The sequence below is a fragment of the Arthrobacter sp. Cza30 genome (genome assembly GCF_059090765.1).
In genome coordinates this window covers 1-54789 of sequence record NZ_JBNHGA010000015.1, presented here as the reverse complement: position 1 = coordinate 54789, position 54789 = coordinate 1, and the positions used below count along the sequence as shown (strand labels likewise).

55 protein-coding genes (1 of these 55 only partly in view) are annotated in these 54789 nt (G+C 68.5%); 24 read left to right on the top strand and 31 right to left on the bottom strand.

Going from position 1 to position 54789, the window contains the following annotated elements; genetic code table 11:
* On the bottom strand, positions 1-732 hold the start of the coding sequence (locus tag AC5RVZ_RS31635) for a stealth conserved region 3 domain-containing protein (protein WP_494069559.1). It extends 873 nt beyond the left edge of the window; the window shows 732 of its 1605 coding nt (coding positions 1-732); the start codon lies at positions 730-732; the stop codon falls past the left edge of the window.
* 364 nt (positions 733-1096) lie between these two features.
* On the opposite strand from AC5RVZ_RS31635, the gene AC5RVZ_RS31630 reads away from it, so the two are divergent.
* Together AC5RVZ_RS31630 and nhaA are read left to right on the top strand one after the other, a co-directional pair.
* Entirely contained in the window at positions 1097-1504 is a 408-nt protein-coding gene (locus AC5RVZ_RS31630; RefSeq protein ID WP_494069558.1) for a sortase, read from the top strand.
* A gap of 142 nt (positions 1505-1646) precedes the next feature.
* The gene (nhaA, locus tag AC5RVZ_RS31625; RefSeq protein ID WP_494069557.1) at positions 1647-2990 is read left to right on the top strand and encodes a Na+/H+ antiporter NhaA; all 1344 of its coding nucleotides are present in this window, start codon (positions 1647-1649) and stop codon (positions 2988-2990) included.
* A gap of 46 nt (positions 2991-3036) precedes the next feature.
* Here nhaA and AC5RVZ_RS31620 read toward each other — a convergent pair whose 3' ends face one another.
* From AC5RVZ_RS31620 to AC5RVZ_RS31610, 3 genes are all read right to left on the bottom strand, one after another.
* Positions 3037-4683, bottom strand: coding sequence for an ABC transporter permease (locus AC5RVZ_RS31620; protein ID WP_494069556.1), 1647 nt, complete (start codon positions 4681-4683; stop codon positions 3037-3039).
* Complete coding sequence (locus AC5RVZ_RS31615) at positions 4680-5594, bottom strand: ABC transporter ATP-binding protein (RefSeq protein WP_494069555.1); 915 nt, start codon at positions 5592-5594, stop codon at positions 4680-4682. The genes AC5RVZ_RS31620 and AC5RVZ_RS31615 overlap by 4 nt, the downstream gene beginning before the upstream one ends.
* A gap of 78 nt (positions 5595-5672) precedes the next feature.
* Entirely contained in the window at positions 5673-6338 is a 666-nt protein-coding gene (locus tag AC5RVZ_RS31610) for a TetR/AcrR family transcriptional regulator (RefSeq protein ID WP_494069554.1), read from the bottom strand.
* A gap of 125 nt (positions 6339-6463) precedes the next feature.
* Here AC5RVZ_RS31610 and AC5RVZ_RS31605 point away from each other — a divergent pair, with 125 nt between their 5' ends.
* Complete coding sequence (locus AC5RVZ_RS31605; RefSeq protein ID WP_494069553.1) at positions 6464-7468, top strand: universal stress protein; 1005 nt, start codon at positions 6464-6466, stop codon at positions 7466-7468.
* Here AC5RVZ_RS31605 and AC5RVZ_RS31600 read toward each other — a convergent pair.
* Positions 7452-7790: a GYD domain-containing protein gene (locus tag AC5RVZ_RS31600; protein WP_494069552.1), complete on the bottom strand. Its 339-nt coding sequence runs from the start codon at positions 7788-7790 to the stop codon at positions 7452-7454. The two genes, AC5RVZ_RS31605 and AC5RVZ_RS31600, sit on opposite strands and share 17 nt — an antisense overlap.
* Positions 7791-7844: 54 nt before the next feature.
* Entirely contained in the window at positions 7845-9416 is a 1572-nt protein-coding gene (locus AC5RVZ_RS31595) for an FAD-dependent monooxygenase (protein ID WP_494069551.1), read from the bottom strand.
* Between the two features lie 174 nt (positions 9417-9590).
* Between AC5RVZ_RS31595 and AC5RVZ_RS31590 the strand changes: the two genes are divergently transcribed.
* The 4 genes from AC5RVZ_RS31590 (at position 9591) to AC5RVZ_RS31575 (ending at position 14115) form a co-directional block, all read left to right on the top strand.
* Positions 9591-11102: a SulP family inorganic anion transporter gene (locus AC5RVZ_RS31590; RefSeq protein ID WP_494069550.1), complete on the top strand. Its 1512-nt coding sequence runs from the start codon at positions 9591-9593 to the stop codon at positions 11100-11102.
* A gap of 124 nt (positions 11103-11226) precedes the next feature.
* The gene (locus AC5RVZ_RS31585) at positions 11227-11604 is read left to right on the top strand and encodes a TraR/DksA family transcriptional regulator (protein WP_494069549.1); all 378 of its coding nucleotides are present in this window, start codon (positions 11227-11229) and stop codon (positions 11602-11604) included.
* A 76-nt stretch (positions 11605-11680) separates the two neighbouring features.
* A complete protein-coding gene (galT, locus tag AC5RVZ_RS31580; RefSeq protein WP_494069590.1) occupies positions 11681-12883 on the top strand; it encodes a galactose-1-phosphate uridylyltransferase in 1203 nt (400 codons plus the stop codon).
* Positions 12880-14115 (top strand): galactokinase, encoded by a 1236-nt coding sequence (locus AC5RVZ_RS31575; RefSeq protein WP_494069548.1) that lies wholly within the window; start codon positions 12880-12882, stop codon positions 14113-14115. The genes galT and AC5RVZ_RS31575 overlap by 4 nt, the downstream gene beginning before the upstream one ends.
* An 8-nt stretch (positions 14116-14123) precedes the next feature.
* Here AC5RVZ_RS31575 and AC5RVZ_RS31570 read toward each other — a convergent pair whose 3' ends face one another.
* Positions 14124-14825, bottom strand: a complete 702-nt coding sequence (locus AC5RVZ_RS31570; RefSeq protein ID WP_494069547.1) for a prepilin peptidase — start codon at positions 14823-14825, stop codon at positions 14124-14126.
* A gap of 146 nt (positions 14826-14971) precedes the next feature.
* On the opposite strand from AC5RVZ_RS31570, the gene AC5RVZ_RS31565 reads away from it, so the two are divergent.
* Positions 14972-15742 carry a response regulator transcription factor gene (locus AC5RVZ_RS31565; protein WP_494069546.1) on the top strand — a complete coding sequence of 257 codons (771 nt, stop codon included), beginning with the start codon at positions 14972-14974 and terminating at the stop codon, positions 15740-15742.
* Here the strand turns inward: AC5RVZ_RS31565 and AC5RVZ_RS31560 are convergent.
* The 10 genes from AC5RVZ_RS31560 to AC5RVZ_RS31515 all read right to left on the bottom strand — a co-directional run bounded on the left by AC5RVZ_RS31560 (position 15693) and on the right by AC5RVZ_RS31515 (position 24483).
* The gene (locus tag AC5RVZ_RS31560; protein ID WP_494069545.1) at positions 15693-16124 is read right to left on the bottom strand and encodes an Hpt domain-containing protein; all 432 of its coding nucleotides are present in this window, start codon (positions 16122-16124) and stop codon (positions 15693-15695) included. The genes AC5RVZ_RS31565 and AC5RVZ_RS31560 overlap by 50 nt on opposite strands.
* A 179-nt stretch (positions 16125-16303) precedes the next feature.
* Positions 16304-17185 carry a type II secretion system F family protein gene (locus AC5RVZ_RS31555; RefSeq protein ID WP_494069544.1) on the bottom strand — a complete coding sequence of 294 codons (882 nt, stop codon included), beginning with the start codon at positions 17183-17185 and terminating at the stop codon, positions 16304-16306.
* Between the two features lie 30 nt (positions 17186-17215).
* Positions 17216-18151, bottom strand: a complete 936-nt coding sequence (locus AC5RVZ_RS31550; RefSeq protein WP_494069543.1) for a type II secretion system F family protein — start codon at positions 18149-18151, stop codon at positions 17216-17218.
* On the bottom strand, positions 18148-19719 hold the full coding sequence (locus AC5RVZ_RS31545) for a TadA family conjugal transfer-associated ATPase (RefSeq protein ID WP_494069542.1): 1572 nt from the start codon (positions 19717-19719) through the stop codon (positions 18148-18150). Before AC5RVZ_RS31545 ends, AC5RVZ_RS31550 begins: the two co-directional genes overlap by 4 nt.
* Positions 19720-19721: 2 nt before the next feature.
* Positions 19722-20915: a CpaE/TadZ family protein gene (locus AC5RVZ_RS31540; protein WP_494069541.1), complete on the bottom strand. Its 1194-nt coding sequence runs from the start codon at positions 20913-20915 to the stop codon at positions 19722-19724.
* Complete coding sequence (gene cpaB / locus AC5RVZ_RS31535) at positions 20912-21631, bottom strand: Flp pilus assembly protein CpaB (protein ID WP_494069540.1); 720 nt, start codon at positions 21629-21631, stop codon at positions 20912-20914. The genes AC5RVZ_RS31540 and cpaB overlap by 4 nt, the downstream gene beginning before the upstream one ends.
* Before the next feature lie 11 nt (positions 21632-21642).
* A complete protein-coding gene (locus tag AC5RVZ_RS31530; protein ID WP_494069539.1) occupies positions 21643-22668 on the bottom strand; it encodes a pilus assembly protein TadG-related protein in 1026 nt (341 codons plus the stop codon).
* Positions 22656-23060 (bottom strand): TadE/TadG family type IV pilus assembly protein, encoded by a 405-nt coding sequence (locus AC5RVZ_RS31525; RefSeq protein WP_494069538.1) that lies wholly within the window; start codon positions 23058-23060, stop codon positions 22656-22658. The genes AC5RVZ_RS31530 and AC5RVZ_RS31525 overlap by 13 nt, the downstream gene beginning before the upstream one ends.
* 90 nt (positions 23061-23150) lie before the next feature.
* Positions 23151-23378 carry a Flp family type IVb pilin gene (locus tag AC5RVZ_RS31520; protein WP_494069537.1) on the bottom strand — a complete coding sequence of 76 codons (228 nt, stop codon included), beginning with the start codon at positions 23376-23378 and terminating at the stop codon, positions 23151-23153.
* Positions 23379-23784: 406 nt separating this feature from the next.
* The gene (locus AC5RVZ_RS31515) at positions 23785-24483 is read right to left on the bottom strand and encodes a TetR/AcrR family transcriptional regulator C-terminal domain-containing protein (protein ID WP_494069536.1); all 699 of its coding nucleotides are present in this window, start codon (positions 24481-24483) and stop codon (positions 23785-23787) included.
* Between the two features lie 211 nt (positions 24484-24694).
* Between AC5RVZ_RS31515 and AC5RVZ_RS31510 the strand changes: the two genes are divergently transcribed.
* The 4 genes from AC5RVZ_RS31510 (at position 24695) to AC5RVZ_RS31495 (ending at position 29668) form a co-directional block, all read left to right on the top strand.
* Positions 24695-26092 (top strand): flavin monoamine oxidase family protein, encoded by a 1398-nt coding sequence (locus tag AC5RVZ_RS31510; RefSeq protein ID WP_494069535.1) that lies wholly within the window; start codon positions 24695-24697, stop codon positions 26090-26092.
* A gap of 2 nt (positions 26093-26094) precedes the next feature.
* Entirely contained in the window at positions 26095-27018 is a 924-nt protein-coding gene (locus AC5RVZ_RS31505; RefSeq protein WP_494069534.1) for a universal stress protein, read from the top strand.
* A 2-nt stretch (positions 27019-27020) separates the two neighbouring features.
* Positions 27021-28562, top strand: a complete 1542-nt coding sequence (locus tag AC5RVZ_RS31500) for an APC family permease (protein WP_494069533.1) — start codon at positions 27021-27023, stop codon at positions 28560-28562.
* Between the two features lie 200 nt (positions 28563-28762).
* On the top strand, positions 28763-29668 hold the full coding sequence (locus tag AC5RVZ_RS31495) for a macrolide 2'-phosphotransferase (protein WP_494069532.1): 906 nt from the start codon (positions 28763-28765) through the stop codon (positions 29666-29668).
* 105 nt (positions 29669-29773) lie between these two features.
* Here AC5RVZ_RS31495 and AC5RVZ_RS31490 read toward each other — a convergent pair whose 3' ends face one another.
* The 3 genes from AC5RVZ_RS31490 to AC5RVZ_RS31480 all read right to left on the bottom strand — a co-directional run bounded on the left by AC5RVZ_RS31490 (position 29774) and on the right by AC5RVZ_RS31480 (position 31874).
* Positions 29774-30415 (bottom strand): hypothetical protein, encoded by a 642-nt coding sequence (locus AC5RVZ_RS31490; RefSeq protein ID WP_494069531.1) that lies wholly within the window; start codon positions 30413-30415, stop codon positions 29774-29776.
* Between the two features lie 40 nt (positions 30416-30455).
* Positions 30456-30977, bottom strand: coding sequence for a MarR family winged helix-turn-helix transcriptional regulator (locus AC5RVZ_RS31485; RefSeq protein ID WP_494069530.1), 522 nt, complete (start codon positions 30975-30977; stop codon positions 30456-30458).
* A 135-nt stretch (positions 30978-31112) separates the two neighbouring features.
* The gene (locus tag AC5RVZ_RS31480) at positions 31113-31874 is read right to left on the bottom strand and encodes a DUF1353 domain-containing protein (RefSeq protein WP_494069529.1); all 762 of its coding nucleotides are present in this window, start codon (positions 31872-31874) and stop codon (positions 31113-31115) included.
* Positions 31875-32012: 138 nt separating this feature from the next.
* Between AC5RVZ_RS31480 and AC5RVZ_RS31475 the strand changes: the two genes are divergently transcribed.
* Complete coding sequence (locus tag AC5RVZ_RS31475; RefSeq protein WP_494069528.1) at positions 32013-33299, top strand: hypothetical protein; 1287 nt, start codon at positions 32013-32015, stop codon at positions 33297-33299.
* 74 nt (positions 33300-33373) lie between these two features.
* Here the strand turns inward: AC5RVZ_RS31475 and AC5RVZ_RS31470 are convergent, their stop codons facing one another.
* Positions 33374-33931 (bottom strand): histidine phosphatase family protein, encoded by a 558-nt coding sequence (locus tag AC5RVZ_RS31470; protein ID WP_494069527.1) that lies wholly within the window; start codon positions 33929-33931, stop codon positions 33374-33376.
* A 266-nt stretch (positions 33932-34197) separates the two neighbouring features.
* Between AC5RVZ_RS31470 and AC5RVZ_RS31465 the strand changes: the two genes are divergently transcribed.
* From AC5RVZ_RS31465 to AC5RVZ_RS31455, 3 genes are all read left to right on the top strand, one after another.
* Positions 34198-35394 (top strand): P-loop NTPase family protein, encoded by a 1197-nt coding sequence (locus tag AC5RVZ_RS31465; RefSeq protein WP_494069526.1) that lies wholly within the window; start codon positions 34198-34200, stop codon positions 35392-35394.
* A gap of 2 nt (positions 35395-35396) precedes the next feature.
* Positions 35397-37181: an ABC transporter transmembrane domain-containing protein gene (locus AC5RVZ_RS31460; protein ID WP_494069525.1), complete on the top strand. Its 1785-nt coding sequence runs from the start codon at positions 35397-35399 to the stop codon at positions 37179-37181.
* A gap of 155 nt (positions 37182-37336) precedes the next feature.
* On the top strand, positions 37337-37477 hold the full coding sequence (locus tag AC5RVZ_RS31455) for a hypothetical protein (protein ID WP_494001544.1): 141 nt from the start codon (positions 37337-37339) through the stop codon (positions 37475-37477).
* Positions 37478-37502: 25 nt separating this feature from the next.
* Here AC5RVZ_RS31455 and AC5RVZ_RS31450 read toward each other — a convergent pair whose 3' ends face one another.
* The 4 genes from AC5RVZ_RS31450 to AC5RVZ_RS31435 all read right to left on the bottom strand — a co-directional run bounded on the left by AC5RVZ_RS31450 (position 37503) and on the right by AC5RVZ_RS31435 (position 43337).
* Positions 37503-40940, bottom strand: a complete 3438-nt coding sequence (locus AC5RVZ_RS31450; protein WP_494069524.1) for a DEAD/DEAH box helicase — start codon at positions 40938-40940, stop codon at positions 37503-37505.
* Between the two features lie 154 nt (positions 40941-41094).
* A complete protein-coding gene (locus tag AC5RVZ_RS31445; protein ID WP_494069523.1) occupies positions 41095-41523 on the bottom strand; it encodes a DoxX family protein in 429 nt (142 codons plus the stop codon).
* Positions 41524-41691: 168 nt separating this feature from the next.
* Positions 41692-42108, bottom strand: coding sequence for a hypothetical protein (locus AC5RVZ_RS31440; RefSeq protein WP_494069522.1), 417 nt, complete (start codon positions 42106-42108; stop codon positions 41692-41694).
* Positions 42109-42167: 59 nt separating this feature from the next.
* A complete protein-coding gene (locus AC5RVZ_RS31435; RefSeq protein WP_494069521.1) occupies positions 42168-43337 on the bottom strand; it encodes a glycosyltransferase family 4 protein in 1170 nt (389 codons plus the stop codon).
* 101 nt (positions 43338-43438) lie between these two features.
* Between AC5RVZ_RS31435 and AC5RVZ_RS31430 the strand changes: the two genes are divergently transcribed.
* Together AC5RVZ_RS31430 and AC5RVZ_RS31425 are read left to right on the top strand one after the other, a co-directional pair.
* Positions 43439-44185, top strand: coding sequence for a sulfite exporter TauE/SafE family protein (locus AC5RVZ_RS31430; protein WP_494069589.1), 747 nt, complete (start codon positions 43439-43441; stop codon positions 44183-44185).
* A 108-nt stretch (positions 44186-44293) separates the two neighbouring features.
* Positions 44294-44422, top strand: a complete 129-nt coding sequence (locus tag AC5RVZ_RS31425; protein WP_494069520.1) for a hypothetical protein — start codon at positions 44294-44296, stop codon at positions 44420-44422.
* A gap of 374 nt (positions 44423-44796) precedes the next feature.
* Here AC5RVZ_RS31425 and AC5RVZ_RS31420 read toward each other — a convergent pair whose 3' ends face one another.
* The gene (locus AC5RVZ_RS31420) at positions 44797-45375 is read right to left on the bottom strand and encodes a dihydrofolate reductase family protein (RefSeq protein ID WP_494069519.1); all 579 of its coding nucleotides are present in this window, start codon (positions 45373-45375) and stop codon (positions 44797-44799) included.
* A 216-nt stretch (positions 45376-45591) separates the two neighbouring features.
* On the opposite strand from AC5RVZ_RS31420, the gene AC5RVZ_RS31415 reads away from it, so the two are divergent.
* Complete coding sequence (locus AC5RVZ_RS31415) at positions 45592-46893, top strand: cell division protein PerM (RefSeq protein WP_494069518.1); 1302 nt, start codon at positions 45592-45594, stop codon at positions 46891-46893.
* 1 nt (position 46894) lies between these two features.
* Here AC5RVZ_RS31415 and AC5RVZ_RS31410 read toward each other — a convergent pair whose 3' ends face one another.
* Positions 46895-47305, bottom strand: a complete 411-nt coding sequence (locus tag AC5RVZ_RS31410) for a hypothetical protein (protein WP_494001537.1) — start codon at positions 47303-47305, stop codon at positions 46895-46897.
* A gap of 41 nt (positions 47306-47346) precedes the next feature.
* Between AC5RVZ_RS31410 and purN the strand changes: the two genes are divergently transcribed.
* The 4 genes from purN (at position 47347) to AC5RVZ_RS31390 (ending at position 50441) form a co-directional block, all read left to right on the top strand.
* Positions 47347-47904, top strand: a complete 558-nt coding sequence (gene purN / locus AC5RVZ_RS31405) for a phosphoribosylglycinamide formyltransferase (RefSeq protein ID WP_494069517.1) — start codon at positions 47347-47349, stop codon at positions 47902-47904.
* Positions 47905-48264: 360 nt separating this feature from the next.
* Positions 48265-48771, top strand: coding sequence for a DUF6318 family protein (locus tag AC5RVZ_RS31400; RefSeq protein ID WP_494069516.1), 507 nt, complete (start codon positions 48265-48267; stop codon positions 48769-48771).
* The gene (locus AC5RVZ_RS31395) at positions 48768-49700 is read left to right on the top strand and encodes a hypothetical protein (protein ID WP_494069515.1); all 933 of its coding nucleotides are present in this window, start codon (positions 48768-48770) and stop codon (positions 49698-49700) included. Before AC5RVZ_RS31400 ends, AC5RVZ_RS31395 begins: the two co-directional genes overlap by 4 nt.
* A 147-nt stretch (positions 49701-49847) precedes the next feature.
* Entirely contained in the window at positions 49848-50441 is a 594-nt protein-coding gene (locus AC5RVZ_RS31390) for a DUF6318 family protein (RefSeq protein WP_494069514.1), read from the top strand.
* Between the two features lie 92 nt (positions 50442-50533).
* On the opposite strand, the gene AC5RVZ_RS31385 is transcribed toward AC5RVZ_RS31390, so the two are convergent.
* Positions 50534-51886 (bottom strand): MFS transporter, encoded by a 1353-nt coding sequence (locus tag AC5RVZ_RS31385; RefSeq protein WP_494069513.1) that lies wholly within the window; start codon positions 51884-51886, stop codon positions 50534-50536.
* A 143-nt stretch (positions 51887-52029) separates the two neighbouring features.
* Between AC5RVZ_RS31385 and AC5RVZ_RS31380 the strand changes: the two genes are divergently transcribed.
* Positions 52030-52407: a hypothetical protein gene (locus AC5RVZ_RS31380; protein WP_494069512.1), complete on the top strand. Its 378-nt coding sequence runs from the start codon at positions 52030-52032 to the stop codon at positions 52405-52407.
* Between the two features lie 98 nt (positions 52408-52505).
* On the opposite strand, the gene AC5RVZ_RS31375 is transcribed toward AC5RVZ_RS31380, so the two are convergent.
* Genes AC5RVZ_RS31375 through AC5RVZ_RS31365 form a run of 3 tightly spaced genes read right to left on the bottom strand, consistent with a single transcriptional unit; the run spans position 52506 to position 54632 of the window.
* Positions 52506-53339, bottom strand: coding sequence for a ComEA family DNA-binding protein (locus tag AC5RVZ_RS31375; protein WP_494069511.1), 834 nt, complete (start codon positions 53337-53339; stop codon positions 52506-52508).
* Entirely contained in the window at positions 53339-54163 is an 825-nt protein-coding gene (locus tag AC5RVZ_RS31370; RefSeq protein ID WP_494069510.1) for a ComEA family DNA-binding protein, read from the bottom strand. Before AC5RVZ_RS31370 ends, AC5RVZ_RS31375 begins: the two co-directional genes overlap by 1 nt.
* Positions 54150-54632, bottom strand: a complete 483-nt coding sequence (locus AC5RVZ_RS31365; protein ID WP_493978865.1) for a hypothetical protein — start codon at positions 54630-54632, stop codon at positions 54150-54152. The genes AC5RVZ_RS31370 and AC5RVZ_RS31365 overlap by 14 nt, the downstream gene beginning before the upstream one ends.
* Positions 54633-54789 lie beyond the last annotated feature (157 nt).

Here is a 54789-nt window from a genome sequence, read left to right as displayed (position 1 = left end):
CATGAAACTGTTCCGGTAGCGGCGGTACTCCGGGTTGTTCCCGTCCACCCAGGAGAAGACGATGTCGATCTCGAAGTCGATGTCCGTGGCGTGGTCGGCGAACATGTTCTCGATGGTGGGCCAGCGGTGCCCGTAGCGTTCCACTTCGCCGCGCACCGCCTCCGCGGCCGGCAGCGTACGGCGGGTCAGCGAGTTTTCGATCGGCAGGTGGATCAGGTCGTTGTCCCAGCGCCACAGCTCCACCTGCACACCCGTGCCCTGGCCGTACCGCAGCCCGCCGCTTGGCTCGATCCGCGGGCGGTACAGCCGGATGGCACGGGTCTGGTCGCCGTCGGCGAGTTCACCGTCGGCCACCAGCCGGGCGGTCTTCTTCTTCGCGTCCATAGTCAGCGAATAGAACGGTTCGTCCGCGCAGGCGGCCACCAGCGCCGCGCGCAGCTCGTCGCGCTTCTCCCAGTTCACCGCCATCACCGGCCGGGCATCGTTGCCGCGCACCAGCAGGTAGGGAATCTGCGCCTGGTCTAGGACCCTGCGGACAAACAGCAGGTCCTCCACCATCGCCTGATGCGGCGTCAGGGTGGTGTTGACCAGTGCGTAGCCGCCCTTGACCATGACCACGTCGGGGCGCTCCGTCAGGCGTACGACGGCGGCGGGCGAGGCGATCTCGACCGTCGACTCGGGCGCGCGGTCGGGTTCGGGCTCGGCGTAGAACGCGTCCTGCACTGCAGGCATGCTGGTCACAAAAAACCTCCGGAAACATAGTGGCGCCAACCCGAGTAGGGGCTGCTGTCACCCATGGTAGGCGTGGGCGGGCGGGCATCACAGACGCTGCCGCCACAGGATAAGCCCGCAGCGGATCGTCCGCGGCAGGCCACCCTTTGACGGTACATGCAGTTTGGCACTCCCGCTGCGTCAGGACCTGCCCGGCCGGCAAAAAAATAGGGTGTGGCACGGCCACCCTGGCAGGGGCCCTGCCGTCTGCCGGGGCACGTGTTCGTCGCCTGCCGGCTCCGCCCCGTTGTCTTGGCGCTCCTGGCCGTGCAACGTTCAGCAGCATTTTCCCCGCCGCCTGCCCCAGGTGTCATACGATCTGAGCATGCCGGATCTTGCCGCGTCGATCGGACTCGTGTCCGAAGTGCTGACGTGGGCTGCCCTGGTCCCGGGGCTGCTGTTGCTCTTCGTGGCCGCGGTGCTCCGCCTGGCCGGAACCCGGTGGCACCGCGCCGACGGCGTCGCCTTCGACGACGGCCGGCGCCGCGGCGTGCGCTGGTTCGACACCCGGCACGGTTTCCTGGAGGGCGTCTTCCCGACCGGAACGGGCTCCGATGTAGCCGCCGGGTCGGACGTGCTGGTCTTCTACGACGCGCGGCGGCCGGACCGCTGGCAGGTCTCCGAGCCGGAGCGGCCGGGCCGCATCGTCTTGCTGCTGGGCAAAATCCTTACCGCCGTCGGCGTGCTCTCCGCCGTCGTCGGGTTGTTGGCGATGGTCCTGGCCGGGGGCTAGCCGGGCCGGCCGTGGCGCTCGCGGCCCGGCTTTGATCCTCGCCGCCCCGCTTTGGTGCTCGCCGCATGCGCGGGTAGGGTGGAACCCGGTGCGCCGGGAAGTCTGGTCGGCAGTTCTGTTGTCGACCCTTTGAGGACCCGCCATGGCCGCCAAGACCCCCGAATCATCCGCCAAACCCAAGGTTTTGGGACGCGGAAGTTATGCCGAAGCGCTGCGAATCGGCGAAATCCTGCGGAGGGAAACCGTCGGCGGGGCCCTGCTGGTGGCCGCAGCCGTCGTCGCCCTGATCTGGGCCAACTCGCCCGCGGCAGACAGCTACTTCGCCCTACGCGACTTCACCGTCGGCTACGAGCCCTGGCATCTGGAGCTGAGTCTGGGGGCATGGGCCGCCGACGGGCTGCTGGCGGTGTTCTTCTTCCTGGTAGGGCTGGAGCTCAAACGCGAGTTCGTCGCGGGGGACCTCAGCAACCCGCGCCAGGCCATGGTGCCGGTCGCGGCAGCCGTTGGCGGAGTGGTCGTTCCCGCCGTCATCTACGCAGCCATCAACTGGGGCAGCCCCGAAACCATCCGCGGCTGGGCCATCCCGACGGCGACGGACATCGCGTTCGCGGTAGCGGTCCTGGCCGTCATCGGATCGCACCTGCCCAGCGCGCTGCGGATTTTCCTGCTGACGCTGGCCGTGGTGGACGACCTCATCGCCATCGCCATCATTGCGTTCGTCTACACGAGTGAGATTCAGGTCCCGGCACTGCTGCTGGCCCTGGTCCCCATCGCGCTCTACACCTTCCTGGCCCAGAAGTTCCGCAGCTTCTTCGGGAAGCATCATGCGGCTTTGTGGGCAGTCCTGCTGCCCATCGGCATCGTGGCCTGGGCCCTGGTCCATGCCTCCGGCATCCACGCCACCATCGCCGGCGTGGTGCTCGGCTTCACCGTCCCGGTATTGCGCAGCAAGGCCAGCGGCGGACCGGAAGCGGGCCCGGGGCTCGCCGAGATCTTCGAACACCGGCTCCGGCCCGTGTCCGCCGGCTTCGCGGTCCCGGTCTTCGCGTTCTTCTCCGCCGGCGTCGCCGTGGGCGGAATTGATGGATTTGCCTCTGCCCTCGGCGATCCGGTGGCAGTCGGCATCATCGCCGGCCTGGTGCTCGGCAAGCCGATCGGCATCGTCGGCACCACCTGGCTGATGAGCAAGCTGACCCGGGCGGAGCTGGACACGTCGATGAAGTGGGTCGACCTGTTGGGCATCGCCATGCTGGCCGGCATCGGCTTCACCGTCTCCCTGCTGGTGGCCGAGCTGAGCTTCGGACTGGGCACGCCGGCCAATGACCACGCCAAGGTGGCCATTCTCGCGGCATCCCTGCTGGCCGCGCTGCTGGCAACGGTGGTGCTGCGCGTCCGCAACCGGCATTACCGGCGCATCCAGGCCGAAGAACGGGTCGACGCGGACAACGACGGCATTCCGGACGTCTACCAGGACGGCGGGGCGTAGCCGCACTGGGTTCGCGGCAGCTCCTCGGCCGCTCCTCCGAGTGCCGTCAGGCCTCCAGGTCCCGGCGCCGGAACGCCAGCGTGCCGCCGCCGATGAGCAGCAACGCGACCGCCGACATCCAGGCCAGCGGCAGCACGTCCAGATCCGCGGCCGGTACGCGCGGGACCAGCCCGAACGGCTCGGCGTCCAGCACCGCCTCCGGCAGGTTGAGCACCGCCCCGTACATGCCCACCAGCAGCGCAGCGATCAGCAGGATCCAGACCCACCAGGTACCGCTGCGCAGCCCGTAGGCGAGGGCGCCGGCACCGGCGAAACAGAGGATCAAGGGCAGGAAGACCAGCCCGGCGGGAGCGAATTCCGCGATCACCGAGCTGTCGCCGACCACGGAGAGCGCACCCAGGGCCAGGCCCAACCCGGAGACAACGAGCATCAGCGCCGAGGCAAGCGCGGTGACCAGCAGCGCGCTCAGGACCCAGTGCGCCCGCCCCACCGAGGCCGCGAGCACAGCCCCGGTTCGGCCGTCGGATTCTTCCCTGCCGAGCCTTCCCATGGAGATCACGGCGAAAACGGCCACGGCCATGGCGAAGTACTTCAGGAACGCGGCCAGGGCCGTCCGGAGGAAGTCGGAGCTGTCGCCCAGGCCCAGCACCGCCGCCAGCTGCGGCTGTGATTCGTAACTGTCCACCACCGCCTGGGCCAGGGACCCGGTCAGCACGGCGAAGACGAACAGGCCGAGCGACCAGCTGATGATGCTGCCGCGCTCCAACCGCAGGAACAGCCCCGGCAGCCGCACCAGCAGCGGCGTGGCATTGGCGCGGCCCCGGCGAGCGGGCACCAGCCCCGCGGCCAGGTCGCGCCGGCCCTGCAGCAGATACGCGGCCGGCACCAGCAGCGCCGCCAGCGCCAGGCACAGCAGCAAGGGCCACCACCGCAGCTCGACATAGGCCCGCGCCTGCTGGATCCAACCGATGGGGGAGAGCCACGACAACGCGGTGCCGCCCAGCGCCTGGGCGTCGCCGATGCCGCGGAGGATGTACGCCAGCCCCAGCAGCGCCCCGGCCATGCCGCTGGCTGTCCGCGCATGTTCGCTCAGCTGCGCGGTCAGCGCCGCTACCGCGCCGAAGACGATCCCGACCAGCGCCGCTCCGGCCGCCATCGACAGGGAATCGAGTGCCGCGAGACCGTTGGCCACCAGTGCGGCGAACAGGGCCGCTGCCACCGCCAGGTTGGTGAGCAGCATGACCGCCAGCGCGGCGGTCAGCGGTGCGCGTCGTCCCACGGGCCCGGCCAGGATGAGCTCGGCACGTCCGGCTTCTTCATTGGCCCGGGTGTGCCGGACTACCGAGAAGATGGACATCAGCGCGGTGGCCACCGCCAGCATCCCCAGCACTTCGTTGGCCAGCATCGGGCCCAGGCCGTAGTTCTCCAGGCCGTACCCCGGGCCGGCCAGCAGGGCGCCGGACGGGTCCTGCATAATCGCCGCCCGGCTCTGCCATGCCGCCTGGTCGCCGTAGACCTGGGGCAGCACCAGCGCGAAATAGCTGATGAACCCGCCGATGGCCAGCGCCCAGACCGGGATCCGCACCCGGTCCACCCGCAGCGCCAGGCGGAGCAGCCGGCCGGTCCCGGCCAGCGCCTGATTCCGTGGGCTGTGCGCACGGGAGATCCGAGGCGCCGCGGTCGCGGTGCTCATGACCTGCCGCTTTCGGCTGCAGCCCGCCCATCGGGGCCGTACTGGTGGACGAACAGTTCCTCCAGCGTCGGCGGCGTGCTGGTCAGGCTGCGGACGCCCAGCGGCAGCAGGGCCGCCAAAGCAGCCGGCAGCGCGGCTTCGTCAACGGTGAAGTGCACGCGCTCGTTGTCCCGCCGGAGATCGTGCACGCCGGTGAGGCCGCCCACCGCGGTGGCATCGCCGTCGGCCACCACGACGACGGCGGTGCGCCTCAGGTGCCTCAGTTCCGCAAGCGAACCGGTTTGGACAGCGCGGCCGGCCCGGATGATGGTGACCTTGTCGCACAAGGCTTCCACCTCGGCCAGGATGTGGCTGGAGAGCAGCACGGTCTTGCCGGCGTGCCTGGACTCGCGGATGCACTGCTGGAATTCCAGTTCCATCAGCGGGTCCAGTCCGGACGTCGGCTCGTCCAACACCAGAAGCTCGACGTCGCTGGCCAGGGCGGCGACGAGCGCGACCTTCTGCCGGTTGCCCTTGGAGTAGGAGCGCGTCTTCTTGGTGGGATCCAGCTGGAAGCGTTCCAGCAGTTCGGCCTTGAGCCTGCGATCGATCCCGCCGCGGAGGCTGGCAAACAGGTCGATCGCCTCGCCGCCGGTGAGCTTGGGCCAGAGGCTGACGTCGCCGGGAACGTAGGCCAGCCGGCGGTGCAGGGGCACCGCGCGGGTCCACGGGTCCTCGCCGAAGAGCCGCACGGTTCCGGCGTCGGCCTTCAGCAGGCCGAGAATGATGCGGATGGTGGTGGACTTGCCGGCGCCGTTGGGGCCGAGGAAGCCGTGGACCTCGCCGGGTTCCAGCACCAGGTTGAGCTGGTCCAGGGCGCGGACGGAGCCGAAGGCCTTGTCCACTTGGTTCAGGTCGATTACTGCGGACATGGAAACCACCTGCTTCAGGGCGGAAATATGGAAGGAACAAGGGTGCGCGGGGCGCGGACGGGACACAAACGCAGCGGGTCAGGAACCGGGCGGGTCCGTCACATACAGCAGGTAGGCGTCGAGCAGGTCGCGGTTGGTCATCAAGCCCTGCGTGTAGAGCTCCACGTTGGCCAGGCCGTGCCGGTCCAGGTAGCCGCGCATGATGCCGGAAAAATCGGTGGGATCCTCCGGCGGGTAAAGCGTCAGGTCCAGCAGCATCGCACCGAATCCCTGAACGGTCAGATAGCGGGCGCGCGCCTTTTCGTTGACGGACGGGTGGATGGTGCCGGCGGCGACCCCGTGGGCCAGCCAGGACTCGGCGTCGGCGGCGAAGTGCTCGATGAAGGCCTGGGCCAGATCGCCGCCGGACTGCAGGCTCCGCAAGGCGTAGCCGACCAGCGGCGCCGTTTCCTCCAACTCCGCCATGGCCGCCAGCAGTTCCGTGGGCGAGCCGGGTTCGACTGCCTGTTGCTTGTACGCGCCGATTTTGGCCAACACGTACTCGTCGCAGGCCGTCCGCAGGCCGTCTTTGGAGCCGAAGTGGTGCAGGATCAGCGCCGGGCTGACCCCAGCCGCGTCCGCAATGGCGCGGACGCCCACCCGGAAACCCCGACTGCCGAACAACACGACGGCGGTGTCCCGGACCCGCGCACGGGCGGTGAGATCGCTGGGTGCGTCGCCCTGCGGCGGCGCTGCTGAACGCATGTTCAGCAGTCTAAACCTGTGTTCAGCCCACGGCAACGGTTTCGTGAGGGGGCCGCCTCCCGCCCGGGCGCCGTCGGAACCCGCTGCCCCTACTCAGCCGCGCGGCCGTCCCCTAGGGTGGAGGCATGGAAGAGGTCGTCCTGGTGGGATTCGACGGCTCGGAAACCAGCGCCCGGGCGCTGGACTGGGGGTTGTTCGAGGCCCAGTCCCGCGGATGGCCGGTGCGGCTGGTCACCGTCGTTTCGACCGCGGGCGTGGACGATCCGGAGGTGGACCACCAGTATCTGGCCTCCGCCCGGCGCGGCGGGGAAGGGGTGCTGCAGGCGGCGCTGGACCGCGCCGGAGCGCTGGGACTCCAGGCCGAAGGGCACGTGATGGCCGGGGACCCGAGCGAAGTATTGGTGGACGAATCCGCTTCCGCCGGACTGGCCGTGGTGGGCAAGCGCGGCCGCGGCGGCTTTGCGGGACGGCTGCTGGGCAGCGTCTCCTCGGGCCTGGCGGCGCACGGCGCCTGCCCCACGGTGGTGGTGCCGCAACGCTGGAAACCGGGCGCGACGGCCGCCGAGCTCTCGCAGGATGCCGCGGCCGAACTGCCCGGCGGACCGGTGCCCTGGCTGCTGCCGTCGCCGCGGGAAGGGGCGGACCGGGGGCTGCATCCGCCGGACGTCTCCGAAAAGTTCAGCTACGCCGGGCAGGTGGTGGTCGGCGTCGACCAGTCGGGCAGCGCGAATCCCGCCCTGTGGGCGGCGGCAGAGATGGCCAGCCGGCATGCCGTCCCGCTGCGGATGCTTTCGTCCCGGGCACCCTTCTACCGCGATTCGGTCTGGCTGGACCACGCCGAAGGGGCCCATCGGTTCCGCGAGGAGGTCGCCGCGGAGCTGGACGGCCCGCTGCGGGAGGTCCGCGGCCGCCACCCGGACCTGGATGCGAGCTGGAACTTCTATCTGGCCAGGCCCGCGGAAGTCCTGGTCCACGCCACCCGCACGGCCCAACTGATGGTCCTGGGGACCCGCGGCCACGGCGGATTCCCCGGCCTGTTGCTGGGCTCGGTCAGCCAGGCGGTGCTGCACCACGGCCTCTGCCCCATGATGGTGGTGCCCAAGGGCGTGGACGTCAGCCGGACCCCGTGACGCCGGGAGCCCGGTAACGGACTTCGCCGGCCATGCGCAGGGCGTCGATGGTTTCATCGATGGTCAGCAGCACGGTTGTTTCGAAGGAGCTCAGCGCACCGCCTCCGCTGATGGCCAGGGCGACGGCGGCCATGGAGACGTTGTTCGGGGCCTCCCACACGCTGTAGCCGTCGTGCATGCCGAAGGCGTACCAGAAGCCGTGCAGTTTCCCGCCGACGGATTCGATGTAGGCCTTGGCCGCCTTCCCCCGGTCCTCCGGGTTGTTGATCATCCTGGCCCAGGTCTCCGGGGTATAGCTGAACTTCGAGAGATACAGCACCATCGGCTTTCCTTTCGAACGTGTCCGGCCCTGGATGGGCGCGGAGCAGGCCTTGGCTCACACCTTGGCGGAACGGCGTCCGCGCCGCAGTGCCTGGGTGAACGTGGCCACGGCATGGCTGGGCAGGGACTGCGCCGCCACGAACCCGTCCGGGCGCACCAGGTACAGCTGTTCCGGATCGAGCTTCTTGTTCCCGTTGCGCGGCAGCACGTGCATCGTCAGCCCCAGCGCTGCCTCCACATGATTGACGACGACGGCGCCCGGGTCGCCGTACGAGTGCACCTGCCACTGAAGGCTGCGCAGGACGTCGAAGTTGCCGCCGGTATACGGCAGCCGCCGTCCCACGACACGGCCCCGCCGGCCCCGCGCCGCTTCCTTGGCACCCGGGGCCATCCAGTAATGGATCCGGGTCTGCGATATATAGCCAAACAACCGGGAGGCACCGGAGGACCGCGGCACCACCCGCGCCACCACGGGGATGAGGAACGGCAGCACCGACCTCCGGGCGGCCAGTGCCCAAGGCGCCGTCGACGTGATGAACGCGAACACCCGGTCCGTGCTTTGCAGCAGCCGCACCGCGACCGGCCGCCGTTCGGCCTCGTAACGGTCCAGATAGGAGTCCGCGGCCCGGCCGGCGAGGACATCGGCGAACTTAAAGGCCAGGTTATGGGCGTCCTGCAGGCCGGTGTTCATGCCCTGGGCACCCACGGGGGAATGGACATGTGCTGCGTCCCCGGCGAGGAAGACCGGGCCGTTGCGGAACTGGGCGGCTATCCGGTGATGCACGCGGTAGGTGGAGAACCAGTTCGAGGCGCCGTAGCTGACGCCGAACTCCTGGGCCAAGCGCTTCCGGAGGGGCTCCTCGGAGACGTCCGCTCCGCCGTCGTTGGCCCGCCCCTGCGCGCCGCCCTCCGGGTCGCGGACCACGCCGATTAGCCGGAGGTGGCCGGGACCGCTCATGGGAAACGCCAGCAGGAACTGCTCCACGCCCGCGCGGATATTGACCACGTCGCCGAACAGGCCGCGGACCTCGGTGGCGTCATTGACAAAGAAGGTGTGCGGACTGGTGGAGCCTTCAAACCCGATGCCTCGGCTGGTCCGCACGGTTGACGAGGCACCGTCGGTTCCCACGCAGTAGCGGGCGCGGACCGACGCCTCGCCCGCTGGGCCCGTCAGCTTCGCCCTGACGGGGTGGTCCGGGTGGCTGCCGTCCGCGATGCCCAGGCCGCCCAGCCGGCACTCCCACAGCACCTCGCCGCCGAGTGCGTGCAGGTTCTTGAGCAGCAACTCCTCGTTCTTGCTTTGTTCGTAGAACATGATGCCCGGGAACGGTGTGATCCCGCGGCCCATCCGGCCCAGAGGGACCCTGCCGCGCGGCTTCGTGCCGAAGCCTATGACCACCGCTTCGGCGAGAACACCTTCGGCCATGACGGTGTCGGCGACGCCCAGCTGGTCGTAGATTTCCATGCTGCGCGCCTGCACCCCGAGGGCCCGGGATTCCCTCGTGGGGCCCGGCTTGCCGTCCGTGATGATGTGGTCGACGCCCAGCTTGGCCAGCCAGTTGGCAAGCATGAGGCCCGTGGGACCTGCGCCGACAATCAGTACATCGGTTTGGAGTTCGGCTGCCATGGCGGTACCTCCTCCTCCGAGGTTACCGCTGGCGCAGTTCCGGCGGCAGGGGGAGGACGGCCGAACGGATGGGGCCGACGGTGATCGGCAGCGATCGCGGAAGCGACGGCCGGGCCGGACAGGGGGCGCCGGTAGAATTGGCCGGTATCCCCGCACGATGATCGGAGCCCCATAGTGTCCATCGCGACCGCCCGTCCGGAGCTGACTCCCGAGGAGCGCCAGTCCGTGCTGCGCACCCTCAAGTCGCCGCGGCTGCTGAAGACGGAAGTGCTCGGCGGGCTCGTGGTCGCGCTGGCCCTGATCCCCGAGGCCATCGCGTTCTCCATCATCGCCGGGGTTGACCCGCGCGTCGGGCTGTTCGCCTCCTTCACCATGGCTGTCTCGATCGCGTTCCTGGGCGGCCGCCCGGCGATGATCTCGGCTGCCACCGGCGCGGTGGCGCTGGTGATTGCCCCGCTGGTGGAAAGCCACGGCCTCGACTACCTGGTGGCGGCGGTCATCCTGGCCGGCGTGTTCCAGGTGCTGCTGGCGGTGCTTGGCGTCGCCAAGCTGATGCGGTTCATTCCGCGGCAGGTGATGGTGGGGTTCGTCAACGCGCTGGCCATCCTGATTTTCATGGCGCAGGTGCCTGAACTGCTGGGCGTTCCGTGGCTGGTGTACCCGCTGACCGCGCTGGCGCTGGCGATCGTTTTCGGTCTTCCGAAGCTGACCAACGCGGTGCCCGCGCCCTTGGTGGCCATCGTGGTGCTGACGCTGATCACGGTGTTCGCCTCCGTCGCCGTGCCGACCGTGGGCGACAAGGGCGAGCTGCCGGACAGCCTGCCCGCGCTGTTCTTCCCGGCAGTACCGCTGACCCTAGAAACCCTGAAGGTCATCTTCCCGTTTGCCCTGGCGATGGCCTTCGTGGGGCTGCTCGAATCGCTGATGACGGCCAAGCTGGTCGACGACGTCACGGACACCCGCTCCAACAAAACCCGCGAGTCCTGGGGTCAGGGCGCGGCGAACATCATCACCGGATTCTTCGGCGGCATGGGCGGCTGCGCGATGATCGGCCAGACCATGATCAACGTCAAGGCCTCCGGAGCCCGCACCCGTATCTCCACCTTCCTCGCCGGCCTGTTCCTGCTCATCCTCGTGGTGGTCCTCGGCGACATCGTGGCGCTGATCCCGATGGCGGCCCTGGTGGCCGTGATGGTCTTCGTGTCCTGGGCGACGTTCGACTGGCACAGCATCAAACCCTCGACCCTGAAGATGATGCCGAAGAGCGAGACCGCCGTCATGCTCGTCACCGTCATCGCCACCGTCGCCACGAACAACCTGGCGATCGGCGTCGGGCTCGGCGTGCTGACCGCCATGGTGCTGTTCGCCAACCGGGTATCGCATCTGGTGACCGTCGAGCGGACGGTGCTGGAACTGAACGGCGAGGAGACGGCCACCTACGTGGTCGACGGCGAGCTCTTCTTCGCCTCCTCGAACGACCTCTACACGCAGTTCCAGTACGCACTGGACCCGCACAAGGTCGTCATCGACATGCACGCCTCGCACCTGTGGGACGCCTCGACCGTGGCGGCACTGGATGCGATTACCGCGAAGTACCACGGCCACGGCAAGGACGTGCGGATCATCGGGCTCAACTCGGCCAGTGTGGTTATGCGGGAGCGGATGGCGGGCAAGCTCACAGGCTGAGCTGCCATCCGCCAGAGCCGGCGGCTGCGTGCCGTGCGTCCATCCCATGTACCGCGGCAACGGCGTAGTCTAGGGGCACTCCGGTCCGCACCTGCCGGACCGACCTGGCCGACGGGAGGCACACATGAGCGAGAGCTTGACCCACGAGGATGTGGAGCACTTCGCCGCGCTGCTGGACGCCCGCGAGGCGTCGGACCGCGCCCAGGTGGAGCGCCTCACGGTCGACATTGCCGAAGTCACCGCCGCGACCCGGGACGTCCCGGCCGACGACGAACACGACCCCGAGGGCTCTACGGCCACGCTGGAACGCGCTCGCGAAGTGGCGCTGCTGGCCAGCACGGAAAAGGCGCTGGCGGACATCGCCGCCGCCCGGGCCCGGCTCGCGGCCGGCACCTATGGCACGTGCGCCGCGTGCGGCAACCCCATCCCGCGCGAGCGCCTGGAGATCCGGCCGGAAGCACAATATTGCGTGACCTGTGCGGCGAAGCGGCGCCGTGCCTGAGCGAACCACCGTGGATCATGCCAGGCACGGGGCGGGCACCGCCGTCGTTGTTCCGGAAGCAGAACCGGTCACCGCGGTGACTGCTACCCGGTTGGCGGACGGCCGCCAGTTGCTGTTTTTCGACGACGGCGCGCGGCCGGTTCCGCGGGAATCGCAGGACACCCGGGACCTGCCGGAGCGGCCGCCGGTGGGGGAGTTGCGCTACGACGTGCTGACGGGGGAGTGGGTGGCGCTGGCCGCGCACCGGCAGACCCGCACCTACCTGCCGCCGGCGGACGCGTGCCCGCTGTGCCCGAGCACGCCGGACTACGCCTCCGAAATCCCGGCGGCGAACTATGACGTGGCCGTGTTCGAGAACCGGTTTCCGTCGCTCGGGCCGGACCTGCTGGCGACGCCCGAGGACCCGGAGTGGGGCCGCGCCTACACCGCCAGCGGGCGCTGCGAGGTGGTCTCCTTCACCTCTGCGCATACCGGTTCATTCGCCGGGCTGGACACCCGCCGCGTGCGCACCGTGATCGACGCGTGGGCGCACCGGACCGCGGCGCTCAGCGCGATGGACGGGATTGCGCAGGTCTTCTGCTTCGAAAACCGCGGCGCGCAGATCGGCGTGACGCTGCACCATCCGCACGGCCAGATCTACGCCTACTCCTACCTCCCGCCCCGCGGGGCAGTCATGGCCGCGGCCGCGCGGCAACACTTCGACGCCACCGGCGGGCGGCAGACGCTGACCGGGGCGGTGCTCGGCCGCGAGCGCTCCGACGGCTCCCGGATGGTGCTCGAAGGCGAACACTTCAGCGCCTACGTGCCGTTCGCCGCGCGCTGGCCGCTGGAGGTGCACCTGGTGCCGCACCGGCAGGTCGCGGACCTCGCCGGGCTTACGGGTGCGGAGCGGGACGAACTGGCGGTGCTGTACCCGCAGCTGCTGGGCCGGTTCGACGCGCTCTACGACAGCCCCACCCCGTACATCGCCGCCTGGCACCAGGCGCCGGTCGCCCGCGCGCTGCGGGAAGCGGGCTACCTGCACCTGCAGCTGACCTCGCCGCGCCGGGCCGCCGACAAGCTGAAGTACCTGGCGGGCTCCGAGGCAGCGATGGGCGCCTTCATCAACGACACCCTCCCGGAGCAGGTGGCCGCCGCGCTGCGGGACGCGGATCCGCGCCGCATCCCGGGTGCAGGCGGCGACGGGCCGGGCGGGACACGCGCGGCGGGCGAAGGCACCGGGGCCGCAGGGGCAGCCGGCGGGGAGGTCGGCGGGGGCGCCGGCGGTGAGGCCCCGTGACCGCCGAAGCTTTGGCCGCACGCACCGCCGACGCCTTCGCCGCACGGTTCGGGCGCGACCCGGACGGGGTCTGGGCGGGACCGGGACGGGCCAACCTGATCGGCGAACACACCGATTACAACGGCGGCTTCGTGCTGCCGTTCGCCATCGATAAGATCACGACGGCGGCGCTCGCCGTGCGCGGCGACCGCACCGTTCGGGTGGCCTCGGCCCTGCCGCGCGCCGAGGCGGTGGAAGTCGGGCTGGATGATCTCGGCCCGGGCGCGGTTTCCGGCTGGTCGGCGTACCCGCTGGGAGTGGCCTGGGCGCTGGAGCAGGCGGGAGTACGCCTGCCCGGCTTCGACCTGCTGGTGGACTCGGACGTTCCGGTCGGCGCCGGATTGTCCTCGTCTGCCGCGCTAGAATGCGCGGTGGCCCTTGGCCTGGCCGAACTGGTGGGAGAGCGGCGGGCCGATCCCGCGCTAGATCCGACGGGGTCGGACGCGAAGGGGACGGACCGGGCGGTGTTGGATCGGGTCCGCCTTAACCGGGCACATCTGGCTGCCGCCGGGCGCCGCGCGGAGAACGAGGTGGTCGGTGCGCCCACCGGCATCATGGACCAGTACGCCTCCCTGTTCGGGGCGGCGGGGTCCGCGGTGTTTCTGGACTGCCGGAGCGAAGAGGTCCAACTGGTGCCGCTGGACCTCGAGGCTGCGGGCCTGGCGTGCCTGGTCATGGATACCAAGGTTTCGCACGCTCATGCCACCGGTGACTATGCCAGCCGGCGCGACTCCTGCAACCGGGCCGCGGAAGCCCTGGGTGTGCCGCTGCTGCGCGACGTGCCGCTCGACCGGTTGCCGGAAGCTCAACGGCTGCTCGATGAGGAGACCTTCCGCCGCGCCCGGCATATCGTTACCGAGAACGTGCGCGTGGTGGAAACCGTGAAAGCGCTGCGCTCCGAGGGACCGGCGGCCTTCGGCCGGTTGCTGGACGCCAGCCACGTTTCCATGCGCGATGACTTCGAAATTTCCTGTCCGGAGCTGGACCTGGCCGTGGAGATTGCACAGGCGAACGGCGCCCTGGGCGCCCGCATGACCGGCGGGGGATTCGGCGGTTCAGCCATCGCCCTGGTCCCGGCAAACGAGGTGGATGCGGTGCGGGATGCGGTCTTGCGGGCGTTCGCTTCGCGCGGCTTCCGGCGCCCGGAATTGTTCACCGTCATCTCCGCGGACGGTGCGCGGCGGCTGTTGTAAGCCCGGGACTATCCGGGCAGCGGGCCGGCCAGCGCGACCACGAGCGCGGCGGTGATCATGGACGGGCCAAACGGGATGTCCGAATCCCGCCGCAGCACGCGGGCCAGCATGAGCAGGACGATGGCCGCGGCGTTCAGCAGGAACGCCCCCAGCAGCACGGCCACCCAGGCCGCTGCGCCGTCGTAGCCGGCATACAGGCCCACGACGGCAGCAAGCTTCACGTCTCCCATGCCGATGCCGCCGGGCTTGATCAAGGCCGCCAGCAGGTAGGCGGCAAACATCGCCAGCGAGCCGAGCAGCCCGGCCAGGACCGGCTGCCACGCGGAGCCCGTCAAGGCAGGCAGGAGCAGCAGAGCCACTGCCGTCCCCAGGAACGGAAGGACCACGCGATTCGGCAGCAACTTGTGCCGCAGGTCAATCGCGGCCAGCAGCACGCCCAGGACGGCGAGAAGGCCGAAGGCGGGAAGCTCTGCCGCTTCCCGGGCCGGAGCAAGGAGGCCGCAGAGGATGCCCGTTACAGCCGCCATCGGCCAGCGCCACGCGACAGGAAGTGTTGTCTGGTTCTCCCGGCGGGCGAGCGCGAAGACGCACCAGCCGGCCAGGGCCCCGAGCGCGGCAAGCATGAGCGGCAACAGCATGGTCACCGGGCCCGCCCACAGGCCACAGCCCTTGTTCCTTGAGGTCCCTCGGGTCTGTGAATCGTTGGTCACCCTTTCATCACATTGCTGCCCGACATAGGCTCACAGTAGAACGAATCGATTAACCTCTAGGAGTATCAGAGATCCGGGCTTCTGCAGAGGCCCGGATGGCCTTCGGGCATGAGCCCGACGCGGACCGTGCAGGGAGGAGATGCATAATGAGTGACCCGGGTGCGGCCGTAGTGATCGAAGACGACGTGGACATCCGCAATCTTGTGAGCGCCGTCCTCCTGCAATCAGGCTTCGACGTGCAGGCGGCCGCGAGCGGGCGGGAAGGGATCCATGCCGTGCGGCAACGGATCACCACCGTTGTCACCCTGGACATCTCGCTGCCGGACATCGACGGCTTCGAAGTGCTCCGGCGGATCCGCCAGTTCAGCAACTGTTACATCGTGATGCTCACCAGCAGGAACGAAGAACTCGACACGCTCACGGCGTTGCAGCTTGGCGCGGACGACTATATGACCAAACCGTTCCGTCCCCGCGAGCTGCGGGCCAGGATCCATGCGATGATGCGCCGGCCCCGCACCCCCCATCCGCTGGAAGCCACACCGGCCAACGCACCGCCGCTGCCGGCGGCCCCGCCCGCCGACAGCAGAATCCTCGAGCACAATGGGCTCATCCTTGATTCCGATCGACGTATGGCGTCGCGCGAGGGCGAGGAATTGCGGCTGACCAGGAGCGAGTTCAACGTGCTCCAGGAGATGCTGCGCAGCTCGGGGGCGGTCCGCTCGAAGGCCGAACTGGTCAAGGTAGTGCGCGGGGACTATTACCCCGAGGATGCCTATATCAGCGAAGCCGATGAGCGGGCGATCGAAGTCCACGTGGGCAATCTGAGGCGCAAGCTGAAGGAAGATCCGCACCGCCCGCGCTGGCTCGTTACGGTGCGGGGAATCGGTTATCGGTTGGCTCCGCAGCGCCCGTTGTAGCGGGTGCTCCTCCCTCGGCCCTCATTCCCTGCATTTCCCTGATCGTGGCCGCACCGCACTGCTGGATTAGACCAAGCATGGCGGTTGCCTCGGTGAAATCCGCCGCACGAATATGATCCTCCACCTTGCCGGCCAGCCAAGCCAGTCGGCTGGCACCCACCATCATCGAGGCGGTCTTCAGGCTGAGGGCTGCGTCCAGGGAATCGGTCCGGTCCTGGCTGTCCAACGCGGTTTCCAGGCAGCTGAACCGTTCCGGCCATGCTTCGGAAAAGTCCTGGACCAAGCCACGGGCGATGCCGTGGTCGGCCAAACCGTCGCCAAGGTCTTCCACTACCGCGCGGTCAACCAGCGGCAGGGCGAGGTGCTGGTCGGTGGTCATCATGGCAGGCCCCGCGCGGGGCGGGTCCCGGCCGGGGCCAGCCCGGTCGGTGCACAGTGGGTGGATGGGGTGGGCATGGTTCGAGACTACTTTCAGATGTCGGGCCGGTCTGCCGGTTTTCCGGTTTCTTTGGCTAATGTTGCGGGATTGCTGAGGTTGCCGACGTGCCTGCCGGTCCTCGGTCAGCCGCCCAGGGTGGCGATGATGTTCAGTGCCGCAGGGCCGAGCAGCGCGATAAAAAGCACCGGAAGAATGCAGAACATCAGCGGGAAGACTACCTTGACCGGGATCTGCATGGCCTTTTCCTCGGCGCGCTGGCGCCGCTTGACGCGCATTTCGGCCGCCTGCGTGCGGAGCACGCCGGAGACGGAAACGCCGTAGGCGTCCGCTTGGATGACGGCGCGCACGAATTGCTGCAGGTCCTTCGAGGTGGTCCTGCCGGCCAGCGAGTCGTAGGCCTCGCGGCGCGAGCGGCCCACCTGCATGTCCTGCAGGACGCGAATCAGTTCGGCGGCCAACGGGCCGGAACCGTTCGCTCCTACCCGGGCGACCGCCGCGTCGAAGCCCAGGCCGGCCTCCACGGCGATGGTCATTTGGTCAAGCGTGTCCGGCAGTTCCTCGCTGATCGTTGCCTGGCGTTTCTGGCCCGCACTGTGCAGCAGAAGGTCAGGGAGGCAGTAGGCGACGACGGCGATGACGATCGCCAGCAGGACGCTGGACCCCGCCGATGCGGCGGCCACGTACAAAAGCCCGAGGACGATGCCGGTCACGGCAAGTACGATCTTGGCCGCCATGAGCCGCTTCAGCGGCCAGGCCTCGGGACGCCCGGCCAGCGCCAGTTGGCGTTCCAAGCGCTGGGCAAAGGTCGCCGGCGTGAACCGGCCGGCCAGCGCCTCGAACCGGAGCCCGCGCTTGCGTTTGACCGCGCGCGGGCCGGCCAGGCCACGGGACAAATTGGCCCGGATGGCCTCGTGCTGGGGATGCTTCCCGCCCACCAGGGACCAGACAAACAGCGGGAGCGACAGCACCAGGGCTGCGGCAGCCACCATGATAGTCAGCGGCATCGGCGGACTCCTTTACTTACTGTGCTGAACTTAGAACTTGAAGCTGACGACTTTGCGCATCCACAGCCCGCCCGCGACGAGCAGGGCTCCGGCCACGAACAGCAGGGAGAAACCGAGCGGGCTCTGGGTGAAACTGTCCAGATAGCCGGGGCTGGACACGAACAGGAACCCGCTGAGGCCAAAGGGCAGGACCATCAGGACCAGGGCGGAGATCCGTCCTTCGGCGCTGAGCGCCTTGACCTGGCCCCGGATCTGGGAGCGCTCCCTGATCGTCTGGCCCACCTGGTCCAGGACTTCGGCCAGGTTGCCACCGACCTCGCGGTGGATGTCTATGGCCTGGGCGACCCAGTGGAAGTCTTCGCTGCCCATCCTGTCGGCGGTGTCGTGCAGCGATTCGCCCAGGTCTCGGCCCAGCCGCGTTTCGTTGACCACCCGCCGGAGCTCTTCGGACGTCGGCGCCGCCGATTCGGCGGAGACCGCGTCCACGGCGCGCAGCAGGCTGTGGCCGGCACGCAGTCCGCTGGCCAGCAGTTGGAGCGTGTCGTCGAGCTGGTCGGCGAAGGCCGCCCGGCGCCGGCCGGCGCGGAAGACCAGGACCGCCTTGGCGACGGCCGGGGCCGCAACGGCCAGGAGCAGGCCGGCGGCGGGTCCCGCGAGCATAAGTCCGAGGGCCGCGCCGACCGCGGCGCCGGACAAAACCAGGACCACCAGTTCGGCGGGGGTGAGCCTCAGCCCGGCGGCTTCGAGGGCGCCGGCCATCGCCGGGGCTTCCCGGCGGCGGGCCAGGAGCCGTTCGATGGCAGCGGTGGAGCGGGCGGCCACGTCACTGAGCCGGGAGCCCTGTTCCGGGGCGCCACGGCGGGACGGAGAAAGCCGCAGGGACCGCGTGCCGAAGGCGGCTGACACCAGCAGCGCCAGCGAGCCGTAGCAAAACAGCATCCCTACAACCAGGACCGCCGGGGTCATCGCGTCGCCGCCTGGGGGCGCAACGGGCCGGCGGCAGGCTCGAAGATGTCGGCCGGCAGGTCGATGCCCAGTTCCCGAAACCGGTCGGTAAACCGGGGACGAATCCCGGTCGGAACGGGTTTGCCCAGGAACCTGCCGCTGGCATCCACGCCGGCGCTGTAGTCGAAGACGAAGGCGTCTTGCAGCGTCACGATGTCGCCTTCCATGCCCTGTACCTCGGTCACATGCGTGACCCGGCGGGTACCGTCGCGCAGGCGCGTCAACTGAACGATGACGTCCACCGCGGAGGCGATCTGTTCCCGGATCGCGCGCAGGGGCAGATCCATCCCGGCCATCAGCACCAGGGTCTCCAGGCGCGCGATGGCGTCCCGGGGGGAGTTCGAATGCACCGTGGACAGCGATCCGTCGTGCCCGGTGTTCATGGCCTGGAGCATGTCCAGTGTTTCTCCGCCGCGGACCTCGCCCACCACGATCCGGTCCGGGCGCATGCGCAGCGAGTTGCGGACGAGGTCGCGGATGGTGATCGCGCCCTTGCCCTCGATGTTGCTCGGGCGGCTTTCCAGCCGGACCACGTGGTCCTGCTGCAGCTGCAGTTCCACGGCGTCTTCGATGGTGACGATGCGTTCGCCGGCCGGAATGAAGGAGGAGAGCACGTTGAGCAGCGTGGTCTTTCCGGTGCCGGTGCCGCCGGAGACGATGATGTTCAGCCGTGACCGGACGCAGGCGTCCAATAACGCGGCCATTTCCGGGGAAAGGGTGCCGAAACCAATGAGGTCCTGGACCTGAAACGGGTCCGCGGCGAACTTCCGGATCGTCAGGGAGGACCCGTTGACTGCCAGCGGCGGAATGACCGCATTCACGCGGGAGCCGTCGGCCAGGCGGGCGTCGACGAGCGGCGACGATTCGTCGATCCGGCGGCCGACGCGGGAGACGATGCGTTCAATGACGCGGCGCAGCTGGTCCTCGGACAAGAACCGTGCCGAACTGCGCGAGAGCTTGCCCTTGTGCTCCACGTAAATCATGTCGGGTCCGTTCACCATGATTTCGGAGACGTCCGGATCTTCCAGCAGCGGCTGCAGCGGACCGTAGCCGAGCACGTCGTCGCTGACTTCACGGATCAGGCGCTGGCGCTCCTGATGGCTGAGCGAATTTTCTTCTTCCTCGACCACCTTGGCAAGCTCCTGCTGCACCACGAGATGCAGCTTGTCCTCGTCCAGGGAAGCATCCAGCAGCCGCGATCCCATGCGTTCGAAAAGGACCGTGCTGGCACGTTCCTTCATCTTGGACAGGGCATCCTGCGCCGGGGGAAGGGCGGCCGGGGGAGCCGTGCGGCCGGCAACGGCCGGCTGCGCGGCGGCCACGGTGGACGAAGCCGTCGCCGCCGTCGCCGCCGTCGCCGCCGTCGCCGCCGTCGCCGCCGTCGCCGCCGGAGCGGCGGCAGCGGACGCGGAAGCAGCCGGTGCCGGCGCGGGGGTGGCGGTTGCAGCCGGCGCGGCCGCATGGCTACGGGCGGGGGGAGCTGTCGGGGCGGTGCCGTGCACTGCCTGAAGCCGTTGGGCAAGGTTCATGGCTATCCTCTTCGGTGACGGCCGCGGCGCTTGAGCAGGCCGGCCGGGGCGGGGGCAAAGCGGTCCACCACCTTGTGCAAGGCGCGGGCCGCAGGATCGCGCGGGGCGCTTTCGAGCACCGGCACGCCCTGGTTGGTGGATATCCGGACCGCGCGGGTGTCCGGGATGACGTCGTCGACTTTGCAGCCGAGGGTGGTCTCCGCGTCGCGGCGGGTGAGCCCGTCGCGCGGATCCGCCCCGTTCAACACGATGTGGCGGGTGAGCGGTTCCATGCCCAGTTCGCGCAGGATTTCGAGCTCCTTTCGGAGTCCGCGGATGCTGGGAACGTCCATGCCGCCCACGAAGATATAGTCCGTGGCGCGATCCAGCGCGGCCAGCGTGTGCTCCGACAGGCCCGGGGACGTATCGATGATGACGTGCGCGTACTGCGCGGCCAACTGGTCCAGCAGCAGCGATACCTGCTCGCCGGTGACCTGGTCGGCATCGGCCGGCGACGGCGGTGCGCACAGCGCATACAGCCCGCTGTGGTGCCGGGCCAGGAAAGACTTGAGCACGATGCTGTCTTTCTGAGCGTTGGGCTGCACGGCGTCGACCAGGGAATGCTCCGGCTCCAGGCAGAGCGCGCTGGCCACGTCGCCGAACTGCAGGTCCAGGTCGACGATGACGGTCTGCTGCTCCGAGGCGGCCGCCAGCCCGACGGCGAGGTTGGTCGCCACCGTGGTCTTCCCGGCGCCGCCCTTGGGCGAGACGACGGCGACGACGCGGCCGTTGGCGGCCTGGCCGTCGGACGAGGGGACGCTGTGCCGCCGGTGGGTGGCGCTGCGTACCGCGCGATGCAGCAGTGCGGCGATATCGCGGACATCGGCGTCGGGAGCCACGACGTCGCGGATGCCGGCGCGCATCGCGGCCAGCACCACGTCGGGGCTCGGCCCCGCGACCAGCAGCAGCGAAACTTCGGGCCGCTGGGATTCGAACTCGGCCGCCAGGGCCAGCGCCTGCCCGGTGGCCAGCCCGGGGCCAAGCACCACGGCATCCAGGAGCTGCGGGTTGGACAGCACGGCGAAGACATCGTTGGGTTCGGTGGGGAGGCCCGCGCCGTTCCACAGCTGGGTATGGCCGACCAGGGAGCCTACCGCGGCGGCCGCGAAGCGTTGTTCGAAGTCTGCGTCCGTGCCGACCAGTACGTAGCGGCTCATTTGTAGACCTCGTCCGTGTCCACGAGGCGCGTTCCCTTGTCGCTGGCGTCGGCCGGTTCCTTCGAGAGCCAGGTGCGGGCAAACTCCTGGGCATACACGATCTTTTCGGCGTCCGGTGCCTTGACCGCCAGGGTGACCAGCACGTTGTTGGCGGGGACGGTGGCATCGCCGGACTCGGCGGCGACTGCTACTCCCTGCACTCGGGTGACCAGGACTTTATGCAGGGTCAGGTGCGTGACGCCCTTAGTGTCGCCGGGGCCGTCTTCCATCGAGACGAAGACGCCGACGGTGTCGCCGGCCTTTAACTGCCCGCCCACAACGCGGGCAGGGTCCAGGGAGATGGAGAGTTCTTGCATGCCCTCGGGGACGGCGACGGTTCCCGCTTCCTGCAGGTCCGACGGCGGGGAAAAGCGGGCGGCCAACAGCTGTTCGCCGGCGAGCAGGTCGACGGTGGCGACCTGTCCGGCCAGCTTCTCCACGTCCGTTACCACCCCGGCCGCCGCGACCTTGGCCGGAACGAGCTCGGCCGCAACGTACGCGCCGAGCTCTTCGGCAGGCGTGCCGGCCGGCACGTTCTGTGCGACCACCAGGACCTCCACCGTTTCGGTGCCGGCCAGGGCGCGCTGATCGGCGCTGCCGATGTAGGCGAGGACCATCATGGTTCCGACGACGGCCATCAGCAGGGCCGCCATGGCCCCGATAATTCTCTTTTTCACCGACGGTGCTCCTAATGGACAAGCGTGACGAGGGAGGCGCCGAAGGTGTTGTTGGCGCCGCCGAAGATGAAGTCTTGTTCGCCGGCGTCGAGCGTCACGAACGTTTCGAACTCGCCGATCAGTGCCCGGCAGCTGCCGGTGCACTGCACGGAGGCCGGGCTGAGGTTGTTGTGGGACGTGCTGCTGAAGTTCCAGCCGGCGACCTTGAAGGCAGCGAACCCGATGACGTGGTACCAGCCATTCGTCCCCTGGCCGCCGACCTTGTCATACAGCGGCAGCAGGACGGTGGTGCCGGCAATTTGCTGCAGCATGTTGGTCTGCTTGCAGGCGGACGGCACATCGTTTCCCGTATCGCTGGCGACCTCAGGATCGACGGGGAAGCCCGGAAGGCCGGTTGCGCCGATGTTGATCTTGGCCTGGCATGGGCGTGCCGGATCTTGCTTCAGCCAGCCGAAGCCGCCCGGGATCGTGTAGGCCGCCCCGGTGCTGCCCGGCACCGTTGAGCTGGAACATCCGGCGTTTGTCAGCCCGTTCGGGTTGAATTCCACCCGCTGCAGGCCGCCGTCGAGCATGCCCAGGAATTGGCAGTAGGAAATGGCGATGGGGAGGACGGATGTGCCGGCGACGGGGGCTCCCCAGCGGGCCCGGGATTCGGTGCTGATGGAGGCGGAGTCGTCCAGGCCGAGGATGGGCGCGAAGTGTTGGGCCAGGAAGTGGCCGTCGGTCGACCGCGTGGTGGTGGTGACCGTGGCGGTGGCGGCGGCGGGGTTTAGTTGGACGCTGGCGTTGGCCAGGCCGTCGTTCGCGTTTTGGTTGGCGAGCGAGGTGGCGAGGGCCGTGAAGTCCGCATCGCAGTGGCCTGCCGCGCAGTTCTGGGCGACGGCCAGCGCGCCGGCGTCGGCGCCGTTCTTCAACTGGGCGCGCTCGAAGTACAGCGCCCCGATGTCCAGGACGACGGCGGCCATGCCGAGCAGGACCACCATGAAAAGGGCGGTGGTGACGGCGGTGGCGCCGCGTTCGTCGCTCAGACGCTGCACTGCATGACTCCTTTGCCGGTCAAGGTGATGCTGGCCCCGAAGAAGCCGGACAGAAAATTCATGGGGTAGGCCACGGTGACGGTGGCGACCGATCCCGGCGCGCAGACACCGGTGGCACTGGGTGAAACGGCGACGGTGACTTGCTCCGGTGCAATCCGCGGGTTTAGTGCGGGGGCCGAGGCGATCACTGCGGCCCGCGATTCAGCCGCGCTGGACGCCGTGCCGTTGATGGTCATCACGCGCGCCCCGTCCCGCGCCGCCGCGGTGAGCTGCATCTGGGCGTTGTAGACGCGTCCGAACTCGACGATCCCCAACAGCAGCAACAACAAGACCGGCAAGACCAGGGCGAACTCGACCGCTGCCGCTCCGCGTTCCGATGCCATGCGCTTCATGTGTTGCTCTTTCACAGTTCGGTGGCTGGGACGGGGGCAACCGGTGCCGCCGTCCCAGCCACCCAGGAGGTGGGTTTGGCCAATCCGGGATTAGCCGCCGGCCGGAGCGGTGCCGCCGGTGATGTTCAACTTGGTGCCGAGGGTGCCGAAGAAGTCACGCAGCTGCGGGCCGAAGATGGTCAGCCCGGCGATGAGGACGACGGCGATGAGGCCAACCATGAGGGCGTATTCGACGGCGGTGGCGCCGGTCTCCTCGCGCTGGAGGCGGTTCTTCACGGTAAAACCGAGGGTCTGAAGGGTGGCGATGATGGAAAGCATGGGAACTCCTGTGCGATTGAATCGCTGGCAATCTGGCCAGCGGCCGGCTGGCACCTCGCCAGCTCTTCAAGAAAATTAGCAAGCCGAAAGCCCCGAAACGGCGGGCTTTTGCCAATCCTGCGACACCTGCCGGGGAATGCTTCCCCCGGTGGGTAAACGATGCACTTTTGCTGCGGTTTAATGGTTTTTCCTGCGGAAAAGGCGGGCCCCCAAAAGACCCCTTTCACCCCACTCGGAAGACCCACTTCCGCCCCGCCGTCGTCCCCCCCCCACGGCGGCTACCGCAGGCCAATTCCCCCCGCACACCATCGATTATTCGGATGACGCCGTTTTCGGGCCTGTAAAGGGGTGTTATCTGACTTCTCGATGGAGGGGCAGGGGGTGCAGCGGGGGATTCAACCGGGAGTCAGGCGGAGCGGGCGGCCTCGAGTTGCAGCTCCAGGCCGGCGATCAGCGCCTCGAGGCCCAACTGGAAGGCCGCGTCGGCAGCCGACCCGGCCGGGCCGGCATCCTGCGACCGCACGGCGGAGGTAAAGGCCGGGTTGGCCGCGGCGAGCTCGCCCGATTCGAAGATGTCCGACGGCGCGGTCACGTCGAAGGCCGACCCGAAAATGAAGGATTCCAGGGCCACGATCGCGGGAACAACCTGCGGCTCCGGCCAGCCGGCCCTCAGGAAGCCGGCGGTGACGGCCTCGTACATGGCCAGCGTGTGCGGGGCGCCGGTGACGGGCAGCACCGCGATCACGGGAATCAGCGGGGCATGGTGGGTGAAGGCGTCGCGGTAGGACCAGGCCCAGCGGCGCACCGCGTCCGCCCACTCCAGGTCCGAAAACACGCTTACGTCCACGCCGGCCATCACGTGGTCCTGAAGGAGCAGCAGCACGTCGTGCTTCGACGCCACGTGGTTGTAGAGCGCGGAGGGGGCCACGCCAAGGGTGCGCGCAAGGGCCGACATGGTGAGCCCCTCGTAGCCGCGCGATTCGATCAGGCCGAGCGCCGCCGTCGTCATCAGTTCCTTGGACAGCAGTTTCTGCACGGGGCGGCCGGCGGGGCGGTTCCCGTTCCGGACGGGGGCGTCCTCGCCGGCTGGGCGTGTTGTTACCACGGGCTCCCTCTTCCCTCGGCCGTGCGGGCCGCGGCGGTGCGGCCTTTAGGGCCATCCTACGCAACGCTTTCCGAACGTCGTGGAGGCACCGGTTTCCAAAAGGCTGTGGCACGGGTTACAGTGTTGTCGCTAAATGAATGTCGTTCATTTAGCGGGCGGGGCCAGGCACTTAATGGCCCGACCGCCACGGTACGAACGGGAGTTGAACACAGTGAGCAAGTTGAAGCGGGACGTAGTAGTCATCGGCGCCGGGCCCTCCGGGCTGACCGCGGCACGGGACTTGAAGCGGGCGGGCATGTCCGTGGCCGTGTTGGAGGCGCGTGACCGCGTGGGCGGCCGCACCTGGACCGACGTGGTGGACGGAGCCATGCTCGAGATCGGAGGTCAGTGGGTTTCGCCGGACCAGACGGCCCTGCTGGAGTTGCTTGACGAGCTGGGGCTGGAGACTTACAGCCGCTACCGCGACGGCGAGAGCATCTACCTGGACCCCACCGGCGAAGCCAAACGCTATACCGGCGCCATGTTCCCGGTCAGCGCCTCCACGGAGTCCGAGATGAACCGCCTGATCGGGCTGCTGGACGCCCTGGCCAGCGAGGTCGGCGCCGAGGAACCGTGGGCGCACCCGAAGGCCCGCGAGTTGGACACCATCTCCTTCGACCAGTGGCTGCGCCAGCAGTCCGCGGACGAGGAGGCCTGCAACAACATCGGCCTGTTCGTGGCCGGCGGCATGCTGACCAAACCCGCACACTCGTTCTCGGTGCTGCAGGCGGTCTTGATGGCCGCGTCCGCCGGTTCCTTCAGCAACCTGGTGGACGACGAGTTCATCTTGGACAAGCGCGTGGTGGGCGGCATGCAGGAGGTCTCCGTGCGCCTGGCCGCTGAGCTGGGCGACGACGTCGTGCTCAACGCCCCCGCCCGCGCGCTGCGCTGGGACGACGACGGCGTGACCGCCACCGCGGACGGTGTCACCGTCGAGGCCCGCTACGCCGTGATGGCCGTGCCGCCGAACCTGTATTCGCGCGTCTCCTACGAGCCGCCGCTGCCGCGCCGGCAGCATCAGATGCACCAGCACCAGTCCCTGGGCTTGGTGATCAAGGTCCACGCCGTCTACGAAACGCCGTTCTGGCGGGCCGATGGCCTCTCGGGAACGTGCTTCGGCGCCAACTCCGTGGTCCAAGAGGTGTACGACAACACCAACCACGGCGACCCGCGCGGAACCCTGGTCGGCTTCGTGAGCGACGAAAAGGCCGACGCGATGTTCGAACTCAGCGCGGGGGAGCGCAAGGCCGCGATCCTCTCCGCTATCGCCGACTACCTGGGCCCGGCCGCGCTGGACCCGGTGGTGTACTACGAGTCGGACTGGGGCTCCGAGGAATGGACCCGCGGCGCCTACGCCTCCAGTTACGATCTGGGCGGCCTGTCCCGCTACGGCAAGGACCAGTCGACCCCGGTGGGACCGATCCATTGGTCCTGTTCCGACCTGGCCGGCGCCGGCTACCAGCACGTGGACGGCGCCGTGCGGATGGGGCACGCAACCGCCGCCCGCATCCTGGAGGCACACACCGCCGACGCCGGTGAACTCGTCCCCGCTGCGGGCCGGGAGGGCTAGGCATGCGACGCTACGTTGTGGCCTATACCGCCACGGACAGCGGGCGCGAGGCGGTCAACCTCGCGACGGCGCTGGCCCGCCGGCAGGGCGGCAGCCTCGACCTGGTCATGGTGCTGCCCGAATCCTCGCCCTACTCGGGCGCCTATCCGCGGCCGGAATCGGGCTTCGGGGGGATCCTCTCCGAGCAGATCGAGCAGTGGCTGGCCGAGGGACTCGACCTGGTGCCCGACGACGTTCCGGCCCGTGCCCATGTGCGCCCCGCCGACTCCAACGCCGAGGGCCTGATTGCCGCCGCCGAGGAATTCGGCGCGTCGCTGATCGTGATCGGTGCCGGGCGCAACAGTGTTTTCCGCCGCTTCAGCGTCGGCACCGTCGCCAGCGGCCTGCTCCACGCGTCCACGGTCCCCGTGGCGTTGGCGCCGCGCGGCTACCGGCGCACCGACTCCGTCTCGCGGATCACGGTGGGCATCGGCAACCGGGCCGGCGCGGACGAGGTCATGCAGGTCGCCCTGAACGCCGGCCATCAACGGGGCCTGGACCTGCGGCTGCTCTCGCTGGTGCCGCTGGATTCCTCCGACGCGGACGCGGTGTCCCGTGCCCAAGCCCACGTGAAGGAGCGGCTGGCAGAGGCAGAAGCGGTCCTGCCCGGCCGGGTGACCGCCGGCGTCGCCGAAGGCCGTTCGATCGAAGACGCCATCGACGCGCTGGAGTGGGACGACGGCGAAGTGATGCTGATCGGCTCCAGCCGGCTGGCGCCGCACAACCGGATGTTCCTCGGGGCGACGGCCAGCAAGGTGCTGCGCGCGCTGCCGGTGCCCATGATCGTGGTCCCGCGCGGCTACCTGGGCGCCCCACAACGTACCGAAGATCCCGGCGAGCCCACGGGGCCCGAACATTCCGACGGCGCCGGCCGCAAGGAGGCATGACCATGACCACTACCATCACCAAGCCCGGGCGCACCGGGGGCGGCCTGAGCCGGAAGGGCCTGAAATCCGGTTCGGTCGGCCTGCTCGGCGCCGTCGTCATCGGCGTCTCCTGCATTGCCCCGGCGTACACGCTGACCGGGGCGCTCGGCCCCACCATCGCCGAGGTCGGCGTGCACCTGCCGGCGATTTTCCTGGTGGGCTTCATCCCGATGCTGCTGGTGGCCCTCGGCTACCGGGAACTGAACAACGCCATGCCGGATTCCGGCACGTCCTTCACCTGGGCCACCCGCGCCTTCGGTCCCTGGGTGGGCTGGATGGGCGGCTGGGGCCTGATCGCCGCAACGGTGATCGTGCTCTCCAACCTGGCGGCGGTGGCGGTCGACTTCTTCTACCTCATGCTCGCCCAGCTCACCGGGAACGCAGCGCTTGCCGACCTGACCAACAACCTGCCGCTGAACATCGCCACCACCTGGATCTTCATCGGCCTGGCCTGCTGGATCTCGTACCGGGGCATGGAAACCACCAAGATCTTCCAGTATGTGCTGGTGGCGTTCCAGGTGGTGGTGCTCGTGTGGTTCGCCGTGGCCGCCTTCGGCCACGTGGCGGGGGGCACGGCGTTCGACGCGCTGGAGATCTCCGCCGACTGGTTCAACCCGTTCGGCGTCGAATCCTTCTCGGCCTTCGCCGCCGGCATCTCGCTGTCCATCTTCATCTTCTGGGGCTGGGACGTCACCCTCACCATGAACGAGGAGACGAAGGACCCGGAGAAGACGCCGGGCCGTGCCGCCGCGGTAACCATCATGGTCATCGTCGTGATCTACATGACCGTGGCACTGGCCGTGCTGGCCTACGCCGGCGTGGGCTCCGAAGGACTGGGCGCCGGCAACCCGGAGAACCAGGAGAGCATCTTCGCCACCCTCGCCGGGCCGGTGATGGGACCGTTCGCCATCCTGATGTCACTGGCCGTGCTGAGCAGTTCGGCCGCCTCGCTGCAGTCCACCTTCGTCTCGCCCGCCCGGACCATGCTCGCCATGGGCCACTACCGGGCGCTGCCGGCCGGTTACGCCACGATCAGCCCGAGGTACAAGTCGCCCAGCTACGCCACCGTCGCCGCCGCGGTGGCCGCCGGCGGCTTCTACACCGTCACCCGGATCATGTCCGAAAACGCGCTGTGGGACACCATCACCGCGCTGGGCATGATGATCTGCTTCTACTACGGCGTCACCGCCCTGGCGTGCGTCTGGTACTTCCGGGCCGATGCCTTCGCCTCGCTGCGCGGCTTCGGGCTCAAGTTCCTGGCGCCGCTGCTGGGAGGCGTCATCCTGCTGGTGATGTTCGTGCAGACGGCCGTGGACTCGATGGATCCTGCCTACGGTTCCGGTTCTTCGATCGGCGGCCTGGGCCTGGTATTCGTGCTCGGCTGCGGCGTGATCCTGCTCGGGGCGGTGCTGATGGTGCTCATGTACCGGCGCAACCCGGAGTTCTTCCGCGGCGCCACCCTGCGCCAGGGAGTGGCAGCCGACGACGTGGCGGACCGCGGCTGACCGAAGAGGACGGCCATCCTCCGGGAACCGTCGACGGCGGTGCCTCCCCCTTAACGGGGCGGGGCACCGCCGTCGTGCTTGCCGCTGTGCCGGCGGCGGTGAGGCGGGGGCAGTAAGGGCCGGGCAGGCGCCGTGGCGGGACGGCATGGCCTCAGCACGGGCTTGTGGCTACAGTGGCTCACAGCCGACCGGAGGTACCCATGAGCGCAGCGCACGACTACACACCTGACTCCGTCGCCGACCTCGCCTCACAAAACGGGCTGGCCATCGATCCACGGTCGGTACGGTTCAACGAAGCCGGGCTGGATTACCTGGTGGCCTATGCCACCGCCCATGACGGCAAGAGGTGGGTGCTCAGGATCCCGCGGCGGCCGGACGTCGCATCGAAGATGACCGACGAGGCCAGCATCCTGAACCTGGTCAAGAACAGGATTTCCGCGGCGGTGCCGGACTGGCGGATCCGGAACCGCGGCTTGGTCGCCTACCCGGAGCTGCCGGGCGAGCCGGGCCTGACGCTTGAGGACGGAGAGCCCGTCTGGCACTTCGACCGCGAGTCTCCGGCCTACTGCGCGTCGTTGGGACGGCTGATCGCCCAGCTGCAGCGCATCAGCGCGGACGAGGCGCGCCAGGCCGGCATCCCGGCTTTGACGGCCGCCGAGGTCCGTCACGAGATGCGGACCAACCTGGACAAAGTGAGATCGGAGTTCCGGGTGGCGGCGGACCTGCTGCGACGGTGGGACGCCTGGCTGGGCGACGACAGCTATTGGCCGGAGTTCACCGCTTTCAGCCACGGCGAGCTGTACCCGGCCCACCTGTTGCTGGACGAGAACGCCGAGATCCGGTCGGTGCTGGACTGGACGACCGCCAGGGTGGGGGATCCGGCCCTGGACTTCAGCCTGCACTACATGATGTCCACACCCGAGGCCTTCGAATTGACCGTGCGGACCTTCCGGGACGAGGGCGGCCGGGTGCCGCAACGGCTGGCCGAGCACTGTGCCGAACTGGTGTCGGCCGGTCCTATCAACTACGGGTTGTATGCCATGGCCACCGGCGACCCGGACCACCAGGCGGCAGCTGCCGCCCAGCTGGACCCGTCCCGGGGCTGACCGGCAACAGCAGAGCTTCGCCCGGGCAGCGGGCAGCGGGTGCCGTAGGGCAAGAATAATGGCCGGCGCCCGTTCGCTGACGCCGGCCATTGGATTGTGGGGCCGCTACTTCCGGCGGCCTTTGCCCTTCTTGAGCGGGTTGCCCTTGGCCAGCGGCGGGGCGGTGCAGGCCGATCCCGTCGCTGGGTCTGCCGCCCGGTTTTCGACGGCGGCAGGCTTTTCCCCGATCGGTGCCGCCGCAGCCAGGGCGCCGGGCGTGGCTGCGGCTTGCGCCACCGGAGCCGCGAGTGCGTACACCGGCCGCTCCCCGCCGTCGGTGCGTGCGGCCTCAAGCTGCAGCCGGGGAGCCGCGGACGGCAGCGCAGCGAAGCCGCCGCCGGCCGCCGGGGTCATGGTGCTGCCGGCCGCCGGCGCGGTGTCGCTCCGTACCAGGCTGCCCGACGCGGCCGGAACCGGCCCGATGTCGTCGGCATGCTCGAACAGAACCTCGGTGAACCTGTCGGCGTAGCCCAACCGCTTGACGATTAGCCAGACGGAGGCGCCGACGATGACCATCGTGGCGACGACCGCGATCCCGGTGCCGTAGATCCGCAGCAACGCGTTGACGGGGGAGAGGGCGTGGACGGGGGCGGTGTCCAGCAGCCAGACGATGGACCAGAACACGGCCGTGCCGGCCAGGGTCAGCAGCGGGAACAGCAAACCGGCGGTCCGTACTTTCTGGGTCAGCAGCTGCCGGGTTGCGGTCAACCGTGTAGAAAGCGTGTGCACATCGTGTTTGCCACCTTGCTCAAGAGCCTTCGATGACATCGCCGGTCGTGTTCCTTTCTGAGTCGCTTCGGGTGGACGCTTCGCCGCGCAGCAGTTGCTCGGCGAAGCGGGTAAAGAGTTGGGCAAAAGCTTCGCGGTCTTCGTCGGACCAATCCGTCAGGATCTCATCGACGACGGCCGCGCCGGCCTTGCCGATGTTCCGGTGCATCCGCCGCCCGGCCGTGGACGCCGTGACCAGGGTGGCCCGGCCGTCGTCCGGATCGGATTGCTTGTCCACCAGCCCTTTGTCCTCCAAGCGGCGAACCTGGGGGGTCATGGTGGATTTGTCCACGCCCTGCTGCGAGGCCAGTTCCGAGACCCGGACGGGGCCGTTGTCGTCGATGTACTCGAGCAAGGCCACATCGGTGGGCGTCAGGCCAACCTCGCGCGGGTCGAACAGCTGTTTACGCGTCTCCGCATGGGATGCCCAGCGCACCACTTGAGCCACGGCGTCACGAATCATGACGCCCGGATCGGGCTGTTTGCGGGAGCTGGGGGGCATGCCTCAAGTTTAGCCGTTTCCGTTTGGTTTTGCCAATCAAACCAAACCGGCGCTTTCGGGGTTGGCCGGCACCGGTTCCGGGCGCGGGAGCCGACCATCGGGAGCCAGCCCGGGAGCCAGAGGATACCGCTGGGCTCACGGCTGAGTTGTCCGGGCCAGGGGGCCGACGACGGGTGGCGGATCGGGGCGCTTTGCGAAGGGTTTGCCGGCCGCCCACCACGCCGTTTCGCAGACCCAGAGCAGCAGTGCCCCGGCAGCGGCTGCAGCCAGCACGGGCGAGAACAACGCGAACGCCGGAGCCAGGACGGCGACCACCGCCCAGTCGCGGCTCCAAACCACACAGAGGGCGCCGGTCAGGAGGACAGCCGCGGCCAGGGGCACCAAGCCGGCGCCGTTAGCCGCGAGCACGACGCCGGCCACCAGTCCGATGGCGCCTGCCCCGACGGACGCCGTCAGCAGCCGGCCCCGGGCGCCGGCATGCTGAAGGTAGGCCTGGACCGTCACGACCGCCCACATCAACCGGGCACGCAAGGCAGCCACCCCGGTGTCCAGCAGGGCGCGGCGGAATTCCTCGTCGTAGATGCGGCGCAGCTGCAGCGCCTGGTCGCCCGGCATGCTGGAACACATGGTCGTGCGCTGGTCGTGCAGCAGGGCCGGAGCGGTCTGCCGGCCGTAGCTGGCGATGAGTCCCCACATCCAGGTGGGCACCGATGCCAGATCGGTGGAATTGTGCTCGAGCCCGGCGGAAAGGTCGTGCGCCTCGATCCGGACCACGGGGGAGGTCGCTTCCACCCGGTAGAAAATCGGCGCCGCGAGCTGGAAGCTTCTCTTGGTGCGCTGGACCAGGGGAATGGCCGTCAGCGGTTTGGTGGCGGAGGCGTCCTGGTAAAACGGCATGCGGCCAGTCTTACATCCGGGGCAGACGTTCCGCACGGGGCCCTCTGCGGAATGCGCGGCCGGTGAGCCGATACGCGCCGCGGCCGCGGGGCCAACCCGGTGGTACCTTCGCGGCGGCGGTCGTGGCACACTCGTGCCATGAGCCCTGTGAGCCGCAAGCGCAAGCCTAAAAAGCTGAAGAACAGCCGGTTCGGTGGCCGGCAGGGCGGGCCGGCCGGCGACCCGCTGCTGGAGCTCTACCGCGAATTGGAACGGCCGTTCGCCGACACACTGGACTCGCCCAGCCCCATCGATGCCCATTCCCTGGCCGGGTACCTGCTGGACCTGTGGGACACCGCCGACGCATCCGGCCAGCAGCGCCGTCATGAGCTGTTTTACGCCTGGCTGGATCTGGCCGAGGACCGCACCGGCCCCGCCACCGTGCCGATGCTGCGCGCGCTGGCCTTCCTGATCGATCGTCCGGACATGCGCCGCGACGCGGAAACCCTGGCCGACCGGTTGGTGGCCGACGGGTTCACCGAGCCGGAATGGGCCAAGCATCCGGTGGCCGTGACGGCCCTGCACCGTTATGCGGACGTCTTCGGCGACGAAGCCAACATGCTCTTCGAGTTCACGACCGGCACCGAAAAGGTGGGGCTGCTGGCGCTGCTGGACGGCAACATCTTCGGCGGCACGGTGATGGAAACCGGGCTGGTGGACGATCCCGCCGCCGCGCTCAAAGACCTGAACGCGGACGCCCAGGAAGCGGGGCTGGTGCTCGACGCCGACGCAGACCTGACCGGCGCCGCGCTGGACGCCTGGGAAGGACTGGACGCCTCGACGGACCTGCCGGAGCACATGGTGGACGAAGACTTCGGTGCCCGCCGCTGGGTGGCCCAGGCGTGGCTGCGGACGATCATCGAGCTCGCGGACGACACCGAGGACGAGAGCGAAGACTGGCTCTCCGACGAGGACTATGCCGAGCTCGACGACGCCGAGGCGGGGGCAGGGGCAGCGGCCGGGAGAACTGTGGCGGGCACCGGGTCCGAGGCCGCCGATGCGCCCGCCGCCGGCACGCTGCCGTCCGGCGGCCCTGAACCAGGGCCTGTGCGGGAAGAAGAACTTGAGGCGCTCCGGCAGGAGGAAATCGAGGAGATGGCCGCCCGCTATGTGCGGGAGACCGGGCGCGAGTCGCCCGCCGAACGCGCCATGGTGAACCTGGTCCTTGGCTACGGCTGGGATTACGACGGCGGGCGCCTCACCCGGGTGAGCCCGGTTAAGCTGGATCTGATCAGCGAAAGCGTGCTGGCCGAAGGGGGACTGGAGCCGGTGGACCCGGGCGAGGTCACCGCCTTCCTGCACCGCTGGGTGGACTGGTGCGCACCGCGGGAGGAACTGTCCGCGCATGCGGCGGCCGTGCTGCACCGGCACCTGGACGGGGGCTAAGAACCCGGCCGCTCCACGGCGGCTGGCAACCCGGCCCCCATCCGTTCGGCGGCCGAACCCGGGGACCGGTCCGGTCAGGAGCGCGCTGCAGCCAGTTGGTCCGGGTCCGCCCGATAGCCGAGCACCAGGTCGGGATCCAGCTCCACAGTCTCACCGTTTGCGATGTAGCCCCGCGGCGTGCCGTAGAGGAGATTCAGCGTAAGCCGCAGGATCGTGCCGTGGGCCACCACGATGATGTTGCGGCCCGGGTAGGTACGGAGCACTTCCTGCAGGCCGGCGATGCCGCGGGCGGCCACCTCCGGTTCCGGCTCGGCCTCCCGCATGAGCGCGTCAATCTCCGGCCGTTCCAGGCCGCGCAGCACAGTGCCTTCGATTCCGCGGTAGTCGCGCTCCGAGAGGGTTGGCACGGTTTCCGCCAGCTCCAGGCCCACCTGGCTGCCGATGATGCGGGCGGTCTCCATCGCGCGACCCAACGGCGAGGACACGAGGACATTCCACTCGCTCTCGGCCAGCCAGGCTCCGGCGTCCAGCGCCTGCCGTCGGCCCACGCCGTTGAGCGGCACATCCGTATGCCCCTGCAGCCGGCCCTCAGCGTTCCAGTCGGTCTGCCCGTGACGTACCAGTGCCAGCACTTTTCCCCTTTTGCCCGGTGGACGGGACGGTTCCCACAGTGACATGTCCCCTGATCAACCATAGCCCGACGGCGGTGCGCGCCTGCCCGGATGCGGCTCCCGGAAGGCGGAGGAAGCTTCCAGGCGCGTTGGACTGAACGGCGCGGGGACCCCGCGTAGCCCGAGGGTAAACGGTTCATGAGAAAGCCCTCATGCGGCTGTCATGTTCGTTTCATCGCGGCTGTGTTGACTCATTCCTGACGCACCCAACAACCAAGGAGCAGGCCATGACCATCACAGATTTCCCCGCAGGCACCGCTGGAACAACAGGACTTGAAGCACTCGGAGCGCCAGTCGCATCGACCGTCGGCTCGGCGGAGGAGGTTTTTGCCGCATCGACCGTCGGTGCGGCCGAGGAGCTTTTCGGCCCGGCGGCCGCTCCGGCAGACCCGCAGCGGCTTCGCCGTGCCAAGAAGGCGTACACCACCCGGTTCCTGGCCGAGCGCCTCTGCCTCGACGCCGCCGGCTACCAATTGCTCCATGCCGCCCCGGCCGCCGGCGACGTGGTGCTGGCCCGGGTGGTCGAGATCGGCAAGCACACCCGCTTGGAGAGCCCGGCCTCACGGCGGCAGGCGATGTTCGTCGGCGACGAAATCCTGGTGGCCTACGGCAACCGGTACGCGCCGGACCAGTTCCTGGCGGTGGTACCCGGCGACCTGTCCGAGTGCTCGTTGGTGGCCGGCGGCGGACTGGCGGCGCGGGTGCTGGAACAGCACGCCGGCATCGACATGGCCACCCGCATCCAGCCCATCGGCCTGCTGGCGCGGGACGGGCGCGTGGTCAACCTGGCGGATATGGCGCCGCACGCGATCGGCACCGGCACCGCGCTGCCGGGACGGCCGCCGGTCATTGCAGTGCTCGGCACGTCGATGAACTCCGGCAAGTCCACCACGCTCGGCTGCCTGGTCAAGGGCCTGAGCGCGGCCGGCCTGAACGTGTCCGCCGGAAAGGCCACCGGCACCGGCGCCGGCAACGACCCGCTGCTCTTCGCCGATGCCGGAGCCGCGAAAGTGCTCGACTTCACCGACTTCGGCTTCCCGACCACCTACCTGCTGGACTACGAGCGCGTGCGCGGCCTGCTCACCAGCCTGATCGACGCGCTGACCACCTCCGAGACCGACGTGGTGGTGGTGGAAATCGCCGACGGCGTCTATCAGGGCGAAACGGCCCGGCTGCTGGCCGACCCGGTGTTCCATGCCGCCGTGGACCACGTGGTGTTCTCCGCGGCCGACGCGCTGGGCGCCACCGCCGGCGTGGCCGTCCTGCGCGACGCCGGCGTCAAAGTGCCCGCCGTCTCCGGCCTGCTGACCGCCTCGCCGCTGGCCGCCCGGGAAGCAGCCGGCGTCATTGATGCCCCGGTGATCAACACCTACGACCTGTGCGACCCGGCCACGGCCCTGCAGTTGCTGCCGGAGCGGAAATAACGGTGACGGCCCATGTGGCCAAGACCGCGCCGGCGGCGCGGGGTCGGGCGGACTCACCGCGGGAAGATCCGCGGCCTGCCGACGGGCGGCTGCCCCAGCTGCTGCGCGGGCGGCGCCGCTGGCTGATGGCGGCCCTGCTGGGGACCGGCCTGCTGATGGCCGCGGCCGCCGGGTTGAGCGCGCTGCTGATGACCCGGCTGCTGGGCGGCACCGCGCCGGATGCGGCCGGCATCCTGCCGCCCGCCCTCGGCCTGGCTGCCGCGGCGCTGGGGCTGGGCGGACTGCGGGCCGTCGAGCGCGTTCTGGCCGAAAAGCTCGGACAGGACTACATCCACGAGATCCGCAAGGGACTGGTGGCCTCCGCCCTGGCCACCGACCGCGGACCGTCGCCGGGGGTGACCATCGCGCGCAGTACCAACGACCTCTCCAGCGTCCGGAACTGGATCGCGCTGGGCATCGCGCCGCTTGCGGTCGGCATCCCGCTGATCGCGGGAACCGCGGTGGCACTGTGGTTCCTGTCCCCGGTGCTGGCGTTCGCCGTCGTCGTTCCCCTGGTGCTGCTGGCCGCCGGGCTGGCGCTGCTGTCCCGGCCGGCGTTCCGGCGCGCCGGCGCGTTGCGCCGCCACCGGGGGCGGCTGGCCGCCCGGCTCGCCGACACCGTGATTGCCGCCGGCACCATCCGTGCCGCCGGCGGCGAGGACCGGGAGGTCAGGCAGATCGACAAGGCCGGGCGGAAGGTGGTGGAGGCGGCCGTGCACCGCGCCGCTGCCGCCGGTTACATCCGTGGGTCGGCGGCGGCAGCCGCCTCCCTCGCCGGCGCCGCCGTGGCCGCGGTCGGAACCTGGCAGGCGGTGCCCACGGCCAGCATCGCCGCCGGGCTGACCATCGTGGGGATGATCTCCGCGCCCGTCACGGACCTGGGCCGGGTGGTGGAATACCGGCAGAACTTCCGGGCCGCCCGGCGCATTCTCGGTCCGGCCCTCGCGGTGGCCGCTGCGGCACGGGATGCCCGACGGCGGCGCCCGGCCGCCCGGCCCGGGACCCGTGAGGGGGTTGGGCCCGGGACGGCAGCGTCCGGTGCCGCGGCGGAGGCTTCCACCCCGGCGGGTTTCCGCGCCGGCGGGGCGGTGCTGGTGGACGGTTTGGCCGCGTGCCGGAACTGCCCGGTGCCGCCTCTGTCCGCCGGCCCGGGCGCGCGGATCCGGATCCGCAGCGCCGATCCGGCGGCCGGGACCAGGGCCCTGGAGACACTGGTCGGGATCCGCAGCGACCCGCACGCGGTGGCCGTGGTGGGCGGCCGGCACCTGCTGGAAGGCGGCGGCCGCACCCGCCGGAAGCTGGTGGGTTACGCCGCCGCCGGCATGTACGTGGAGCGCGGGTCGATCGCCCGCAGCGTGCGGTACCGCCGGCCCGACCTCCCGCCGGACGACGGAGCGGCGGCCCTGAAGCGCGTCGGCCTCGCCGGCCGGATCGGGCAACTGGAGCGGGGCGAGGAGACCCAGCTCAAGCGCGGCGGCGAACCGTTGATCACCTCCGAGCTGGCCCGGCTGATGCTGGCGAGGGCCTCGCTGGGCGATCCGCCGCTGCTGGTTTTGAACCGGCTCGACGCCGATTTGGACCGGCAGGGGATCGACATGCTGTCGGAATTCATCCGGGACTACCCGGGAGTGGTGGTGTTCGCCTCCGACCACCCGGACGCGCTCGGCGTGGAGTACACGGATTGGAACATAGACTGCGCCCACGCGGGCCTGGATTTGGTCTGGCGCCGGCACGCCGGAGGCAGGTGAGGGCCCGGTGGAGGAAACACGTGGCGGGAGCAAAGCGCCGGCCCCGGCGCCTTCCATGGGACGGTCCGGGCCGACGCGTACCCGGACCGCGGGCGTGAGCGGAAGCACCACTCCGCATCCCGAGGTGCCCGGGCGGGCGGGGATATCTTTAGTCCGTGGTCAAAGTTGTGGGAATCATTCAGCCGGTGGAAACCAAGGAGTTGTCGGCCGAGGGTGATACGTATGCCGAAGCCAAGGCCGCGATCGAGGCGCAGGTGCCCGAAGGCTGGCGGCTGCTGCAGATCAAGACGCAGTAGGCACCAAGGCGCTGCCGGGTGCCGGCTACTCGCCGAACAGTCCGCGGATGTCGGTGGCGGTGAGCTTGGAGGAGAACATCGCATCGTCTTCGAGCACCGAAGCAATCAGTTTGGCCTTGCGTTCCTTCAGGGCCATGACCTTCTCTTCGATTGTCCCGCGGGCAACCATCCGGTAGACCATGACGTTCTTGGTCTGGCCGATCCGGTGCGTGCGGTCCACGGCCTGGGCCTCGGTGGCCGGGTTCCACCAGGGGTCCAGCAGGAAACAGTAGTCGGCCTCGGTGAGGTTCAGGCCGAAGCCGCCGGCCTTGAGGCTGATCAGGAACACCGGCGCGTTGCCGTTCTTGAACGTGTCGATGACGTCGGCGCGGCGGCGGGTGGAGCCGTCCAGGTAGCAGTACTCGATGCCGGCCGCGTCCAACTGCTGGGCGGTCTTCTTCAGGTAGCTGGTGAACTGGCTGAAGATCAGCGCCCGATGCCCCTCGCCGAGGACGTCTTCGAGTTGCTCGAACAGGACGCCCAGCTTGCTGGAGGGGACCGACGAGTATTTCGGATCCACCAGCGAGGGATCCAGGCTCAAGAGCCGCAACAGGGTCAGCGACTGGAAGATGGTGAACCGGTTCTTGTCCATGTCCTCGACCAGCCGCAGCACCTTCTGCCGCTCGCGCTGCAGGTGCGTGTCGTAGATCCGCCGGTGCTTGGGCGTCAGCTCCACCTCGAGGATCTGCTCCTGCTTCTCGGGCAGGTCGTCGGCCACGGCCTCCTTGCTGCGGCGCATCATCAGCGGTTTGATCCGGTGGCGCAGTTTCTGCAGCAGCTCCTTGTCCTGGCTGCGTTCGATCGGCCGCTGGTACTGGTCCACAAACCGGACCGCGGACGGGAAGAGCCCGGGCGCGACGATGGAGAAGATGGACCAGAGCTCCATGAGGTTGTTCTCCATGGGCGTGCCGGTGATCGCCATCTTGAAAGGCGCGTGCAGATCGCGGGCGCACTGATGGACCTTGGTGGCGCGGTTCTTGACGAACTGGGCTTCATCCAGGATCAGCCCGGCCCAGTCCATCTCCTTGTAGGTGTCGAAATCCAGCCGGAACAGCGTGTAGGACGTGACGATGACGTCGGTGTCCGCCGCGATCTCGGACAGCGGCCGGCCGCGGCCCTGGGTGTCGGTGATGCTCTCGACCCGGAGGTCTGGGGCGAAGCGCCGGCTCTCGTTGACCCAGTTGGACACCACCGAGGTGGGTGCCACGACCAGGAACGGCCGGGCGGTGGCCGGGTCGCCCTGCTGTTTGGCATGCAGCAGCAGGGCGAGGGTCTGCAGCGTCTTGCCGAGTCCCATGTCGTCCGCCAGCACGCCGCCCAACCGGTGCCGCCAGAGGAAGGCGAGCCAGTTGAAGCCTTCGGCCTGGTAGGGGCGGAGGTCGGCGTGCAGGCCGGCCGGCAGCGGCGTCTGCTCGACTGTTTCCAGTTCCAGCAGCCCCTGCACCGATTCGCGCCAGGTACGCGCCTGCACCGTTTCGGTGGCGACTTCCTCCAGGTCCTCCCAGAGGGACGCCTGGTAGCGGCTGATCTGCAGCTGTTCGCCCGATTCCCGGTCCTGCATGTGGCGGGCTTCGTCCACGAGTTGGCGGAGCCGGTCGAAGACCGGCTGCTCCAGCGACAGGTAGGACTTGTCCACCAGCAACAGCCGCGTCTGGCCGCGGGCCAGGGCCTTGAAGATGTTCCCGAACGGGACGGTGCGGCCGGCCACGCGGACCATGACGCCCAGGTCGAACCAGTCGCTCTCGTCGGTCTCCACAGTGCTGATGGTCAGCTCGGGTGCCTCGGTGAGTTCCTGGTACTCGGGCTTGTCGCCGACAATATCCACGCGCACGCCGTCGAGCTGTTCGAGCGCCGGCAGCGCGTAGCGGGTGAAATCCACGGTGGCCATGTCCCGGAGGGTGCGCGCCGCCGTCGTGCCCACGCCCGGCACCGCCGCGGCCGCCTCCAGCAGGTCCTGCTCGGCCGGCAGGTCGCGGTAGTGGCTGCCGTCAGGCTGCTCATCGACCGGCAGGCGCAGCGGCTTGTCCCCGTGGCGGTACTCGAGGTGCCAGCCGAGCTGCAGCACGTTGCCCTTGCGGTAGGAGGCGGTCAGCACGAGCTCCGGGGGGACGATCTCCGGGAAGCTCACCGAACCGTCGCTGCTGACGACGGCGATGCGCTGGCTGAGCACGGGGTAGTAGCGCTCCATGAACTGCTCGACGTCGGCGGCCGGCACCGTCAGCGGCGTTCCGGAGAGCAGCAGGTTCGCTTCCTGGTCGGTCACCGGATGCCCGGTCGGGGCCAGCGTGAAGACGGTCTGTCCGTCGACGGCGTAGTGGTAGACGCCGTGCGTGCCGACGATGCCCGCCGTCCCGGTGGGCAGTTCCCGCCCGTCGATCCGCAGCGACGGCGTGAGGACCAGGTCCGCGGTCGCCGGCCCGGTCTCCCCGCCGGTTTCCGGGGTGGGGGCTTCCGCGGCGGCTTCGGCCCCGGAAGCGTCGGCTTCGGACGCTTCGGCCGGCCCGTCCCGGTGGGCGTCCAAACCGATGACGGCCTGTTCCCGGACCTCGACGACGGTGTCGGCCTTGGCACCGATCAGGGCGATGCCCAGCCGCTTGGCCTCGGCGAAGAGTTCCCACAAGAGCGGGCTGCTGAATTCGTCCAGGAACAGCCAATCGTTGTCTTCGCCGAAGTAGGTGAGGCCGGTGGCCCGGTGCAGCGGCGCGAACTGGCTGAACCAGCGGTGCTGTTCGGGGTCCAGCGGCAGGCCATAAGTCTTGTAGCTGATGGTGTTCCAGCGCAGCTTGCTGCGGATCCACCGCCCGGTCTCGTTCTGCAGCACCGGACGGACCCCGACGCGCAGCCGGTTCCCGGCCCTGCGCGTCCAGTTCGGGCCCGGCGCGGAGGCCTGCGGCAGGGAGAGGCCCGAGGGGCGGTACTGGCGGTCCTGCCGGCGTCCGGGTTCCAGGAGCTCGAACTGAAGTCCCAGCGGAGCCGTACTTTTCGCCTTGGCCTTCGACGGCTTGCCGGTGTCCTGCCGGCTGGGGTCCGGCGTGCCGCCGATGAGCCCCTCCAACGAATCTTGCCAGCCGGCCGGTGCCGGTTCCGGCTCGCGCGCGAAGGCCTGGCTGGAGATGACATGCTGGCTGTTGCTGGCCAAGAGCACGGCGGCCACGTGCTTGCAGTCGTCGCCGACCGGGCAACTGCAGGAGGACGATGCCGGGCGCCATTGCCCGCTCTTGCCGGTTTCCAAGTAGATCCGGCAGCGGTACGGCAGAGCGGCGGTGCCTATTACCTTGGCCGTCAGCAGCCGGACGGAGGGATCCCAGACGGGTTCTGCAACGGAGCCATCGGAGGCGTAGATCTTGCCGCGGGCAAAGGCGGCGCCGCCCACCAACCGGATGATTTCGCTGACGTCAACCAGCGGAAAAGTGAGAGCGGCCATGGCTTCCATCATCTCACGCTGGAACCGGCGGCCGGTCACGCTGGAACCGGCGGCCGGTCACGCTGGAACCGTCGTCCGGCACGGGCCGCTGGGCACTGTGGACGGGGGAGGACGGCGGCGGAGGGCAGGCTCCGCCGCCGTCCTGCCGTGAAAGCTACAGGGTCCTGAGGACCTTCGGCTTCTTGTCCTTGGTGTCGAGGATCAGCGCCAGCGCGATGCCGAGCAGCCAGACGTCCTTGGCCAAGGGAGTGCCCTCGGAGCTGGGGCGGACGCCGCCTTCGGTGGTCATGTGGGGGGTGTTGAAGTACATGGCCAGCATTGAACCGGAGAAGGCGGTCAGGCCCAGGCCGGCCAGCCGGCTGGGCACGAACGGCAGCAGCAGGGCCGCGCCGAGGGCGATCTCGCCGTAAGCGAGCAGTTTGCCGAACTTCTCGGGGTCCATTTCCTGCAACTGGGGAATCGCGCGGCTGCCCATCTCCTGCATGGCCGCGGCACTGTCCCTGTCCAGCTTCCGCTTGCCCAGGCCGGAGTTGAAGATGAACGCGCCGGTGGACAGGCGCAAGGGGATATGGCTCAGTTTCATCGGATGTCCTTCTCCCGTAGGTGGCTGTCATATTCGAGCCTACGGTCCTGCCGCAATGTCCGCTAGGGCCCCACGCAGGGTCCGCCAGGGCGGGAGCACGCACGCTGGGGAAAAATTGCCGGGCGCGGTATTTAAGGCACGCTGGGTCCCTAAACCGGCGCTGCCCTTCTACTTCTTGGCGGCCCGGATCACGCGTGCCACCGCCCGACCTGCGATCCAGACCAAGGGGATCAGCACGGTGAACAACGCAACCGTGTTCGGCCGGAACGTGGCGGGTCCGGTGCCGTTGCCGATGTAGGCGCCGAGCGGAACGGCCGTCCCGCCGCCGCCTCCGCCGGCAGCTCCTCCGGAGTCGCCGCCGCCGAATCCGTACTGGACCATGGCCACGGGCACCACGGTGTCGCCGCCCACCTGCAGCGGTTCTCCGTAGGTCCGGGCGACACCCAGGGACTTGAACTGCTCGGCCAGCCGCTCCGGCACGGACTGCCCGGCCGAAGCGCGCTGCCCCTGTCCGGTCGGCACGCGCTGCTCCTGTCGCAGGGAGGAGCCATTGTCGGGCGGGACGGGACCGGTTTCTGTTGGCATGGGCACATCCTAGTCGAGGCAGGGAGGGCGTCCACCGGTCCGGGCCGGGGCTGAAGCTTTCACCCGGCCAGAAAGCCGAGCACGCCGCGGGCTTCGAGGTTAAGGGCGCGGCGCTTGACCCGGATGGCCAGCCGGTAATAGTCCACCAGCTGCTCGCAGAGTACCGGCCAGGTGCGGCCCTGCACCGAGTCGAAGGCGGCCCTGCCCAGCGCGCGGCGCTTGGTGTCGTCGCCCACCAGGTCCTGAACGTACCCGCGCAGCTGCTCCAGCTTCCCGGGCTGATAGATCCAGCCGGTCCGCGAGGGATCGACCAGGTCCACCGGGCCGCCGCGGCCCACCGCGACGACGGGCACGCCGCTGGCCATGGCCTCCTGGATGGTCTGGCAGAACGTTTCGGACTCGCCGGGGTGGACAAAGAGGTCGAAGGAAGCCACATGCCGGGCCAGGTCTTCGCCGCCCTGGAAACCGGCGAAGTGGGCGCCGGGCAACCTCTCTTGCAGCTCCTCCTTCAGCGGACCTGAGCCGACCACCACCAGCCGCGTGCCGGGGAGGTCGGCCAGCACGGCCAGGTCCTCCACCTGCTTCTCCGCCGCCAGGCGGCCCACGTAGCCGATGATCCGTTCGCCGCGCGGCGCCACGGACGCCCGCCAGCCGGCGTCGTGCTTATCCGGATGGAAACGGCTGGTGTCCACGCCGCGGCGCCACAGGTGGACGCGGATGCCGCGGCCGCGCAACTGCTCCATGGCGAACGACGACGGCGCCAGGGTCAGGGTGGAGGCCTTGTGAATGTTCTCCACCCGCTGCCACAGCAGCTCCTGCAGCCAGGGTGCGCCGTAGCGGGCCGCGTAGGCGGGCACCTCGGTCTGGTAGACGGAGACCGTGGGTAGGCCGAGCTGCTGGGCGGCCTGCACCGCACGCCAGCCCAGGATGAAGGGTGACGCCACGTGGACCACATCGGGACCGAAGTCCGCCAGCACCCGGCGGAGGCGTGCCACGGTTCCGGCCGCCACCCGCACGTTGGGATAACCGCGCAGGGGAATGGACGGCAGGCGGTGGACCGGGTAGCCCTCCACCGTGGCCGGGGCCGTGTCGTCCAGCCAGGACGAGGCCGGTGCGATCACCAGGACGTCGTCGCCGCGGCGGCGCAGGTGGGCGATGACCTGCAACAGCGACTGGGTGACCCCGTTCATGTGCGGAAGGAACGATTCGGCAACGATAGCTATCCTCACGCCGCCCAGCCTGCCCGCGCCCGGCGACCTGCAGGCAAGCATGTGTGATCGTGTCGGTGAACGGCGGCCTAACTCCACTCTGGGAGGGTGGTCGGGTGACCATGGGACTCCTGGCGCTGATCACCGGCGCAATCTTCTTCGGTTCGGTGGCCCAGCGGATCGCGGGCATCGGGTTCGCGCTGCTGGTGGCGCCGATCCTGGCGATCCTGCTCGGGCCGCACGAGGGCATCATGATGATCAACATCTGCGCCGTCGTCTCTTGCGGGCTGATCGTGCCCCGGGTCTGGCAGGAGATTGACTGGAACCTGCTGCTGTGGTTGTCCGTGCCTGCCGCCGCCGGCACCGTTTTGGGTTCCTGGTTGGCGGTGCAGGTAACGCCCGCAGTGCTCTCTGCCGTGGTGGGCGGGGTGGTGATGGCCGGGCTGGCCGTGGCGGTGGTGTTGGGCCGTGCCCAAGTCACCGTTTCCGGGCAGTTGCCCAAGGTGCTCGCGGGTTTTGGTTCCGGGCTGACCAACGCGCTAGCCGGCGTGGGCGGCCCGACCGTCAGCGCGTACGCCATTCTGTCCCACTGGCCGCCGCGCCGGTTCGCTGCCACGCTGCAGCCATTCTTCCTGCAGCTGTGCATCATCACCGTCGGCGCGAAGCTGGCGGTGGACCCGGGCAGCGTGCCGCACCTGGACTGGTGGATGTGGGCGGTGATCGTGCTATCGATCATCATGGGCATCGTTGCCGGCGAACGGCTCGGCCGGCGGCTGCGGGACGAGCATGCCAGGACGGCAGTAGTCGTGCTTGCCTTTCTGGGAGCGGCGGGTGCATTGGCCAAGGGGCTGGCGGACTTGATGGCCTGAATCCGGTGCTTTTCCGGTATTCCGGGGTGCGCGAATAAGGGCTGGCTTTATTTTCCAAAGAGGGTATGGTCTTTAGCAAGACATCCCGCTTGAGAAAGAGGAGCACGAATGTCAGGTAAAACGCCGTCACGCGAGAGTGCCAAGAAACAAGGCAGAAGCATCAAAGAAAAGCGTGCCGAAAAGCGCGAAAAGGCCGTTTTGGAGAACGAAACCATTCCCAAGCGGCGCAAGCGCTAGCACACCGGAAACCTACACCGTCCCTTGAATCGACAGCCGTTGCGGCGCTGCGGCTTCGAGGCGTTCGGAGTGGTGATGCCGGACGAATCGTTGAAACACGGTTCTTGCAGACTGGCGGAGCCACGGAAAGAGTCCGCGGAATTTGTTTTCCTGCGTTGAATTTCCGTTGAGCAAAATATCCGCCTGCGGGGCGGCCGGATTGATGTCAATGTCATCCGGCCGCCCATTCTATTGTCCGGTGTCCGGGCCGACGGCGCACATCGCAGTGGACTTCTTCTTCGCGTACCGCTCGGTTCTTCGTGTACCGCTCGGTTCTTCGTGTACCGCTCGGTTCTTCGCGTACCGCTCGGTTCTTCGTGTACCGCTCGGATCGGTCAACGGCGCATCCGATAGCGCAGGTGAAGCACCCGGTTGCCCTGAATAACGGCGGGATCCTCCAGCAGGTGCTGGGCGTGGACCTTCCCGAAGTAGCGCTTGCCAGACCCGAACACGACGGGTACGACGTCCATGCGCACCTCGTCAACCAGGCCCGCGGCAAGCATCTGCCCGCCGACGTCACCGGCGGCGACCTCGACGACGCGGTCTCCTGCAAGCTCTTGCGCCTTGGCCATGGCTGCCTCGACGCCGTCGACGAAGTGAAACGGCGCCTCGGGGTCCCAGCCCTCGGGCTGCGGCCGGTGCGTCACGACGACCACGTGGTCGACCCCGCTCGGAGGCTTCCCGTCCCAGCCGTCCGTCAGGTCGAAGACGTGGCGGCCGACGAGTGTCACCCCGATCTGGTCCCAGTACGGCCGCGTGTAGTCGTAGGACGTCTGCGACACCTTCAACTCGCCGCTCTCGTCCAACGCGACGTCACCGTTGGACAACCAGTCGAACAGCGGTCCGGGCTGGTCATTCTCGTCCGCGACGAAGCCGTCCACCGACACCGAGCTGTACATGACCACCTTGCCCACGGGGCTCTCCTCTGCTTCGGGATGCCCCCACACTAGCGTCTCGTGAGCTGGTGCTCCAGCAACAAGGCAAGAAACCGCAGCGACTCGAACCCGCTGCCAAAGCCCGGGCCGGCACCCGCTGCGTCGGCAGGGTCCGCTCGAGCGCGCCGTGTGCCAATTGCCACGGCACCGAGTCGCTGAACGGGCACGGGCAGCCGGGCTGGCACGATAGAAGCAATGAAACTCACGTCGCGACCGGACGGTCAGGCCGGACTGCCGATGCCCCTGTGGCTGCAGGGTGTCTTCGAGTTCTTTCAGTGCGCCCTGCTCTCGGCCATCCTGGTGCTGCTGCCGCTGGTCGGTGTGTGGTTCGCGGACGGCTTCGACGACCGCAGCTTCGATTCGCTGGCGCGGCTCGGAGGCCAGGCATGGCTGCTGATCCACGGCGTCCCCCTGGAACTGGCGATCCAGACCGGCTCCAGTTCGGCGGAGACCCTGCGCGGCACTTTATCGCTGGTGCCGCTGGGACTCATGCTCGTCCCGTTCTTCCTCTCCTGGCGCGCCGGACGGCGCCTGGCGCGGGCGTCGTACACCGACCAGCTGTGGCAGGCGCTGGGCGGCGCGCTGGGAACGTACGCCGCGGCGGGAGCCGCAACCGCATACATGGTGCGTACCGACGAAGTGGACATCTCCATTGTGGCCGGGGCGCTCGTCCCGCTGCTGCCCGCCGGTGCCGGGCTGATCGTCGGCGCGTACCGGGAGGCCGGATCGTGGGGGCGCTTAATCGGCGTGGATGCCGCAGCCTGGGTCGCCCGCACCAGCCAGCACTCACGCTGGGCGGGATCGTACGTCTGGGCGGCGGTCCGCGCGGGGCTGTTGGCGGTGACGGCCGCGGTATCACTCTCGGCCTTGCTGCTCGCGGTGGATCTCGGACTGCACTGGGCCGAAATCGTGGAGATTTACGAACAGCTCGGCGCGGGCATTATCGGCGGCGCCGTGCTCACGGTGGCGCAGCTTGGGCTGGTCCCGAATCTCGTGGTGTGGACGCTGGCATGGTCCTCGGGGGCCGGCTTTGCCATCGGTTCCGGCAGTTCCATCGGTCCGCTGGCCACCACGGTGGGCCCGATGCCCGCGTTCCCGGTGCTGGGTGCGCTGCCGACGGGTGAGCTGTCCTATGGCCTCGCGGCCCTGGCCTTGCCCGTGCTTGCCGGGGTGCTGGCGGGATGGTGGTTCCTGCGCGAGGGCGAGAACCATTTCGACGAGTGGCTCTCCATCAAGATCCAAGCCCGCTGGTTCACCGCATCCGGCTCCACCATGGTCCTGGGGCTGTTCGTCGGGACTGTCGCCGGTGCCGCCACCGCCGGGTTGGTGTGGTTGTCCAACGGTTCGCTGGGGATCGGGCGGTTGACGGAGATCGGACCGGATCCGATCTGGACCGCCCTGTGGGTGGCCGGCGAAGTCGCCGTCGGCACGATGCTCGGCTACGCGGTGGCACCTTGGCTGGAACGCGAGCCGGCCAAATCCCGCAGACGAAAGTAACCTACGGCCGCAGCAGATCGTTCAGGTTCAGCAACTCGTCTTCATACGCGGCCAGGCATTCTTCGCGGGCTGACTGCGTGACGGCCATCTGGTTGCAGGCCTCGAACTCGGCCGTCAGCGGCCAGAAAAGCACCTGCGCCAGCGTGGTCAGCAGGAAGAAGCCGCCAGCGCCGACGCCCAGTACATAGGTAAGCCGGAGCGATCCCGGCAGGCCGGCGCGCACCGCTTTGACCAGTCCGATTACGGCCACCACGATGCTGGCCACGGCCAGCGCGGGAGCCACGGCCTTCCAGGGGAGCGGGAGCGCCGTCGCCAGGAACGTGGAAGCCAGTAGCAGCAGCAGCACACGGATGAAAAGCCCCGCCGACTTGGTCTGTTCCTCGGTCGGCGCCGGGCGCGTGTTCTGCAACATGGGTTTAAGCCTAGGCGAGAGGGACGCATAAAGTTGCTTCCATGCGCATTGTGGTCCTCGTTTCCGGCTCCGGCACCAATCTTCAGGCCGTTATCGACGCTATCGGCGACGGCCGCCTGAATGCCGAGATCGTTGCTGTGGGCAGCGACGTGCCCGGCTGCCGGGGCCTGGAACGTGCCGCCGCTGCCGGCATCGAGACGTTCACCGTGGCTCCCGGCGACTTCGCCACCCGGCCGGAATGGAACCGGGCGTTGGAAGAAGCCGCCGCCGCCTTCCAGCCGGACGTGGTGCTGCTGGCAGGGTTCATGCGCATCCTCGACGCCGTATTTGTCGCCCGCTTCGAGGGCCGGCTGCTTAATACCCATCCGGCGCTGTTGCCCTCGTTCCCCGGCGCCCACGGTGTGCGCGATGCTCTTGCCCACGGGGTCAAGATCACCGGCGTGACGGTACATCTGGTCGATTCCGGGGTCGATACGGGACCCATTCTCGCCCAGGCCGCGGTGCCTGTGCTCGACGATGACACCGAAGGGTCCCTCCACGAACGGATCAAGGTGGAGGAACGCCAACTTCTGGTGCAGACCCTCGCCAACTTCGCCTAGCCTCGGCTGAACAACGACGTCGGTGCCTCACCGACGTGCTCCGGCTCGCTTTTCCTTGCCCACACCGAGGATAGGGAGGGCGTTGTCAAGGGACGGTTGACGTTTCGATGTGCCGCAGAGCAAACCTGTGGAAAACCTCCGCATCCGCTGAGGCGTCTGGCTAGACTGACACGCACCTAGCGTCTAGCCGACCAGCACCGGGGGGTCTGAGTGAGCCAGCAGCTACCACTCTCAGCAGGAACGCGCGCTGCCCGTATCCTTGCCCCGCTCCTCGCAGCGGCTGCCCTCGCCCTATCAGGCTGCACCGGCTCAGCCGGAGCAGAGCCCTCCGCTCCGTCCCAACCCGCTACATCGCCTGCCGTGAAGGCGAGCTCCGTCCCGACACCGAAATACAAGCCCGCTTCCGAAAAAGGGCCGGCAGAAAACGTGCCGGTACCAGAAATGCCGAGTGAAGCCTCGTTGAAGTCCCAGCAAGGTTTAGAAGCTTTCATTCCATACTGGCTCGAGACAGTGTCGTACGCATACCAGACCGGCAACTTGGAGCCCCTCAAGAAAATCACCGATAAAGAATGCGCGATCTGTAAAGAGTTCACAAAGACGATACAGGCGGGCCATCGCGGCGACAGATGGATAGTGGGTGGACGCCTAGAGCTCGTAGATATCGAAAAGCGTTTCGCTGAAACGGCTGAAGGCACATATGCTCCGATTATCTTCATAACACAGCAGCCCCTCACTATATATGAAGGCGAGGACGTCATCGGGACAGCGGAGGGCTTTGTGGAGCCCCTCCTGTGGGTCGCCACCGTGCGTTACGACGAACACGGATGGGCTATGGCGGGAGTCGAACGCCCAGAAGGCGCATCATGAGCGTTTATCAAGGTATTTTGTACCGAAGCTTGTCTATATTTATAGGCCTCGGACTCTTAGGTGTCCTCGTGATCATTCCGGCCGTAGCGGGATCGGCAGATTCAGACATTGCCACGGATTGGATCGACGATCACGCTGTCGTTCAGGGGGAAAGGCAAACAGGGGGAAAAACTCCGATCGTGAATGATCCGGTCGCTCAGAACGGCGGTTCTCCTGTGACACAACTGCAACGCAAACTCGAGCCTGTATGCGCGCCCGACTTATCCAACGTTTCCATTGCTTGTGTACTCATAAATTCGCAATGCTCAATCGGGGCTGATGGAACGCTTATGCGAGTTTTTGAAGCCCCGGCAGGACAAAGTCCGCCGCAATGGGTGGATACGGCTATGACCGTTTGTCAGTACTCGGACCTTCCACCAGAAGTGATCGCAGTCCCAGATCCGACGCCCACCGTTACCATTGAATTCTTTCGACGGCTGCCTATTGCACCCTCTGGGCTAACTGTTGAACCAGTACCACACACGTTGATCGGAGCAGAAACTAACGTTTACGCCAGTCCTAATGCTCAAACATTTGACGTCGACATCGACGGCTGGGACGTAACGGTCCGCGCGATTCCCACTTCTTACACCTGGCACTACGGAGACGGGACTTCGATGGGACCGGCGGATCAACCCGGTGGCCCCCTGCCTGCGGATCGATTGGGCGAGAAAACTGCTACAAGCCACCGCTATGCACAGACTGGCGACGTGCAAGTGTCGTTGACGACCACCTACAGAGGTGAATACTCAATAAACGGTTCGGACTGGATCGCGATTGCAGGTCAGGCGCAGGTGGCCAGCATTCCGGTTGGCCTCAGCGTCTGGCGTTCGGTGGTCAATAACTATGCAGATAATTGCCTTGAGAATCCCGAGGGTGCGGGCTGTTAGCCAGAAGCCAATTGGTGCTGTGATATGCAGCACTTGAAGTACTTTTTTCAGAATTTCGAGCCTGCCCGCCGATAGGGTATGTGACGGTGCTGACGCCGCCGAGACGAGCGGCAAAGGCCCTCGCACACCGTTATTCCAGGGGAGAGCATGAAGAAGTTGATGATGTCCGGCGCCATGATGGGCGTGGCGGCAATTGCACTTGTCGGCTGTGGCAGCGAAGCCGGTGCCGACAAGCCGGCCAATAGCAACAAACCGGTAGCAGCTACCACCGAAGCGCCGGCGCAGAATGTGCGGACTCCGGAGAAGAACGACCGGATGGCCGAGGACTCGGCCGAAGGTTTGGCCTCGTTCACGTACTACTACTTTGACGCCAAGAATTACGCGGTCCAGACCGGCGACGCAGACCTCATGCGTGAAGTTGCCGCGGATTGCACAAGCTGCATGGCAGAGGCTGACACCCTCGAGGCTGTTTACGCGGGCGGTGGCTGGATTGTCGGCGGGCAACCGAAGGCGCTGAACGTGGTGGCGTTGGATGAGGCCAAGGACGACGCGGGCAGCCTGAGCGCCGTGGTGCCGTTCATGGAAGATGCCCGCACTACCTTGGACAAGGACGGCCAGACCGTCGAGACCAAGGAATGGGACTCGGACGGAACCACTCTGACGGTGACTGCCACCTACGCCGACGGCGCGTGGTCGATGGTGTCGGTCGAAGAGACGCCGGACGCCGAGATCCCCGAGTAAACGCCCGGACACGTCCTATGCGCGTGCGCCCTTCCGTCTGATGACGGGAGGGCGCTTTGCGTCTGCGGCACCGGGCCGGACAATCGCCGGCACTATAGAAGCTCTGCGCCCTTGGTCTCGGGGGAGAAGCGCGCCATCCACAACACGGCGAGCAGCACCAGGACTCCGGCGATGGCGAACGACCAGGCCAGCCCCAGGTAGGGCCACATGACCGAGGCGAAGATGAGCGGGCCGAAGCCCGCGCCAACGCGGGAGAACGTCGACGCCCAGCCGAAGCCCGACCCGCGCAGCTCGGTGGGGTAGAGCTCGGAGACGTAGGTATACAGCACGGGGATAGCAATCTGCACGACCATGCCGTAGGCCAGCAGCAGAGTCACCACCGCCGGGGGGACATCGATCATGAGTGCGACGACGACCAGTGTCAGCGCGGACAACGGACCGGTGATGGCGAGGATCCACTTCCGCCCGGTCTTCTCGACGAAGTAGGCGGCGATGATGACGCCGACCAGGCCGACGGCGGCCATGCCGGCCGTGGTCAGGAAGGCCCGCGCTGCGGCGAACCCGGCGTCGATGAGGATGATCGGCATCCAGGTCAGGGCAAGGTAGTAGACCAGCAGGATGCTGAAGAACAAGGCCCACGCCGCCGTCGTAATCTTCCAGTTGAATTTCCAGACCGACCGGAACTGCGCCAAAACGTTGACGGCCGACAAGCGCGGTGCCTCGCTCGGTTCGGGCAGCCGCCATTCGCGAACGGTTGCGCCGGTTCGCTGGATCATGCTGTTGATGACCTGCTCGGCCTCTGCGGTGCGGCCCCGGCTCACCAGATAGAGCGGGGATTCAGGCACCGACCGGCGGACCCAGAAGACCAGCAGCGCCGGCAGCACCATGATCAGCATGGTGAAGCGCCAATCGGCCACCGTGGCCATGATGAGGGCCGAGACGACCCCGCAGAGCGCGGCCCCGACCGGCCACCACCCGTCCATGGCAGTGAGGACCCGGCCGCGAAGGCGCCGCGGCGTGAATTCGCCGACCAGCGCATAGTCCACGGGGACACAACCGCCAAGTCCGAAGCCCGCAATGAACCGGAAAACGCAGAACCAGACGAGGTCCGGGGCGAAGGCTCCGAGCACCGTGAAGAGCGAGAAGACCAGCAAGGTGGCAGTGAACGCCGTCTTACGGCCGATGATGTCGGCAATCGATCCCCAGATGAAGGCGCCCAGGGCCATGCCGATGAGGTTCGCGGTGCCGATCCACGCGGCCTGGGCCGGAACGAGGTCCCAGTGGTCAGACAGCAGCGGGATCAGGACGCCGTTGAGCGTGACGTCCCACGCGTCGAACATAAAGCCGAGGCCGCCAAGCAGGAAGATCTTGCCCTGCACCCGCCAGCGCCAGGGGAGTTCCTGCACGATTTGGTCGCCGGTGGGCAGGTGAGCGGTCTGCGTCATTCGTGGCCTTCCAGGGAGTAGCTATGGATACTTTAGTCGCGGACGGCAGATGAGAACGTTCTCATCGACTTCTCCTGAACGTCTCACGTTCGGCGTGCACTGTTGAATTATCAGCACCTCACCGCACGATGAAAGGCAGCAACATGAACAAGCGCACGCTGTGGATCGCAACCGGAACCCTTGGCGTCATGGCAATCGGTGCCGGTGCCGCCGTCGCGGACTCCGGCTTCGGAAGCCAGGATCTGGGACCGGGCATCGTCCAGGCACCGGAAGCACCCGCTGTTGCCCCCGTCGTGAGCACCAGCGTGTCCCCGGCCGCGGTGAATCTGGACCGGCAGGATGTGAAGACCGCGGCCTCCGCCGCTACGGCCCAGAGCCCAGCCAGCCCGGTGTCGGCCCCGAGCGCGCCGTCGCCGGTCTCGGCCCAGAGCGCGGCCAGCCCGGTCTCGGCCCAGAGCGCACCCTCGCCGGTGTCGGCCCAATCCGCAGCTTCGGCCCCTAGCGCTCAGAGCGCTGACTGACCGGCCGGCCGGCAGCCCGCCGGGTCCTCGTGTTCCCAAGCACCGGGTCCCGGCGCAGCAAGCCGCACGTACCAGGGCCTTGAGGTGGCTTGCCGGCCTCAGTAATCCACCACCCGCCCGAACGACGGCGGTGCCTGCGGCAGGCGTCCGCAGGCGATGCGGCTGCGCAGCCGCTGGAACACGTGCGGTGGCAGGTCCAGGGCGGCGGCGAAGTCCTGTTCGGAGGTGAACCCGCCGCGATCCTCCCTGACCTGGACCGCCTTCTTCGCAAGTGCACGCGAGAATCCGGGCAGCGTTTCGAGCTCGCGGGCGGTGGCCGCATTCACATCCACCGGTTCGATCGTGGCATCGGCCTTCGGCTGTGATGCAACCGCCGGAGCCGCCGTCTGCGGGGCAGATGCGCCGGCAGGGCTTGTCGGGCCCCGGCGGGCCGTGCGGGATTTCCCCGATGTGCCAGCTCCGGGGGCCGGGGCGCCGTTGCGGGAACCGGCACCGGTACGGGGCACGGACCTGGGGCTGCCTGGGCCGGACCGGCTGCGCGACCGTCCGCGTGAGTTTAGCTGGCTGCCGGAGCGCGACCGTGTGGTTGCCCCCGTGGTGCGGGCAGGACGGGCCGCGCCGCGGTCGCGGTCCCATTTGAACCGCAGGTACTCGGGATTGATGGCCACGGCGAAGCTGCTGCCGGCCAGCCAGCATGTCAGGAGCAGCCACGTTGCGATTTCTTCCTGCACTCCGGTGCCGTCGACCAGGGCCATGGCCACGCCCGTGAGGGTGAGGTGGACCAAGCCGAGGATCCACCACAGCGGCCGCCCCGCCCGTGAACCGACCACCAGCAGGGCAGCCCCGCCCAGGAACCCGAAGGTTCCCAAGGGGACCAGCAGCCAGAGGCTCTGGCGCAGATTCCACTTCAGGCTCGATTGGGCCGATGACATCAGTAATCCACCGACCTTCCGAAAGGAACCGGTTTGGCCGGCGGAAGTTTGCAGACCACCAGCCGGTTCAGCCTTGCCTGCTCTGATCTGGGCACGTCCAGCGCGGCGACGAAGTCCGCCACGGTTCGGAAGGGGCCGCGCTCCTGGCGCAACCGCACGGCCTTGCGCGCCTTGTGCCTGCTGATCCCGGGCAGCTTCTGCAGGGCCGCCGCCGGCGCAGTGTTCACGTCCACCGGCTCGGCCGACGGCGCGGAAAACGTGCCGGCTCCCGAATTGCTGGTACCCGCGTAATAACTGGCGGCGTCGAGACGGGGATCGTTGAGGAGCTCGGCGGCGGCACCCACAGGGGCGGGGGTTGTTCCTGCAGGGAGCGGCGCGGCGGTGCGGGGTCGACGGCGGAACAGTGCCCGGGCGGTGGGCATCGCCGTCGTGCTGTCCATGGCGCTGTCCGCTGGGGTCCGGCGGACGAGGGCCGTCCACGCGCTGCCGGAGGAGCGGGACGCCTGGGCCCAGCGGTTGCGTAGCCAGGCCGGATTGATGCCCAGCGCATGCAGTGAGCTGATGGCCCAGAGCAGGAGGCGGGCCGTGGGGCCGGCTTCTTCGTTCATGAACAGCGAAACCAGCAGCGCCGCCAGGTAGAAGCCGCCGGCGGACATCCAGGCAGCGCGGCGCGCCAGCAGGCCGATGATCAAGAACCCGGCCCAGCCCATGACCCCGATGCCGAGCAGCGGCAGCAGCAGCCACAGGCTGGCGACGCCCAGCCAGAGGACCGGCGGCGTTCCGGTCCGGCCCGAGAGTGCGGCGGGATGCTCAGCGGCGGACATTCAGGACCATGGTGACGCTCTGGTCTTCCTCCACGGTTTCCGACGCTAGCTCCAAGCCCGCAGTGTGCGCGCGCTCCCGCAGCTTCTCCACGACCGCCTGTTGGACCCGCCGGGCGTAGGCCGCGTCGATGGCCTGGACAATCTCGGCCGCGCGGCGCCGGTCGACGTCCTCGCCGCTGAAGTGGACCTGCCAGATGCCGTCGGCATCGCGTTCGAAGACCGCCGCCACGTCTGCCCAGGCGGCGTCGATGGAAACCTTGGTGACACGCGCGACCTTGGCCTGCGTGTCTTCCAGGGCAGCCTGCAGCAGGTTTAGGTCCCGCATCCGGGTGCCCACCTGGATCTGGGGCACGGCTTCGACCTCCGGCACCGTGTCCGAGGCACGGCTCTCGGCCCTGCCCGCGAGGGCGGCGTTAAAGGTAGCGACGGCGGCGATGGCCGCGGGGATGAGTAGAACGGAAACACTCATGGAATTTCTCCTCGTTGAGCGCCGGCCGGAACCGGACGGGGCATGGTGGCGGGGGCGGGCGGGCGGCGGTGGGGCCCCGGGGGGTGCGGCCCGGCGCCCCGGGGGGCCACCCCAGCGGGCCGGTGGTGGGAGGGGGCCCCGCCGGGAGCGCCCTGTG

Excerpts from the sequence above, each read along its gene's own strand:
- AC5RVZ_RS31620 (WP_494069556.1), bottom strand. The coding sequence starts at position 4,683 with ATGAGCACCGCGACCGCGGCGCCTCGGATCTCCCGTGCGCACAGCCCA.
- AC5RVZ_RS31465 (WP_494069526.1), top strand. The coding sequence starts at position 34,198 with ATGACCATCACAGATTTCCCCGCAGGCACCGCTGGAACAACAGGACTT.
- AC5RVZ_RS31605 (WP_494069553.1), top strand. The coding sequence starts at position 6,464 with ATGGAAGAGGTCGTCCTGGTGGGATTCGACGGCTCGGAAACCAGCGCC.
- AC5RVZ_RS31485 (WP_494069530.1), bottom strand. The coding sequence starts at position 30,977 with ATGCCCCCCAGCTCCCGCAAACAGCCCGATCCGGGCGTCATGATTCGT.
- AC5RVZ_RS31450 (WP_494069524.1), bottom strand. The coding sequence starts at position 40,940 with ATGGCCGCTCTCACTTTTCCGCTGGTTGACGTCAGCGAAATCATCCGG.
- AC5RVZ_RS31395 (WP_494069515.1), top strand. The coding sequence starts at position 48,768 with ATGAGCGTTTATCAAGGTATTTTGTACCGAAGCTTGTCTATATTTATA.
- AC5RVZ_RS31410 (WP_494001537.1), bottom strand. The coding sequence starts at position 47,305 with ATGTTGCAGAACACGCGCCCGGCGCCGACCGAGGAACAGACCAAGTCG.
- nhaA (WP_494069557.1), top strand. The coding sequence starts at position 1,647 with ATGGCCGCCAAGACCCCCGAATCATCCGCCAAACCCAAGGTTTTGGGA.
- AC5RVZ_RS31390 (WP_494069514.1), top strand. The coding sequence starts at position 49,848 with ATGAAGAAGTTGATGATGTCCGGCGCCATGATGGGCGTGGCGGCAATT.
- AC5RVZ_RS31540 (WP_494069541.1), bottom strand. The coding sequence starts at position 20,915 with ATGAGCCGCTACGTACTGGTCGGCACGGACGCAGACTTCGAACAACGC.
- AC5RVZ_RS31565 (WP_494069546.1), top strand. The coding sequence starts at position 14,972 with ATGAGTGACCCGGGTGCGGCCGTAGTGATCGAAGACGACGTGGACATC.
- AC5RVZ_RS31430 (WP_494069589.1), top strand. The coding sequence starts at position 43,439 with ATGGGACTCCTGGCGCTGATCACCGGCGCAATCTTCTTCGGTTCGGTG.
- AC5RVZ_RS31550 (WP_494069543.1), bottom strand. The coding sequence starts at position 18,151 with ATGACCCCGGCGGTCCTGGTTGTAGGGATGCTGTTTTGCTACGGCTCG.
- AC5RVZ_RS31585 (WP_494069549.1), top strand. The coding sequence starts at position 11,227 with ATGAGCGAGAGCTTGACCCACGAGGATGTGGAGCACTTCGCCGCGCTG.
- AC5RVZ_RS31595 (WP_494069551.1), bottom strand. The coding sequence starts at position 9,416 with ATGGCAGCCGAACTCCAAACCGATGTACTGATTGTCGGCGCAGGTCCC.
- AC5RVZ_RS31440 (WP_494069522.1), bottom strand. The coding sequence starts at position 42,108 with ATGCCAACAGAAACCGGTCCCGTCCCGCCCGACAATGGCTCCTCCCTG.
- AC5RVZ_RS31445 (WP_494069523.1), bottom strand. The coding sequence starts at position 41,523 with ATGAAACTGAGCCATATCCCCTTGCGCCTGTCCACCGGCGCGTTCATC.
- AC5RVZ_RS31375 (WP_494069511.1), bottom strand. The coding sequence starts at position 53,339 with ATGTCATCGGCCCAATCGAGCCTGAAGTGGAATCTGCGCCAGAGCCTC.
- AC5RVZ_RS31365 (WP_493978865.1), bottom strand. The coding sequence starts at position 54,632 with ATGAGTGTTTCCGTTCTACTCATCCCCGCGGCCATCGCCGCCGTCGCT.
- AC5RVZ_RS31520 (WP_494069537.1), bottom strand. The coding sequence starts at position 23,378 with ATGCTTTCCATCATCGCCACCCTTCAGACCCTCGGTTTTACCGTGAAG.
- AC5RVZ_RS31495 (WP_494069532.1), top strand. The coding sequence starts at position 28,763 with ATGAGCGCAGCGCACGACTACACACCTGACTCCGTCGCCGACCTCGCC.
- AC5RVZ_RS31415 (WP_494069518.1), top strand. The coding sequence starts at position 45,592 with ATGAAACTCACGTCGCGACCGGACGGTCAGGCCGGACTGCCGATGCCC.
- AC5RVZ_RS31480 (WP_494069529.1), bottom strand. The coding sequence starts at position 31,874 with ATGCCGTTTTACCAGGACGCCTCCGCCACCAAACCGCTGACGGCCATT.
- AC5RVZ_RS31500 (WP_494069533.1), top strand. The coding sequence starts at position 27,021 with ATGACCACTACCATCACCAAGCCCGGGCGCACCGGGGGCGGCCTGAGC.
- AC5RVZ_RS31545 (WP_494069542.1), bottom strand. The coding sequence starts at position 19,719 with ATGAACCTTGCCCAACGGCTTCAGGCAGTGCACGGCACCGCCCCGACA.
- AC5RVZ_RS31555 (WP_494069544.1), bottom strand. The coding sequence starts at position 17,185 with ATGCCGCTGACTATCATGGTGGCTGCCGCAGCCCTGGTGCTGTCGCTC.
- AC5RVZ_RS31370 (WP_494069510.1), bottom strand. The coding sequence starts at position 54,163 with ATGTCCGCCGCTGAGCATCCCGCCGCACTCTCGGGCCGGACCGGAACG.
- AC5RVZ_RS31615 (WP_494069555.1), bottom strand. The coding sequence starts at position 5,594 with ATGTCCGCAGTAATCGACCTGAACCAAGTGGACAAGGCCTTCGGCTCC.
- AC5RVZ_RS31560 (WP_494069545.1), bottom strand. The coding sequence starts at position 16,124 with ATGATGACCACCGACCAGCACCTCGCCCTGCCGCTGGTTGACCGCGCG.
- AC5RVZ_RS31380 (WP_494069512.1), top strand. The coding sequence starts at position 52,030 with ATGAACAAGCGCACGCTGTGGATCGCAACCGGAACCCTTGGCGTCATG.
- AC5RVZ_RS31630 (WP_494069558.1), top strand. The coding sequence starts at position 1,097 with ATGCCGGATCTTGCCGCGTCGATCGGACTCGTGTCCGAAGTGCTGACG.
- AC5RVZ_RS31505 (WP_494069534.1), top strand. The coding sequence starts at position 26,095 with ATGCGACGCTACGTTGTGGCCTATACCGCCACGGACAGCGGGCGCGAG.
- AC5RVZ_RS31425 (WP_494069520.1), top strand. The coding sequence starts at position 44,294 with ATGTCAGGTAAAACGCCGTCACGCGAGAGTGCCAAGAAACAAGGCAGA.
- AC5RVZ_RS31600 (WP_494069552.1), bottom strand. The coding sequence starts at position 7,790 with ATGGTGCTGTATCTCTCGAAGTTCAGCTATACCCCGGAGACCTGGGCC.
- AC5RVZ_RS31610 (WP_494069554.1), bottom strand. The coding sequence starts at position 6,338 with ATGCGTTCAGCAGCGCCGCCGCAGGGCGACGCACCCAGCGATCTCACC.
- AC5RVZ_RS31525 (WP_494069538.1), bottom strand. The coding sequence starts at position 23,060 with ATGAAGCGCATGGCATCGGAACGCGGAGCGGCAGCGGTCGAGTTCGCC.
- purN (WP_494069517.1), top strand. The coding sequence starts at position 47,347 with ATGCGCATTGTGGTCCTCGTTTCCGGCTCCGGCACCAATCTTCAGGCC.
- AC5RVZ_RS31475 (WP_494069528.1), top strand. The coding sequence starts at position 32,013 with ATGAGCCCTGTGAGCCGCAAGCGCAAGCCTAAAAAGCTGAAGAACAGC.
- AC5RVZ_RS31385 (WP_494069513.1), bottom strand. The coding sequence starts at position 51,886 with ATGACGCAGACCGCTCACCTGCCCACCGGCGACCAAATCGTGCAGGAA.